Genomic DNA, 56,343 nt, shown 5'->3' with positions numbered 1-56,343 from the left:
GCGGATTCCACTCTTAGGAGGCGGTGAGCGATCAGCTGCTCCGTCTCGGCATAATACAGGACCACGTCCCCCCGTCGCAGCGAGGGAGCGGGACACGGAATGAAGCGGCAGACGTCTCCTTGGCGAATGAGAGGGAACATGCTGCGCCCTTGCGCCGGAAGCTCGAGCCATCCGCCCTTCCGAAGCGACGCCGCCAGCAGCTCCGCGATGCTTCGATCAATAACCACGTTCCACCAACCCGCACCCGTGCAGATCGGATAAGAAGCAATGGAGCTCCTGCTCCAAGGTCTCGGGCTCGGTCCCGGTCCCGTAAAGCAGGCGGAACTCCTCCGCCAGAGAGGCTGCCGTCTGCGGACTGGACAGCAGCGTCCAACACATGCCGCCGGTATGATTCACCTTCGTAATCGTAGCGCGTTCCGTATCGACGATCATCCATTCGTCGTCTAACCGTACCGCCTCGCAGCCTGCCTTACGCGAATATTCCGCCATTATGAGATCAACTCCCAGAAGCTGTCGTTTTTTTGAAAATGAAGCTCGTATACCGGCACCTGAAGAACGAGCAGTCGAAGCATCGAGAGCACTCTCGCCGTATGTTCCGCCCCGCGCTCCCAACAAAACACTTGGTCCGTCAATCGAATGAGGCCGTCCGCCTTCGAAAGCTCGACTTTCCGATGATGGCCGGCTTGCCGGAGCAGCTGGACGCTGCGCAGGGGGAACGCACCTTCGGGCGGACCGTCCGTCTCCAGCTCGCTGCGGAACGGAGAGTGGTAGACGGCGATCCGATCCGTACCGATCTTCACGAGCGCGGCTTCGTCGGAAAGCACGGTACGAGGCTGCGAAAGCGCCGCGGCCGTCGACTTGCCGGCGCCGGAGCGCCCGGCGAACAGATGCGCCTCGCCGCCCTGTCCCAGCACGCACGAGGAGTGGATCATGAGTCCCCAGCGATGTTTAATGATGTAGGCGCTGTATAAGTTCATAAGCGCGTGCTTTAAAGCGAGCTCGTTATGGACCTGCACGCTCGCGCTGCGGCCGTCCGCGGCGAGCGCGATCCGATAATCGGCCCTACGATAATCGGCGACCCCGTCTTCCGTCCGAGCTTCGACCTCGTAGCCCGCGAAGGGAACGCCGTAGCCCTCCGAGACGCGGATCGAGAGGTCGAGCGTTCGCTCGTTCGGCGGCAAGGGGACGTAAGAGCGCTGGAAGAAAGCGGAGAACCGGTCCGAGTCGAGTTCGACTCGGACCTTGTGTTCCCCGAACGCCAGGAAAAGCGAGATCATTTGTTGCCTTTCCCTTTGTTATCCTTCCATACACCGTTGCCGATGCCGTTCTTCCCGTCGTGATGGGGGTTGGTGTCCGGGAAGTTGGATCCGTTGTTGCCTGTGCCGGGGTGATTCAAATTTCCTTTGCCGGGGTTCCAGCTTTGCGCCGTTTCGAACTGGATCGGCTGGTGGGAGATGACCTTAGGCGGCTGGAATTGCTGCTCTTTCCTCATGAATAGATCCTCCGATTCGAACATAAATTGGGTGTGCTGTACTTTATAATGAACAACACATGACTCCATTATAGTTCTTTATTAAGAACGTATCAACAGGCTGTTTCTTAAGAATAATCAAGATGTTATTGACAACAATTCTATGGGATGATACGATGCAAATGTGTTCGTTATAAAGAATATTGTTCGCTATATCGGAGGATTCCATGAGCGCAATCGCTGGAATTGTTCATTTTCATAAAGAGCCGATTTCGGCGGATGACGGCACGGCGTTACTGGGGGCGCTTCGGAAATTCCCGGCGGACGACGTTCAAGCATGGCACGGGGAGCAGGCGTTCCTCGGCTGCCACGGCCAATGGATTACGCCGGAATCGATCGGGGAGCGAAATCCATACCACGATTCCGAACGGCGGCTAACGATCGCGTCCGACGCGATTCTCGACAACCGGGAAGAGCTGTTCGAGGCGCTGGGCGTGGAGTACGGCCGACGGCCGTCTACGACGGACGCGCAGCTCATCCTGCTCGCTTACGCCAAGTGGGGCGAGGAGGCGCCGGAGCGCTTCGTCGGAGACTTCGCCTTCCTCCTTTGGGACGAACGGGAGCGGAAGTTGTTCGGGGCGAGAGATTTCTCCGGCGCGAGGACGTTGTATTATTGCGGCGACGGGCGCCGGTTCGCATTTTGCACCGTCATGCAGCCGCTGCTTTCGCTGCCCGCCATGGAGCGGGAGCGCGCGCTGGATGAGCAATGGCTGGCGGACTTCCTGGCCATTCCGTTCACGGTCGATACGGTCGACGTGCATTCGACCGTATACCGGAGCATTCGGCAAGTCCCGCCGTCCCATTCCGTGACCGTACGCGCATCGGGCGTCTCCTTCCGGCGTTATAGCCTGCTGGAGCCGAAGTCGACCCTTCGATTGAAATCGAACGCGGAATACGAGGAGGCCTTAAGAGACGTATTCGACAGAGCGGTCAGAGCGAGACTTCGCACCCATCTCCGAGTCGGGGCGCAGCTGAGCGGCGGATTGGATTCGGGCAGCGTCGTCAGCTTCGCGGCCAAGGCGCTGCAGGAGGAGCAGAGGCGGCTGCATACGTTCAGTTACGTGCCGATCGAACGTTTTGCGGACTGGACGCCCCGGAGCAGGGTCGCCGACGAAACGCCGAACATTCGGGAGACGATCGATTACGTGGGCAATATCGAAGGGCATTTCATGAACTTCGGGGATAAGAGCCCTTATTCGGAAATCGACGATTGGTTGGATACGATGGAGACGCCATATAAGTTTTACGAGAATTCCTATTGGTTGAAGGGGATTTTCGAGGAAGCCGGACGGCGCGGGATCGGCGTGCTGCTCACGGGCCAGCGGGGGAACTGGACGATCTCCTGGGGGCACTCGTTGGATTACCAAGCCACGCTTCTTCAGCGCCTGCAGTGGGGCCGCTTGAATCGCGAGATGAAGATGTACGTTCGACAGGTGGGATCCTCCAGAAGACGGATCGTTCCGATCGTCGCGAAGAAGGCGTTCAGGCCTTTGCTCAATATTTGGACGCCCGGGGACGAGGATTACCACCCGAAGCTGATCAACCCCGGCTTCGCAAGTCATACGAAAGTGCTCGAGCGCATCTCGAGCGAGCGAATCAACATTACCGGGAAGCAAGAGAGCGTATATGCCGTGAGACGAAACCAGTTCCAACGGCTGTATTATTGGAATTTGAACGGAATGATCGGAACGAAGAGGTCCTTGCGTCACCGCGTCTGGGATCGAGATCCGACGAACGACCTGAACGTCATTCGCTTCTGTCTTTCCGTTCCGGAGGAGCAATTCGTCCAGGACGGAGTAGGGCGGTCCTTGATCCGGAGAGCGACGGAGCGATACTTGCCTGACCGGATTCGCCTCAACCAGCGCGTTCGCGGCATCCAAGGGGCGGACGGCATCGTGCGGATGGCGCCGGACTGGAATGCGTTCGTCGGCGAGGCCGAGGGCGTGCTGAGGGACCCGGTTATGTCCGAGTACTTGAATGTGGAAGTGCTGAAGGGCGCGCTCTCCCGTATTCGAGAGCCGAAGCCGGAGCTGGTGTTCGAAACCGACTTCCGGATGATTATGAGGAGCTTGATCTTCGGTCGATTTATGAAAGCCCATACTTGAAAGGAGGTGAGAACCTATGAACAATGCGAAGAAAGCATGGAGCGCACCTTCCCTGGAAACGTTGGACATCGGCATGACGATGGCCGGCCCCGGGATTAAGACGCCGGACGGGGTGCAGCCGGACCCGACAGAAGTCATTCACTACAGCTAGTAGGTACATAATTTCGTTCCTTCCGCCAGCCCTTATACCGAATCAGTATAAGGGCTTTCGGCCTACACTTTTCGCGCATGGACGGAGTGACAAGATGGACGGTAGCGCAACAACCGCGATTTACGAAGCGTTCGGCTTCCGGGTAAGCAGCGAGTTCCTCATGCCTGAGCTTACGATGCATGAGGATCGATCCTATGCCGATATTCGGATTCGGCAGTCGGACCTCTCCCCGCTTTGGCGGGAAGTCGACCATTCCGGCAAGCTCGTCTACGCGGTAGAGGATCGGATCCTTTTTCGCGTGCCCGATACCGCGATATTCAGCATCGCTTCCGGAAACACGATTCTAGTCTCCCCATCCGATGGCATGGAAGAAGATAAGATGCGCCTCTATTTACTGGGAACCTGTATGGCGATTGTCCTATTGCAGCGAAAAATACTTCCCTTGCATGGGAGTGCGATAAAGCTGGGGGATATGGCGTACGCCATCGTCGGCGAGTCCGGGGCCGGGAAATCGACCTTGGCGTCGATGCTCATGCGATACGGCTACCCCTTGGTGAGCGACGACCTGATCGCCGTCTCCTTCGAAACCGAATCCGGCGGCGCCCGCCGCGGGCCGGAAATCATTCCGTCTTTCCCGCAGCAGAAGCTGTGGTCGGAAAGCCTCCGGCGATTGGAGATGAAGATCGGCGACTATCGACCGCTCTTCGAGAGGGAAAACAAATACGCGGTTCCGATCAAAGACCGGTTTTACGGGAAGCGGCTCCCGTTCGGCGGCGTCTTCGAGCTGGTGAAAACCGAGGAAGGCAACGTCGACGTCGCGGCTCTAAGGGGGTTGGAAGCGGTTCGAGCCTTGTACCGACATACGTTCCGGAACTTCTTCGTGCCGATGCTCGGATTGCAGCAATGGCATCTCGACGTATCCGTACAATTGCTTCAATGCATTCAAGTGCGGCAGCTGCGGCGGCCCTCGAACGGGGATACGATCGTTCAGCTGGCGGAATCCATCATCTCGATAGCGAATAGGGGGAATCAGGATGCAGCGCGCCAATCTTCTTCATTCTCGTGATACGGTCGTTCAAGGGAAGGATCACATCGTCAGCGATATGGACGGGGAGAAAGTGATGTTGAGCATTCGCAACGGAAAGTACTACAACTTAGGCGAAATCGGCGGAGACATCTGGGACCTGATCGCCTCGCCGTCCCGAATCGAAGCGGTCGTCGACGCCTTGCTTGCGCGTTACGACGTCGAGCGGGACCAATGCGAAGAACATGTCCTTACGTTCCTTGCCCGCTTGGCCGACGAGAAGCTGATCGAGGTGGAGCGGTTCGAATGAGCCTCCTTCGCAAATGGAACCGGATCTGGACGCTGGACGGAGAGACCCGGCTCTTGTTCGCGGAAGCATACCTCTACTTGGGCTGGGCGCGCATTCTCCTGTTTTTTCCCTTCTCCCGCATTGCGTTCACCCTAGGCGCCCATATGAAAGAAACTCCGACGGTCGCGTCGGTCGAAGAAGCGAGAGTCGCGAGGCGCATCTCGGCGGCCGTGCAATGCGTCAGCCGGCACACGTTCTGGGAAAGCAAATGTTTCGTACGCGCGATTTCCTGCCAGAGGATGCTTCGCCGACGGGGCATCTCCAGTACCTTGTATTTGGGAACGGGGCGGGACGAAAGCGGCGGCTTAGCGGCTCATGCGTGGCTCCGGAGCGGCGCGTTGTATGTATCGGGCCGGGAAGAGATGCACCGCTTTACGGTCGTCGGCACGTTCGCCGATTCGAACCATAATTCTTAATGATAGAAGGGGAGACGAATGAAGCGCGACAGTGTTCTTACGATCACTTCCTTATCCAACGAAATGAAGCTCTTGGTCGCTCTCCTTGCCGCGGACAACGAAGGGGAAGGCGCCGCCGCGGACGAAGCCCTGTATCGGGACATTGAATGGAGCCAATTTTTGGCGCTGGTGAGACATCATCGCGTGTTTCCCCAGCTGTACGTTACGTTGAAGCGGGTGCCGAAGGCTCCGATCCCCCCTTATGTCATGCAAGTGCTGAAGCGGGACTATCGGCAAAATACGATCCGAATGCTGCACCTGGCCGGCGAGATGGAGACGATCGGCCACCTGCTCGCGTCGAACGGGATTCGCGCGTTGTTCCTGAAAGGGCCGTCGCTGGCTCACCAGCTGTATGGAGATATCTCCCTTCGAACGTCGGGGGATATCGATCTGTTGATCCCGTTGCGCGACTTGGATGCGGCGGACCGGCTGCTGCAGGAGAACGGGTACGAGAAGGAAGAGTCCGTCGAGGCGCTGCTGGGCGATTGGAAGTGGCGGCGTCATCATGTGAACTACGCTCACCCGGAGAAGAAGACGAAGGTGGAGGTACACTGGAGACTTCACCCGGGACCCGCGAAGTCTCCTTCGTTCGACGAGCTGTGGGAGCGGAAGGCGGCGTGCAAAATTACGAACGTCGCGTTGTTCCAGCTCGGGAACGATGATTTGCTGCTCTATTTAGCGACTCACGGCGCGAGACACGGGTGGTCCCGGCTGCGCTGGCTGGCGGACGTCGATCGGCTCTTGAAGCAAACGATTGCGTGGGGACCCTTGCTGAGACGGGCGCGGCGCAACTGGCAGGAGCAGCTGCTGGGTCAGGCGCTGCTGTTGGCGACGGAGTTGCTCAATACGAAGGTGGACGAACGGACCTCTGACCTTCTTCGGTCCAACCGGGCGAAACGGATCGCCCAGGGGGCCATGTTTTATTTGGAGCGCACGGTCAATTTGCATTCGACTCCGATCGAGGAAGAAGTCGCGTCCTATCATCAGCGGTATTTGTTCGCGCTTATGGGGTCGCGGCAGAAGGTCTTATTCGTATTGAGCTTCTTGCATCCGTATTCGTCTGACGCGCAATTACTGCCGCTTCCGAAGCCGCTGCACTTTTTATATTATCCGCTGCGGCCGGTGCTGTGGGCTTGGCGAAGAACGAAAAAAACGGCTTAGCGCTAAGGGGGTGGGCTTGGTGAAAGCCATCGCCATCGTATGTAAAAGATTGATCGAGACCGAAGGTCTAAAGCTGGGGTACCACCTCTTCGGTATGGTCATGGTCAGCTTGTTCGCGGGCATCGGAACGTTCCTGCTCATCCCGCTGATCAGCCTCAGCGGCTTGACCGAGACGACCGCGAAGCTTCCGCTGCTTACGCCGCTGATCGAGGCGCTTGGCGCGTTCCCTCCCGCAGCGAGTTTAGGCATCGTGCTTTCGGCATATGCGGCGGTCATGCTGGGGCAATTCGCGCTTCAGCGCACAGTGACGATCCGGAATGTGCGGCTCATGAATCGGTTCGGAGAAGATGTCCGGCTGGAGACGTACCGGGGAATCATGAACGCCGAGTGGCCGTTCTTCCTTCGGAAGAAACGGACGGACTTGACGAACGCGCTCAGTATGGAAATGGCCCGCGTCATTCACGGCACCTTCCTGGTGATGCAGGTGGCGGCCTCGCTTATCTTCATGGTCATCCAGGTCGGGTTAGCGTTCTGGCTCGCGCCCGGGGTGACCGCGTTCGTGTTGGCATGCGGCACGGTCCTAGCCGTATTCTCCAACCGCTATATTAAGAAGGCTAAAGCTTTGGGCGGACAGAGCTCCACCTTGGCACAGGCTTATTTATCCGAAATTACGGATCAATTGAACGGAATGAAGGAAATCAAAAGCAACAATCTGACCGCTTATCGGTGGGACGGCTATCGGAAGCTCGTAAAGGAGATGACGTTGGAATCGGCGGGATATATCCGAATGAAGTCCGGTTCGGATTTTCTTTATAAAGCGGCCTCCACCTTGTTTATTTCGGCGTTCCTTTACGTCTCGGCGACCGCGTTTCATGCGCAGCTGGATCAATTGCTCATCGTCGTCGTCATCTTCGCGCGGCTATGGCCGATCTTTACGGGCTTGCAAGCCTCGCTGCAACAGCTTGCTGCCGCCCTTCCGGCTTTCGTGTCCGTGACGGAGCTGCAGGAGGAATGCAAGCGCGCCTCCGAGAGGACGGACGCGAACGCGGGTAAGATCGCCCTGACCCACGGCGTCGAGTGCCGGGACGTCTCGTTCCGCTACGAAGAGGACAACGGAGTCAGCGCGTTGGAACATGTGAACTTGTTCATTCCGGCGAACGGCATGACGGCGATCGTCGGACGCTCCGGGGCGGGGAAAAGCACGCTCATCGACGTCTTGATGGGATTGATCCGGCCTCAGCGGGGGCAGGTGTCGATCGACGGCCGGCCGTTGGACGAAGCCGGTATTCCACAGCTGCGCAATTCGATCAGTTATGTGCCCCAAGACCCATATTTATTCGGCGGCACGATTCGGGAAAACTTCATGCTGGCGCAGCCGGACGCGAAGGAAGCCGACCTGTGGGAAGCGTTGGAGTTCGCTTCCGCGGCGTCGTTCGTGCGGAAGCTTCCGGACGGACTCGACACCCCGATCGGCGATAGAGGCATCCGCCTGTCGGGAGGGGAGCGGCAGCGTCTCGTCCTCGCCCGGGCGATGCTGCGGAAGCCGTCGATCCTCATCATGGACGAGGCGACCAGCGCGCTCGACGCGGAGAACGAAACGAACATTCAGTCGGCGTTGGAAGCGTTGAAGGGGACCATGACCGTCATCGTCATCGCCCATCGCTTCTCGACCATCCGGAGCGCGGATCAAGTCGTGGTCCTGGACGAGGGTCGAATCGTGCAGCGCGGGTCCTTCGCGCAGCTCTCGGAGGAGACCGACGGCCTGTTCCAAGTGCTGCTGGGCAATCAACGGAAGCTGGCGATGTGAGGGGTGCGGAGGAGAGGGCTAAAATGTGTTGACATGTTCACTATAAAGAACTAATATTAGGTCAAGAGTACTGAATAGCGAACATTCTCTTTTTTTTGTTCGCTCGTTCTCAATTGAGAACAGCACCTTCGGTGATGTCTCCTGACCGTTATCAAGCGGAGGCACTCGGCCATGCTGTGGGTCTTGGGACCTTAGACGCAAGTCGTCAAGGGTGTGGCGTGAGGACGGGTTCGATGCCCTATAAGGGTCATATGGCCCTGTTCTTAAATTTTTTAACCGTACGGTTTTTTCGAAAACCGTGCGGTTAAAAAATTTAAGCCAATCCGTTAAGGAGGAAGTCCATTGACATACCGGAAGCGATTTTCGTTGTTGATCCTTATCGATTCAGTCATCGTTCTGAGCGCCGTATTCATCAGCCGATTCTTAATCGACGTCGGATCGAACGACGTCACGGCGCCGCTGCTCGTCAGTTCGTTGACGTTGATGGTCAGTCACCACTTTTTCGCGTACAGATACAAGCTTTACAAGAAAGCCTGGGAATACGCCAGCTTCGGCGAGATGCTCATCATCGTCAAGTCCGTAAGCTTTTCCATCGCGACAGCCGCTCTTATCCAGCTCCTCATCGTCCAGGACGTTTACATTCGGATTCTCGCCATAACGTGGATGCTCCACATGCTGTTTATCGGCGGATCTCGTCTGGCGTGGAGAATTTACCGGGACGCCCGTTACCCGAAAGTGCAAAACAAGAATCGGACATTGATCGTCGGAGCCGGTTCGGCCGGAACGATGGTCGCTAGACAACTCTTAAACAATAAGGATTCGGAGTTGCTGCCCGTAGCGTTCATCGATGACGACGCAAATAAACATCGGTTGGATATTATGGGGATCCCCGTGATCGGCGGCGTGAGCCACATCGAGGCAACGGTTCAGCGCATGGCCATCGAGAACATCATCATCGCGATCCCTTCGTTAGGTCGGAAGGGGATCAATACCATTTTCCAGGAATGCGTAAAGACGACAGCCAAAACGAAGATTCTCCCGATGCTCGAGGATTTGGTTACGGGGAAAGTTTCCGTCAGCCAATTCCGCGACGTGCAGGTCGAAGACCTACTGGGACGGGAGCCGATCGAACTGGATATCGAAGGCATCTCGGAATACGTCACCGACAGAGTCGTATTGGTTACCGGCGCAGGCGGTTCTATCGGTTCGGAAATTTGCAGGCAGGTCGCCAAGTTCCATCCAAGAACGCTGGTTCTTCTGGGACACGGCGAGAACAGCATCTACGCGATCGAAATGGCGCTGCGGGAAACGGTTCCCGCCTCTTCGATTCAAATCGTGACGGAGATCGCGGACATCCAAGACGCGAAAAAAATGATGAAAGTCATGCAGCATTATCGTCCGGACGTGGTGTACCATGCAGCCGCGCACAAGCATGTGCCGCTAATGGAACGGAACCCGGAGGAAGCGATCAAGAACAACATCCTCGGTACGATGAACGTGGCCAAGGCGGCCGGGCGATACGGGGTCGACACCTTCGTCATGATCTCCACGGATAAAGCGGTAAACCCGACGAGCGTCATGGGAGCGAGCAAACGGTTGGCGGAAATGATCGTTCAGCATATGGATACGGTCGGCAACACGAAGTTCGTCGCCGTCCGTTTCGGGAATGTGCTGGGGAGCCGGGGCAGCGTCATCCCCCTGTTTAAGAAGCAGATCGAAAGAGGAGGTCCCGTCACGGTCACGCATCCCGATATGGTTCGATACTTCATGACCATACCGGAGGCATCCCGGCTGGTCATTCAAGCTGGAGCTCTGGCGAAAGGCGGGGAAATCTTCGTGCTCGACATGGGCGAACCGGTCAAAATCGTGGATCTTGCGATGAACATGATTAAGTTGTCCGGGAACTCCGTGGAAGAGACGGGGATCGAGTTTACGGGAATTCGGCCGGGGGAGAAGCTGTTCGAGGAATTGCTTAAGAAGGACGAGGTGCTGGAGCAACAGGTTTATCCGAAAATATACGTAGGAAAGACCTCCAGTCTTTACATAGAAGAGATCGAGGATTTGATCGCCGCATACCCGAGCATGGAAGCCTCGGAAATCAGAAAAGCCTTGCTAGACCTGGCAAACAATAAGCTCGCGGCTAAAGAATTATTATCGATTCCAAGCTGAGCGGGCGTACGGAGAGGGCGAACGGGGGATGAAAATCCTAATTTTGGCAGGGTATACTCCGTCGTTAATCAATTTCCGCGGCGACTTCATTCGAGAGATGGTCGCGCGAGGTCACGAGGTCGTCGCGGTCGGTCCGGAGGCGGGGTTCGAGGAAGAGGTGGCGGCATTAGGAGCTACCTTCGTCCGATTGGCCTTCGACAGGACGGGGATAAATCCGCTGAGCGATCTTGCTTTGATTCGGAGGATGATAGGGCTGATCAAAGCGCAGAAACCCGACGTCGTGTTCGGATACACGATGAAACCCGTCATCTACGGGTCGATCGCTGCGCGACTGTCCGGCGTCAAGCGCGTGTTTTCAATGGTTACCGGATTGGGCTACGTATTTCTGGCGAACGGCGCGAAGGCGTACGTCATCCGAAATATCAGCAAGATGATTTACTATGTAGGGCTGAAATGCAGTACGAAAGTGTTTTTCCAGAATCCCGACGACCGGGGGGAATTCATTCGGGCCGGCCTGGTCGGCAAGTCGAAATGCGTGTTGATCCACGGCTCCGGGGTCAACTTGGAGAAGTTCGCCAGCGCGCCGCTCCCCGATCGGCCGATCTTTCTCATGATCTGCCGCATCCTGAAGGATAAGGGCGTGCTGGAATACCTCGAGGCGGCAAGAAGGGTCAAGGCATCGTTCCCCGAAGCTCGCTTTCAATTGTTGGGACCGTTCGACGTAAATCCGAACGCCTTGTCGATGGAAGACATTCGGCCGTATGTCGATGACGGAACCGTCGAGTATCTCGGGGAGACGAAAGACGTTAGGCCTTATCTTGCGGCATGTTCGGTGTATGTTCTCCCCTCCTACCGCGAAGGAACGCCTCGTACCGTCCTTGAGGCGATGGCTATGGGCAGGCCGGTCATTACAACCGATGTTCCCGGGTGTCGGGAGACGGTGGTCGACGGGATGAACGGGTTCCTCGTACCGGCGAAGACCGTCGAGCCGTTGGCGGAGAAGCTGCGGTGGGTGATCGGCCATCCGAACGAGGCGATGAAGATGGCGAAGGCCAGCTTGGCGATATGCCGCGACAAGTACGACGTCCGGAAAGTGAATGAGTCGATCTTGGCGGCGATGGATCTGAATTCAATGAATGGGAGTGTTCATGATGATAGAAGAATTGGAGATCGGGCAGGCCAATACATACCGTCCGGCGGGGAGACGGAAAGTCGATAACGTCCATATCGCAGTAATCGGGCTCGGTTATGTCGGACTTCCGCTGGCCGTGGCCTTCGCCAAGAAGACGGCCGTTATCGGTTTCGACATCGACGAAGAGAAGGTCGAGCGGTATCGGCAGGGGATCGACGTCACGAACGAAGTAGGCAGCGAAGCGTTGCGCCATTCCTCCATTCGGTTTACAAGCGATCCGAGCGAAATCGGGCAAGCCAATTTCATCATCGTGGCCGTTCCTACTCCGATCGATCAACATAACAATCCGGATTTGCACGCGATGGTCGCGACCAGCAGAATCGTCGGGCGGCACATGTCCAGAGGAACGGTCATCGTGTACGAGTCGACCGTGTACCCAGGGGTTACGGAGGAGGTATGCGTTCCGATTCTCGAAGCGGAATCCGGGTTCGCATGCGGCATCGATTTCAAGGTAGGGTACTCTCCCGAACGAATTAACCCCGGAGATAAAGTGCACCGACTCGAGAGCATTACGAAGATCGTAGCCGGTATGGACGAGGAAAGCTTGGGGTATATCGGCGATGTATACGAGTTGGTCGTGGAGGCCGGAATTTACAAAGCTCCTTCGATTAAGGTAGCCGAAGCGGCGAAGGTGATCGAGAACGCGCAAAGAGATATTAATATCGCCTTCGTCAACGAGCTGGCCATTATTTTCAACCGTATGGGGATCGATACGCACGAGGTGCTTCGAGCGGCAGGCACCAAGTGGAACTTCCTCGATTTCCGTCCGGGACTCGTCGGCGGGCATTGCATCGGCGTCGATCCCTATTACTTGACGTTCAAGGCCCAGGAGGTCGGTTATCATCCCGAGGTCATTTTGGCCGGCCGCCGCATTAACGACAACATGGGGAAGTACGTAGCGGAAAATGTGGTGAAGCAATTAATTCGGGATCATTGCCCGATTCATGGCGCGAAGGTGCTGGTCATGGGGATCACGTTCAAAGAAAACGTTCCCGACGTCCGCAATTCGAAAGCGATCGATATCATTCGCGAGCTCGAGGACTACGGAATCTCTACCTATGTAACGGATCCCCATGCGGACCCTTACGAGGTGTGGCGGGAGTACGGGTTCGAGCTCTCTGCGGAGATTCCGCAGGTAGACGCGGTCATCCTCGCCGTCAATCACAAGGAATTCGTGACGATGTCCTTAGACGAGTTGCGCAGCCGACTGAAGCAGGGACGCAATGTGCTCATCGATGTGAAGGGCGTATTTAATAGAACGGCCGCCGAAGCGGACGGATTTAAATATTGGAGGTTGTAGCTCTTGGGATATCGCGACGTAAGTTTTCGGGAGGGGACGACATTCCTTGTCACCGGAGCGGCCGGCTTCATCGGATCGAACCTAGTGGAGGTTCTGCTAGGAATGGGGATGAGGGTTAGGGGGCTGGATAACCTGTCCACGGGGAAACGGGAAAACGTCGAGGCGTTCGCCGGAAATCCAAGCTTCGCCTTCATCGAGGGCGACATCCGCGATTTCGACGTCTGCGCGGCTTCCTGCGAGGGCGTCGAATTCGTCCTCCATCAGGCTGCGCTCGGGTCGGTTCCGCGCTCCGTAGAGTACCCGCTCTTATACGAAGAAAATAATATTCAAGGAACGCTTCACATGATGGAGGCGGCGCGGCGAGCCGGGACGGTGAAGAGGTTTGTATTCGCGTCTTCCTCTTCCGTGTACGGCGATTCGAGCGCGCTGCCGAAGCGGGAAGGAGAGGAAGGCGGGCTGCTCTCTCCTTACGCGGTCACCAAGCGGGTGAACGAGCATTACGGAGCGGTGTACTCCCGCTTGTACGGTCTTGGGTGCATCGGCTTACGCTACTTTAACGTGTTCGGCCGTAGACAAGATCCCTACTCCCAGTATGCGGCGGTCATTCCTTTGTTCGCGAAGAAGCTGCTGGCGGGCGAACCGCCAACGATCAACGGGGACGGGGAGCAAAGCCGGGATTTCACCTACATCGAGAATGTGATCGAAGCCAATCTCAAGGCATGCGCGGCTCCGGACGAAGCTTGCGGTCAGTCGTATAACATCGCCTATGGGGAAAAATACACTGTAAATCAAATGTATCGGAAAATGTGCGAGCTGCTGGAGCTCGAGGTATCGCCCGTATACGGTCAACAGCGTTCGGGAGATATCATGCATTCGCTGGCCGATATTTCGAGAGCCCGTCGCCTGCTCGGCTACGAACCTTCCTGGGGGTTCGAACGCGGCTTCGAACAATCGGTAAGCTGGTACAAACAATATCTCGGATAACTCTCCGCCGGCGGAGGGTTTCTTTTTTTTCGCGGGAGGCGGAGCGAGTCGTGATTCGAATTCTACATGCCATTGGAAACATGAACCGCGGCGGCGCGGAAACGTTAATTATGAATCTCTATCGGAACATCGACCGGTCGAGGATCCAATTCGATTTCCTGGTTCATCGACCGACTCCGGGAGCGTTCGAAGAGGAAATCTTGGAGTTGGGCGGGCGCATCTTCCGCGTGCCTTACGGAATCGGCTCCGGACATTTCGCTTATGTAAGAGCGCTGGATCGATTTTTCCGCGAGCATCCGGAATACAAGATCGTTCATTCTCACATGAACGAAGCGAGCGGAATCATACTTCGTTCGGCTAAGAAAGCCAAGGTGCCCGTGCGAATCGCGCATAGCCATACGAGTTACCCGATGTATCCTCTGGTGAAGAAGCTATATTTCCAAGGCTATGCAAGGAAGCTTCTCCCCCGTAACGCAAACCATTATTTCGCTTGCTCTTCGAGGGCGGGGGAGTATCTGTTCGGCGACGGGATCGCAAGGAGCGGGAGGATGACGCTGCTGCGCAACGGCGTCGCGGCCTCCGAGTTCTCCTTCGATCCGAACGCCAGGGCGAAGACGAGGGCGGAGCTCGGTTTGCATTCCGATGCATTCGTGATCGGGCATATCGGCAGCTTTCGCAAGGTGAAAAATCACACGTTCCTATTGGACGTCTTTGCGGAAATCAGCCAACGGCAGAAGAACGCCGTATTGGCGCTGGCGGGCGACGGCGAGCTTCGCCAGGAGATGGAACGGAAGGCCGATCTTCTCGGCGTCAGGCCGAACGTTCGATTCTTGGGGGTGCGCGACGACGTGCAGCGGATCATGCAGGCGATAGATGTTTTCGTTCTCCCTTCCTTGTATGAAGGGCTGCCGGTAACGCTCGTCGAGGCGCAGTCGGCGGGGTTGCGCTGCGTGATTTCGGATACGATTACGAAAGAAGCGGATTTCGGCGCCGGACTAATCGAATACGCAGCATTGAACGACATCGCCGAGTGGACGTGCAAAATCTTGCAGCCCGCTGTCGAACGGCGGGATACGGCTCAATTGGTGCGCAATAGCGGTTACGAAATTAAGGATATATGCGAATCCGTCCAAAAATTTTATATCAACGCATGGAGATGATCGGGATGCCTACGCTTACGGTCTTTACGCCGACGTTTAATCGAGGATACATACTATCGCGATGCTACGAAAGTTTAAAGCGTCAAACGAATAAAGATTTCGTTTGGTTAATCGTCGACGACGGTTCCTCCGATCATACCCGCGACATGGTGGAAGGGTGGGCGGAGGAAGGAATCGTTCCGATCCGATACCATTGGCAGGAAAATCAGGGGATGCACGGCGCCCATAACGCCGCGTACGAACTTATCGAAACCGAATTGAATGTATGCATCGATTCTGACGACTATATGCCGGACGACGCCGTGGAAAACATCGTTTCCTTTTGGCGGAAGCACGGGAGCGACCGCGTTAGCGGAATCGTCGGACTCGATTCCGATATCCAGGGCCGAATCATCGGTTCCAAGCTTCCCGATCATATTCCAACGTCTACGTTGTTTGACTTGTACCACAAGCACGGCGTCACCGGCGACAAGAAGGTCGTGTATCGTTCCGAGCTGACGAAGAGGTATCCGTATCCGTTGTTTACCGGCGAGAAACTCGTCGCCCTGTCGTATAAGTACTACATGTTGGATCGGGACTATGAAATGTTAACGATGAATCAAGTGATTTGCTGCGTCGAATATCTCCCGGACGGGTCGACCCGGAACATCCTGAGTCAGTATACGAAAAATCCGAGAGGGTTTTCGTTTTATCGGAAGGAGCTTATGAAGTTACCCTTCGGAAGCAAACCGTTCAAATTTAAGCAAGCCGTACACTACGTATCCAGCAGCTTGTTGTCCGCGAACAACAAATTCCTGCGCGAATCCCCGGACCCCAAGCTTACGTTGACGGCGATCCCGTTAGGAATAGCGCTGTACTTTTACCTCTTGTGGAAGAAGAAGGCTGCATAGGCGGAATAATCGCGAAGGGAACGAACCGATGGCAGTGCTTTGGGCAAACCTGGTTACCGTTTATATGTTTTCTTTTTTTGCGAGAACGATCGGCCGATCCTCCTTGGGGGGGGCGGCGCCCCCGAGGACGAACGCGCTCTTGGCTTTCGCGGCAGGCGTTACTTTAGTGCTGGTATCCGGACTACGCGCGAATATCGGCGATACATATTTTTACATGCGCACCTTTTCCACCCGGGATTACACGTGGGACAACCTGTTCATGAACGACGATTTCGGTTTTGTCGCCCTTCAGATTTTGCTGAAAACGATAACGAACGATCCGCAAATTTTAGTCTTTGTATGCGCGCTAGTGACGAATGTCCTTATCGTATGGGTCTTATATCGATATGCGCATATGTTCGACGTCAGCGTATACGTGTACGTTACTTCAGGAATGTACTTAGTATCGATGAACGGGATGCGGCAATTTCTTGCGGCGTCCATTTTATTTGCGGCGACGAAATACGTGATGGAAGGGAAGTGGAGACCCTACTTCGCTTTCGTGCTCCTCGCATCGATTTTCCATCAAAGCGCGATCATCTTCATTCCGGTCTATTTCATCGTGCGATTAAGGGCATGGACATGGTCCACCTACCTGCTGCTGGGGATTACGATCCTCTTCGTCGTCGGGTACGCGCAATTCATGGAAGTCGTCTTCGACGCTTTGCAAAATACGCAGTACGGGCAATACAAGGAATTCTCCGAAGGAGGGGCCAATCTGGTCCGGGTAGCCGTCCATGCGGTGCCGGTCGTCCTTGCTTATCTGGGGAGAAAGCGACTTCGCGAATTGTCTCCCGAAAGCGACATTGTAGTCAATATGTCTCTTTTAGGCGTCGTGATTATGATCATCTCTACGCAAAATTGGATTTTCGCCCGGTTTTCCATTTACTTCGGGCTTTACAGCTTGATCCTTATCTCTTGGATCGTGAAACTATTCGTTCCGCAACAGCGAAAGCTAGTCTATTACGCCATAGTGGTCTGTTACGGATTGTACTTTTTTTATGAACACGAGATTTCGTTAGGGATTATATATCGAAGCAATTTTCTATAGGCGGTGGATACCGGAAGATGAACCCGCAGGAGCGGCAGCCAATAAGAATTCTACATGTCGTCGGGGCGATGAATATGGGCGGCACCGAGACGATGTTAATGAACATCTATAGGAAGCTTGACAAGCGACAGATGCAATTCGATTTTGTTTCCTATAGCGGGCAGGAGGCTTACTACGACCATGAAATCGAACGTATGGGCGGGAAGGTGTTCCGCCTTCCGAACCCGCAATCCGCGATTGCGCTCTATAAGGTTATGAAGAGCCGCGGACCATATGCCGCGGTTCACGCCCATACGCTGTTTCATTGCGGAATCGCGATTGCGGCATCCGCGTTGGCGGGGGTTCCCGTTCGGATCGCGCACGCGCACACGACCCTGGATAAGCGGGACAATAAGCTCAGACAAATGTACTTCGGGACGATGAGGGCGCTGTTAAATCGTCTATCGACGCACCGGTTGGCGTGCAGCCGCGAGGCCGGGAACTATTTGTTCGGAAGACGAAACCGCGGGCGGGGGTTCTCCCATTTTCCGAACGTAATCGATTACAGCGTTTTTTTGGAAAAGAACGAGACGGAAGTAAACGCATTTAAAGAGAAAGAAAATTTGAATCAAGGCATCGTGATCGGACATATCGGCCGATTCGTCGAAGCGAAAAATCATGTGTTTTTATTGGAGGTCATGAAGCGCATCGTGCGCAAGGGCGCCAATGCCAAGCTGCTGCTGGTCGGGGACGGCGACTTCAAACCGCGAATACAGAAAATCGCGGAGGAAGAGGGCTTATCCGGCGATATCCGCTTCGTAGGACTCAGAGACGATATCGGGACGATGCTGCACGCTATGGATGTATTCGCGTTCCCCTCCACATACGAGGGCCTCGGTTTAGTATTGCTCGAAGCGCAAGCCGGCGGACTGCCTTGCATCGTATCGGAAGCGATTCAGCCCGAAGCGGATGTAGGCATGGGGTTGATCACCAGAGTCCCGCTGGCGGCCGGAGCGGATGCGTGGGCCGATGCGATTATCGAGAAGGCGGGGCGCCGGGAAAAGAACGCCGTCAAAATTATCGACGCCTTCGAGCGGAATCGATATTCCATACCGACCGGAATCGCGGAATTAATCCATATTTACGAGAGACGGGGCTGCGTATGAAGAAAAAGGTATTGATCGCCTCATTCGATCTGGAGATCGGAGGCGTCGAGAGAAGCTTAATCAGCCTCTTGGAAAATTTCGATTACGAAAGCTACGACGTCGATTTATTTCTATATCGCCAACAGGGCGAATTCTTGGAGCTCCTCCCTCGGAAGGTCAACCTAGTAAAGGAAATTCCGCAGTATACAACGATTCGGAAGACGATACGAGAGGTCCTCCAAGAGCGAAGATGGCTCCTCGGAGGTTCAAGAATCATAGCCAAGGTCGCGGCGCAGGCGCTGGGAAAGATCAAGCGAGCGAGAGAGCCCGGCCATTACCAAATGCAATTGATGTGGAAGCTGGCTCTGCCTCTGCTGCCTAGTCTGGAGGAACGGTACGATCTGGCGATAAGCTTTCTTTGGCCGCATTATTTCGTGGCGGAGAAGGTGAAGGCCAAGAAGAAGATCGCTTGGATCCACACGGATTATTCAAACGTGGATACGAATCGAACGGCGGACGTAAAGATGTGGAACCGATTCGACCACATCGTCTCGGTGTCCGAGGCGTGCAAGGATTCGTTCGTAAGAACATACCGCGTCTTGAACAACAAAGTCGAGGTGATCGAAAATATTACGTCCCCGGAGTTTGTTAGGAAAATGGCGGTCGAACATCCGCCCTCGCCGATGTCCGAGGACGACCGCTTTAAGATCGTAACCGTGGCCCGACTTTCGCATGCGAAGGGAATCGACAAGGCGGTCGAAGCCCTCAAGCTGTTGAAGGGGAAGGGATACGACATCGCTTGGTACGTCGTCGGCTACGGCGGGGAAGAGGGAGCCATTCGGACGTTGATCGAGCGACATCGGTTGGAACGGGACTTTATTTTGCTAGGCAAGAAAACCAACCCCTATCCGTACATTCGGGAGGCAGATTTATATGTTCAGCCGTCGCGTTACGAAGGCAAGGCCGTGACGGTGCTCGAGGCGCAAATTCTCTCGAAGCCGGTTCTAATTACGAATTATCCGACCGCGCCGAGTCAAGTGAAGAACGGGATCGACGGACATATTTCGGAACTCTCCGCCCATGGGCTCGCGGAGGGGATCGAACGTTTATATTTGGACTCGAATTACAGGGAACGTTTAACGCAGGCCTGCAAGGCAAGCGACTACGGCAACAGTACTCGGGAATTGCAAAAATTGTATCGGCTCATCACGTAATCGAAAGGGAGTGTCAAGGTGAAGATTTGTACGATAACTTGCCATGACGTATACAATCACGGTGCCTCCTTACAGGCATACGGGCTTATGAGGTACTTGATCAATCTCGGATACGAGGTCGAGATTATCGATTATAAGCCCGACTACTTAAGCCGTCACTACAAATTATTCGCCATAAGCAGTCCGAAATGGGAGAAGAACCTGTTCACTAAGCTCCTGTATCTTGGCGCGAAAGTTCCGGGAAGGGTAGTGAGTTTGAAGCGGAAGAGAGCGTTCGACGCTTTCAAGGCGAAGCATCTCGCCTTAACGCCCGCGAGATACAACACGAACGACGAATTAAAGCGGAACCCTCCGGAGGCGGATATTTATTTATGCGGAAGCGACCAAATTTGGAATACGCTGCATCGGAACGGGTCGGATCCGGCCTTCTATCTCGATTTCGTTCCGGAGGGCAAGGTGAGAGCCGCCTATGCCGCCAGCTTCGCTACGGAGTCCATCCACGATCGCTATAAGCCGTTCGTGAAAGAAAAGGTATCGAAGCTTGACGGGATAGGCGTGAGAGAAAAAAGCGGCGTAGCCATCCTGCATCAAATGCAAATCCATCAGGCGGTCAACGTAGTCGATCCCGCCTTCTTGTTGGATGATTCGGAGTGGAACCGGTTGGGGACCGCTTCGATTCCGGGAGATTACGTTCTCGTGTACGACTTCGACGACAGTTCCCTTATTAGAAGGATTGCGGAATCGCTCGCCAAGCGGTGGAGCTGCAAAATATACGCCGTCAACGGGGGCAAATCCAAATATGCAAACAAGTATTTCCAATACGAAGGTCCGGAGACGTTCGTATCGTTGGTTCGGGACGCGAAGTTCGTCATTTCAAACTCGTTTCACGCGGCCGTGTTCTCGATCATCTACGAGAAAAACTTCGCGATCGTCAACCGGACGGAGGCCATCAACACGAGAATGAGAGACTTGCTGGACGACTTAGGGCTGCTGGATCGTCTGGTCGGCGAATATGTCGGGATCGACGAATTATGTCGCGATATCGAATATCGCAAGGTTAAGACGATTTTGAATCGAAAGATCCAGGAATCCAAAGGGTACCTGAATACAATTCTTGGTAATAGGAGAAAATCCTCATGAAACAGGTGTTATTCGTGATCGATTCTTTGCAGAGCGGCGGGGCGGAGAAGAGCCTCATCTCTTTGCTAAGCTTACTGGATTTCAGCAAGTTTAAAGTGGATTTGCTCCTCTTTTCCAATAAAGGTCTATACCTTCCCCTGCTGCCGAAAGAAGTGCGCGTGCTGGAGAGCCCGGCCTTCTTGAGCAGACAATCCCGCGGAGTGAAACATCTGTTACTGACTAGGAGATTTAAAGAATTGTTCGTAAGGTTGGGGGCTTCGGCGGCGTTGCGAAACCCGTGGCGCAGCCGAAGGCTTCATCGCGCGCAGGTTACGTGGCGTTGGTTTTCCATGTCCATCGATCCGCTGCCCGATCATTATGACGTCGCGATCGCCTACAGCCAGGGGATGCCTACTTATTTCGTGGCGGAGAAAGTAACCGCTAATAGAAAGCTTACATGGTTAAACACCGACTACCGGATGGCGAAGTACAACAAGGATTTCGACCGGAAATATTACAATAAATTCCACAGAGTAGTAACGGTATCCGACGCCGGAAAGGAAATATTTACGAGGGAGTTCCCCGAGCTGATCGAATCGACCGACGTTGTGTACGATATCGTCTCCCCGAAGCTGGTGCAAGCGATGGCGCAGGAAGGCGCGAGTTATGCCGACGACTTCGACGGCTGCAAGATTCTTACCATAGGAAGGCTGGTTCCCTTAAAGGGATACGATATGGCGATAGAAGCTTGTCGAATGTTAAAAGAGGATGGCCTCAAAATCCGATGGTATGTGATCGGCGAAGGGGAGCTAAGGAAGGACTTGGAGGCAAGGGTCAAGCAGTACGATCTAACCGAGAACTTCGTCTTCTTAGGGACGTTCCAAAATCCTTACTCTTTCCTGAATCGCGCGGATATTTACGTACAGCCTTCCCGATTCGAAGGCTTTGGTCTTGCGATCGCGGAAGCAAGAATACTGCGAAGACCGATCGTTTCGACGAATTTCCCGGCGGCGTACGGGCAAATTCGCGACGGGGAAACCGGGTTGATCGTGAATATGAACGCACGGGATCTGTATCTCGGCATTAAGAAAATCATCGAAAATCAAGAGTTACGGCAGCGTATCAGCGCGAACTTGAAGCACGACAAGGTCGGGACCGAGGGCGAACTGCAAAAAGTATACTCGCTGATGGAGTCATGCTAAGAAAATGAGGAAGCATCCACATGAGAATGAAAAAGGCGAGCGTAAACGTATTTATTAATTTCATCACGGTCATCATCGGTTTTTTTCCCGCGTTCGTTCTGAGGAAATACTTTCTGAATACGTTCGGGAACGACATGTTAGGTTTGGTCTCCTTGTTCACCAATATTATCGGGTTGTTGTCGATCGCTGAATTGGGGATCGGCAGCGCCATCATTTACTCGATGTATAAACCGTTCGCGGAGCAAAACAAGGAAAAAATAAAAGGATATTTACAATATTACGCTCGATTTTACCGCAATGTGGGAGGGGTTATTTTCGCGGCCGGACTCGCAACCCTTCCTTTTTTGCATTTATTTATAGATCGACAAATTCATTTGGCGGACGCTCAGCGGTACTTCCTTCTTTTTCTGGCGGACACCCTCATTAGTTATTTCTTCTCGTACAAATTATGCATGCTTATCGTCGCTCAGGACGAATACAAGGTAGCCTTGGCGACGGTGCTTTCGAAAGTGTCGATATGCGCATTGCAGCTCCTCGTCATTCACCTGTTTCCGAATTTCTATGTCTTCATCCTGGCGCAAATTTTCGTCAACCTCGTGTACTTCGTATCCATGAATGCTTACATCAATAAGAGATACAGTTGGTTACGGAACGCCCAGGGAAGGATCGACCAAGAAGAAAAGTCATCGTTGATAAGAAATATAAGAGCGCTGTTTATGCATAAAATCGGCGGAACCATCGTGTTTGGCATCGACAATATGATGATTTCCGCTTTCATCAACTTAACGACGGTAGGCATATTCAACAGCTACTACATGGTAATCGGGGCCGCCCAGACGATCATATCCAAGGCCTTGTCCGGAGTGACCGCCAGCATCGGCAACATGCTGACGGAGGGGAACGCTTCGACGGCGTATCGCGTGCATCGGAGGTTGTTTTTCATTAGCTTCTGGATCGTATCGGTGGTCGCCATCGGGATCTTCAATACGATCGAGCCATTCATCCATCTCTGGTTAGGCCCGGGACAAACGTTGGATCGGTTGACGATTTGCATCGTCATGCTTAACTTCTACTTTACGTTAATGCGGGGCTCCGTGGAGCGGTTTAAAGAGGGGGCGGGCATTTACCATCAAGACCGCTATGCTCCCTTATTCGAAGCGGCGATCAACCTCGCAGCATCCGTTCTGCTCGTGAGGTGGATCGGTCTCCCCGGCATATTCTTAGGTACGTTGATCAGCAATCTTTCCGTCATCTTTTGGCTAAAGCCTAAGTTGGTTTATAACCTTGTGTTTCGCAAGCCGTTGCTCGATTATTTCCGTTTATATTTTACGTACCTATTTATCGCATCGATTCCGCTCGCGGCGTCAGCCTTCGCGACATACCGGCTGCAGGCTGCAACCGGCTTCGGCGCCTTTGCGTTGAACGTTATTGTCAACCTGTTGATCGTGAATCTCTCGCATTTCATCTTTCTGAGGAAGACGGAGGAGTATACGTACTTTAAGGACTTGATCGTCCGAATCGTCCAAAACAAGCTGTTGCCGAAGGTTCGGAAGCAGCGATTGGCGGAACGCGAATATTGAGCGGGGGGCTGCAGTTGGAGAGGAATTATGCCGTAGACGTCGTCAAAGGGTTGGGGATGTTAGCCATTGTTACGATTCACACGAACCCGTTTCGGAACATGAGTTTTGCCGGATTTAGCGGAGCGACGATCGACTTCATCCTAGATACTCTCTCCAGGTTCGCCGTCCCCTTTTTCTTTATGGCCGCCGGGTATTTGTTCGGGCAGAAGGCAGTCCGGGAGCCGTTGCGGACCCTCCATCTTAAGAAATACATAGGTAAACTCGCCAAGCTCTACGCAGTCTGGCAGATCGCCTATATTTTGTACGACGTATGCCTGATCGCCGCTCGATCGGTTCTTGAGAAGACCGAGTTTCCAACAGCGGTAGCGGCTTATTTCGGTGCCATGCATCCCCTGAAGCTAGTCTATTATAGCGTCGGGAACAGCGGGTACCACTTATGGTACTTGCCTTCGTTAATGGCTTGTATGGTTGTTATATTCATTTGCTATAAATATAAAGCGATGAAGGGGCTGCTGTGGGCCAGCGTCCTTCTTCATGGGGTCGGATTGTTCGGGCAGGCGTATTCCGGTCTGTTCGCGGTCTCGTTCCCGACCCGGGACGCCCTCTTCTTCGGATTATTCTATACGACCTTGGGTTTCGTCTTCGCCCAGGGGAACATCGGTTGGATCCGGAATCGTCGCGCGGCGAAGGCGAACTACATAATTTGGATTCTCGCCTTCTCGCTACTTCAACTGGCGGAGAGGGCCATCCTTGTAGGGTGGTTCAGGGGAAATCCGGGCGATTACTTCGTTTCTACGGCATTGTTGGTCATCGTTCTTTTCCTCGCCGCGCTGCATCGTCCGCATGCCGGCAAGGATTCGATTTGGGCCGCGATCGGATCCAAGTCGGCGGGGATCTTCGTCATCCATGTGTTAGTGATCAACGGCAGCCATCTTGCGCTGCTCCTGACCGGGTACGAACGAGTCGCGGAAACGTTGGCGTGGAATTTATTATTCACTCCTCTTGTGTTCGTTGCTTCCTATTTCGCATATGAATTCCTGCAGCGATGGAAGGGAAGGCTCCTCTCGTTCCGGTGGGTTACCGCCGGGGCGCCGAGGCAAAGGAGAGCATAGTGTGAGGAGGGGGAGGTTGTCAACGTTGAATAAGAAAATATCTTGCTTTTTGGCCGTCATACTTTTGATGCAAGGCTTGCTCGTCGGTACGGTACAAGCGGCGTTCAACGATATACGAGGCCATTGGGCGGAGGAAGAGATCGTTCGTCTGCAGGATCGGCAGCTCATCTCCGGGTACGAGGACGGCAGTTTCCGCCCGGACCGGTCCGTCACAAGGGCCGAGTTGGCGACGGTGACGGTCCGCGTGTCGGGCGTCGAAGCGGAGGAGGACCTCGAAGCCGGATTTACGGACGTTGCCGCGAATCATTGGGCGGCATCTTCCATCTCCGCCGCGAAGCGATTAAATATCGTTTCGGGTTACCCGGACGGGAGCTTCCGGCCCAATGCGTTCATCACGAGGGCGGAAGCGGCGGTTCTATTCGACAGGGTATTCCGTCTGGAAGCGGCGCAAGCCCCCGCTTCGTTCGCCGATGTACAGAAGAGTCATTGGGCGGCCGATTCCATCGCGGGCGCATTCGCGAAGGGGATCGTACGCGGCGACGAGAGCGGGTTGTTCCGGCCGGAGCAATCCTTGTCCCGCGCGGAATTCGCCTCCATGTTGCTCCGTGCGTTAGACAACGCGGAAGGCAAGGTGTACGATCTAGAGCTGCAACGATGGGGGATTTATAACGACGGGACCCATCCCGTGGAAACTACGCAAGGACTTAATAAGGCGTTGGCATGGGCCGGAGAACAGGGATATAAAACCTTTAAGGTTCCGGCGGGCACTTACCTCATCGCCAAAGGCGCGAAGCCCTCGGATCCGGAGGCGCGCATCAATATGGTCAGCGAAATGACGCTGCTGCTTGACGATAAGGCGGTGATGAAGAAAGAAGCCAATGGGTTCGAAGCCTATCAGGTATTGTATCTTGGGGCGGACGTCCATGACGTCGACATTCGCGGAGGTACGTATCAAGGGGATCGGAACCAGCATAATTATTCGCAAAAGGATACCCCCAGCAGCGCGGGAACGCATGAGGCCGGGGTCGGCATTATGGTGGAAGGCGCCGCGAGGGCGGTCATCGACCAAGTGCGAGCGGTCGACTTTACCGGGGACGGGGTCGTGGTGAAGGGTTCGGGCGTCGGCTTGGTCGGCTTATCCGGAAGGCTGTTCGAGCGAGGGGCTATCGATGCGGAAGGGAAGCCCGTCAACAGCACTTCGAAGATCAGGATCAAGGAACCTCTGCTTTTGGATCATCCGATTTTCGAGACCCGTCGGCTTATTACGTTCTGGCAGCCGCAGGGGATCGAAGGGAAAATCTTTGACGTGTATTTCTACGATCGCGACGGAAAATTCCTCTCCAGCGCTCGGGATCAAACGATCGGGGGCTTGATTCCTATCCCCTCCGGCGCTGAATCGGTCATCCCGGTGTTTCCGGCCAAATCGACGGAAGGGGTATTCGTCTCGTTCTGGAGCAACGAAGTCGCCCGCAACGTCACGATTCAAAATTCGGAAATCGCGTTCAACCGCAGGCAAGGGATCAGCGTGACCGGCGGCGACAACGTCGTCATTCATAACAACCGATTGCATGACATCGGAGGAACCGCGCCGGGATATGGAATCGATTCCGAAGGGATGGGATTTTTCCCGATCAGCAACCTGACGATCACGAATAATCGCCTCTATAACAATAGAGGAGATATTGTACTGGCGGATGGGCGCAACGGGAGGATCGAAGGGAATCGCTTGGAATCGAGGATCGGATTTTTCGGATGGGAGGCGTTCGAAGACGTTGTCCTTGCGCGAAACCACTTCCAAGGTAACGGAATCGGGATGCGAAGCAACGGAGTCATTAAAGACAATACGATCGTGAACGGCGAGGTCGCCCTCCTAGGCAAGGATATTCTCTTCGCCGATTCGGAGATCATCGACGGATTGCTTAGAATCGAGAGCTCCGCTCCGTTCGGCGTCGAGGTGTCGGGCGTCACCTTGACCAACAACAACGTGCGAAGCAACGCCCTCTATCTCGGTACGCAGCCGACTAGATTGACCGACGTAACGGTCGTCGGGAAGACGAGGCTGTCTACGATCGCAGGACCCGGGGCATCCGGAAGCGAATACGAAAACTTGAAGGTGACGGATTATAACGTCTCTAACGGGACGACGCTGCCTCAAGGCTTGTATAACGGATGTAACTTTACGTCCGCTTCCCAGGAGACGAACGGACTGCTGATCAACGTTCCGGGAACGTTCCGGTTTACCGATTGCGTTTTTCAAGCGAACAATAAGCTCATCGGATTGAATCATGCTCAAGCGGACGTTACCGTACAGGATTCCGAGTTTATCCTTAAAGGGGATGTCGGGTACTTGGCGGCGGTAACCGTTAGCAAAGCGAAGAAGCTGCATTGGGTGAACAACACCCTCCGCGCGGAACGATTGACGGACGGAAGTAAGCCTTTAATCAAATTCGGAGGGTTCACGACCCCGGAAAAGACGGAGATCTATGAAGCGACGTTCGAACGGAATGTCTTCTCCGCCAATCGCAGCGTGCATGCGGTGGACACCCTCAATGCGGGCAAGGACGCGCCGCCGTATATGTTCAAGAGTAACAAGCTTGTGAACACGACGCTCCGCGTGAAGCGAACGGATGTCGTGAAGGAGTAGGTCATCGGGCGTACCTTGCGGTGCGCCCTTTTCATTATCCAATCAGGGTATTCTTGGAAAAGGGGCCAGCCATCGGCAAGAGAATGCCGGTTTGTCGGCGAAATAGAGATTCTAATGGTTTAAATTTGTTGACTTGTTCTTTATAAAGAACTAAAATAACAGTAATACACGGAAGTCATATATTTTTTTATTCCAATGTTCTCTATAAAGAATGGATAGCGAGGTTGATATGCCATGCCAGTCCTAGTCACCGGCGGCGCCGGATACATAGGAAGTCATACCTGCGTAGAGCTGCTGGAAGCCGGCCATGAGGTCGTCGTGATCGACAACCTGCAGAACAGCAGCGAGGAGTCGCTGCGGCGCGTGCAGGAAATCACAGGCAAGACGATTCGGTTTTACAACGCGGATTTGCTCGACCGGGAGGCGTTGGAGAACATTTTCCGAAGCCATCGAATCGAATCGGTCGTTCACTTCGCCGGCCTCAAGGCGGTGGGCGAATCGATGGACGCGCCGATCGAGTACTACCTCAACAACGTCGTCGGCACGCTGGCGCTGTGCAACGTCATGTCGGACTTCGGCGTGAAAAAGCTGGTGTTCAGCTCCTCGGCGACCGTGTACGGGCTGCCGGAGCGGGTGCCGATCCCGGAGGACGCGCCGCTCGGGGCAACGAATCCTTACGGCCGTACGAAGCAGATGATCGAGGACATCCTCCGAGACATCTGCGTATCCGACAAGCGGTGGAGCATCGCGATACTGCGGTACTTCAACCCGATCGGAGCGCACGAAAGCGGCCGCATCGGCGAGGATCCGAACGGCATCCCGAACAACTTGATGCCCTATATCACGCAAGTGGCGATCGGAAAGCTGCCGAAGCTCAGCGTCTACGGCAACGACTACGATACGCGCGACGGCACCGGGGTGCGGGACTACATCCACGTGGCGGATCTCGCCAAGGGGCATCTGAAGGCGCTCGATTACGTCGCGAAGCGGAGCGGCGCCGAAGCGTTCAACCTCGGCACCGGCCGGGGCTACAGCGTGCTGGAGATGGTCGCCGCCGTCGAGAAGGCGTCCGGCCGGACGGTTCCGTACGCGATCGCGGATCGTCGCCCGGGGGACATCGGCGAATGCTTCGCCGACCCGGCCAAGGCCCGGGACATTCTCGGCTGGACGGCGGAGAAGGGCATCGATGCGATGTGCGAGGACGCTTGGCGATGGCAATCCGGGAACCCGCACGGCTATGCGGCCGCGAAGGAAGCCGGGCTGTTCACAACGGTCGTGTGAGAGGGATGCGCATATGGAAAAGGTTTCATTGACATTGACGCAGCAACAGCTGCGGGAAATCGCCATCCGCGCCTATCGGAAAGGGCAGGCCACGGCGAATTTGGAAGCCAAAGACCTCGTGAAGGATTTGCGCGAACAAATTTTGTCGGCGATGCGGGAGAGCGGCGGCGGCGAAGCGGAGCGAGGCCAATGAAGCGGTGCTTCGACGTCGTCGTCGCGACGCTGCTGCTCCTTCTGCTCTCCCCGGTCGTCGCGATCACGGCGCTCGTCGTGAAGCTGCGGATCGGCTCCCCGATTTTGTTCGCGCAGGAGCGCCCCGGGCTGCACGGCAAGCCGTTCCGGTTGTATAAGTTCCGCACGATGACGAACGCGACGGACGACGCGGGCAACCCGCTGCCGGACCACCTGAGGCTGACCCCGCTGGGAAAGACGCTTCGAGCGTTCAGCTTGGATGAGTTCCCGCAGCTGATCAACGTGATCAAAGGGGATCTGAGCCTCGTCGGCCCGCGTCCCCTGCTGATGGAATACATGTCGCTGTACACGGAGGAGCAGATGAAGCGGCACGAAGTCCGACCGGGCATGACGGGCTGGGCGCAGGTGAACGGCAGAAACTCCATCACGTGGGAGGAGAAGTTCGCCCTAGACCTCTGGTACGTCCGACATCAAAGCCTGCTGCTGGATCTGAAAATCCTGCTCCTTACGGTTAAGAAGGTCGTCCGCACCGAGGGCATCAGTCACCAAAACCATGTCACGATGGAGAAGTTCACCGGAACGTAAATTGTTGGGGGAGGGGGGCGAAACATGCGCATTGCCTTGATCGGCGGAGGCGGGCACAGCAAGGTCGTCCAGGACATGATCCGGGCGCGGAACGACTTGACCGTCGCGGCGATTCTGGACGACAAATACCCGAGCTTGGAGCTGGAGAACGGCATCTATACCGGGCCCGTCTCGTCGGCGCCGTCGCTTGCGAGCGGGATAGACCGCCTCCGGTTCGTCATCGCGATCGGAGATAACCGAACCCGATGCGCGATCGCCATGAGACTGGGCTTGCGTTCCGATCGTTACATCACGCTTATCCATCCGAGGGCGTATGTCAGCCCGCGGAGCGTCGTCGGCCACGGCGTCGTCATTCTGGCGAACGCGGTCGTGAACGCCGATGCCGCCGTCGGCGATCATGCCATCGTGAATAGCGGCGCCATCGTCGAGCATGACAGCGTCGTGAAAGGCTACGCTCACATCGCGCCGGGCGCGACGTTGACGGGAGGGGTGAAGGCCGGCATGGGGGCCTTCGTCGGCGCTGGCGCTGCCGTCATCCCCGGCAAGTCGATCGGCGATTGGGCGACGGTCGGGGCTGGGGCGACCGTCATTCACGACGTTCCGCCCCGCACGACGGTCGTCGGCGCGCCTGCTAGAATCGTGAAATATAACGAGATGGGGGATGATTTCGATGTCGAAGCCGATCGGCCGAAGACGAATTTTCTTGTCCAGCCCGCATATGAGCGGCAAAGAAAGTCTGTATATTAGCGAGGCCTTCGCTACGAACATGATCGCCCCGCTCGGGCCGAACGTGGACGCGTTCGAACGCCAGGTCGCGGACTACGCGGGCGCGGCGGACGCGGCGGCGGTCAGCTCCGGAACGGCGGCGATTCATCTCTCGCTGCGGCTGTTGGACGTGCGGGAGGGCGACCGCGTGTTTTGCTCTTCGTTAACGTTCGTCGCCAGCGCGAACCCGATCCTGTACGAAGGCGCGGAGCCGGTGTTCATCGATTCCGAGCCCGAAACGTGGAACATGTCGCCGATCGCGCTCGAGCGGGCGCTGGAAGACGCGAGACGGTCGAATCGGCTCCCGAAGGCGGTCATCGTCGTTCACCTGTTCGGGCAGAGCGCGAAGATGGAGGAGCTGCTGGAGCTATGCGACGCGTACGGCGTTCCGTTAATCGAGGACGCGGCGGAGTCGCTGGGCTCGAGCTACAAGGGGAAGGCCAGCGGTTCGCTCGGCCGGTTCGGCGTATACTCCTTCAACGGGAACAAGATCATTACGACGTCCGGCGGCGGCATGCTCGTCGCGAACGATACGGAAGCGCTGAAGCGCGCGAGGTTCCTAGCGACGCAGGCGAGGGATCCTGCCCCGCATTATCAGCACAGCCGGATGGGTTTCAATTACCGGATGAGCAACGTGCTCGCGGGCATCGGCCGCGCGCAGATGGAGGTGCTGGAGGATCGGGTGAGCGCGCGCCGGGCGGTGTTCGAGCGGTATCGCGCCGAGCTCGGACGCCTTCCGGGCTTCGAGTTCATGCCGGAGCTGGAGGGAACGAGGTCCAACCGCTGGCTGACGGCGCTCACCCTCGGCGAGGAAGCCGTCGTCTCGCCGTCGTCCCTGATCTACGCGCTGGCGGAGGAAGACATCGAGGCTCGTCCCGTCTGGAAGCCGCTGCATCTCCAGCCTCTATTCTATGGGGCGCGCTACTACCCGCACGGCGAGGAGAGCGTCTCGGAGCGGCTGTTCCGCACCGGTCTCTGTCTGCCGTCCGGATCGAATATGACGCCGGAGGATCAACAGCGCGTCGTGGAATGCGTCACGCGCTGCCTGCCGGCGGAACGGATGACGAAAGGGGCGTAAGCGAAGCCCTCACTCCATCATGCGCTCGTGGCGCTCCGCTCGGCGGAGCAGCTCCGAGCGTATCCGAGCGTCGGTGCAATCTCGATAGAGAATCAGGTGATAGGCGCGCATAACGCGGTGGTAACGGCTTTTCGCCTTCCGATAGAAGACAGCGAAGGTGTTCATGTGGAAAGCCTCCCCTCGGTACAGCGTATGAACGCGGCAACGGAAGTATACGGTATTGAAAGCGGATTCGGACTAAAGGAGGATGGACGGAGTGTGCGGAATCGTAGGCATCATCGGAGTAAGGGACGTGGAGGAACAATTATTGAGGGGATTGGAAAAGCTGGAGTACCGGGGCTACGACTCGGCGGGCATCGCGGTGTTCGGGAGCGAAGGGGTCAGCGTGTTTAAGGAGAAGGGGCGAATCGCCGCGCTGCGCGAGGCGGTCGTTCCGGATGCGTCGGCGTCGCTCGGCATCGGTCATACCCGTTGGGCGACGCACGGCGCGCCGAGCCGCCGCAACGCCCACCCGCATCGAAGCGCCGGCGGGCGGTTTACGATCGTACATAATGGGGTTATCGAAAATTACGCGGAGCTAAAGCGCGCGATGCTCCGTAATGTCTCGTTCCAAAGCGACACGGATACCGAGGTGGTCGTCCATCTGGTGGAATCGCTCGTTCAACGCGGTCTCGGCGTCGAGACGTCCTTCCGGACCGCATTGTCGATGCTGCGCGGCTCGTACGCGATCGCGATGATCGACGAGGAGGACCCCGGCGCGATCTATGCGGCGAAGCAGAAGAGTCCGCTCCTGATCGGCGTGGGCGACGGCTTCGCAGGGATCGCGAGCGACGCAATGGCGATGCTGCACCTGACGAACGAATTCATCGAAATCATGGACGGAGAGACTGTGAAGGTCACCCGGGCAGGCGCGAGCCTGACGGATGTTCAGGGCAGGGAGGTGCGCAGAACCTCGTTCGTCGCCAAGCTGAACGCGGCCGAGCTCGAGAAGGGACCGTACGCGCACTATATGATGAAGGAGATGGACGAACAGCCGGGAGCGATTCGTAGACTGCTCGCCGAATATGTAGACGAAGCGGGGCGCGCGTCGATGCCGGACGACGTTCGGGCCGCGGCGAGGGACGCCGATCGCATCTACATCGTCGCCTGCGGCACGAGCTATCATGCCGGCTTGGTCGGCAAGCAGCTGCTCGAGAGCGTAGCCGGAATCAAAGCCGAAGCGCACGTCGCCAGCGAATTTTTGTACAACCCGCCGCTCCTCTCCGAACGACCGCTCTTCGTCTTCATCTCGCAGAGCGGGGAGACGGCGGACAGCCGCGGCGTCCTGGTTCGCATTCGCGAGCTCGGACACAAGACGTTGACGATCACGAACGTGCCGGGTTCCACGCTGTCCAGAGAAGCGGATTTCACGCTGCACACGTTCGCCGGTCCCGAAATCGCGGTCGCGTCGACGAAGGCGTATACGACCCAGATCGGCGTGTTGGCCTTGTTCGCCTGCGACTGCGCCCGGGAGCGGGGCGTCGACGTTCCGTTCGACGTCGCTCGGGAGCTGAGCCTCGCGGCGAACGCGATGGAGGTCGTCATTAACGAGAAGGAAAAGATGGAGAGCTTGGTATGGGAATACTTGAGCTCGTCCCGGAATTGCTTCTTTATCGGACGGGCGATGGACTACTACGTTTGCCTCGAAGGGGCGCTCAAGCTGAAGGAAGTGTCTTATATCCAAGCGGAAGGCTTCGCCGGCGGCGAGCTGAAGCACGGCACGATCGCCCTCATCGAGGAAGGGACCCCGGTCGTCGCGGTGTCGACGCAGCGGGCCGTGAAGCACAGCATTCGAAGCAACGCTCAGGAGGTCATCGCCAGAGGCGCCAACGTATGCATGATCAGCATCGAAGGGCTGGAAGAAACGGGAGACGCCTTGGTCCTGCCGAAGGTGCATGAAGCGCTCGCTCCGCTCGTCGCCGCCGTTCCGCTGCAATTTTTCGCCTATTACGCGGCCCTCTACCGAGGGTGCGACGTCGATAAGCCAAGAAATCTCGCCAAGAGCGTCACGGTCGAATAGGGGTACATTCATGATCGGCAAAAACATACAACAGTTGCGAGCCAAGAGCGGCATTACCTTGTCCGAACTGGCGGAACGGGCGGGGATCTCCAAGTCGTATTTAAGCAGCATCGAACGCAATCTGAAGCAAAATCCTTCCATTCAGGTGATGGAGAAGATCGCCGTCGTGCTCAAGGTCGATCTGAAGACGCTCCTCAAGATGGACATGAATGCGGAGAAGAAGCAGCAGCTCGAGCGGGAATGGCTGGACTTCGTGGACGAATTGAAGCGAAGCGGCATCGACAAGCAGCAGGTCAACGAATATAAGATTCTGATCGAATTCATCAAGTGGCATAACGAGCAGGCGCTCTATGAAGGGTCTCCCTCGGAGAATAAGGAAGCGCCTCCCGCCGACGGCGAAGCGCCGTAACGGGAGGCGAGGGGATCGATCGACCTAGCGCCGATCGTTCGCGAAGAATACGGCGATCGTGCCGGGGCCGGCGTGAGCGCCGATGCTGGATCCGATCATGCCGACGAAAAACCGTTCGCAGCCGAATCGCTCCGCGATCATGCTTCGCATCTCTTCGGCGGCCTCGGGATCGTCCCCATGGGAGATGCCGATCCACTGATCCTTCACGTTCGTGCCGCGCTCCTCCATCAGATCCAGGATCCGCGCGAACACCTTCTTGCGCCCGCGGACTTTCTCGAGCGGAACGAGCTTGCCGCCGTCGACGTGCAGGATCGGCTTAATATTGAGCAGGCCGCCGATGAACGCGGCCACGGGACTGACGCGTCCCCCCCGCACGAGGTACTCGAGATTGTCTACCGTAAAGATGTGCTCCATCCGCCGCGCCTGCGCCTCGACCGCCTGGAGCACCTCCGCTCGAGAGGCGCCGCCGGCCGCGAGCTCCGCCGCATGACGGACGACGAGCCCGAGCCCGAGGGAAGCGCACCGGGAATCGACGATGTCGAGCGCAAGGCCGGGATGTTCTTCCCGAACGGATTGCTTTACGAGCAGCGACGTCTGGTGCGTGCCGGACAACTCCGACGAGAAGGCGATATAGATGCCCTCGTCTCCGTTCTCGGCGAGACGGCGGAAGCAAGCTTCGAACCTCCCGTACAGCGGCTGCGAAGTCTTGTAGGTTTCTCCGCCGCGCATGCCGGCGAACAGCTCCGCGGGCATAAGGGAGACGCCGTCCTCGTACTCGCGGTCCCCATGATATACCATTAAGGGGACGACTTCGATCCCGTGCGATTCGATGAAGTCTTGCGGCAAGTCGGCGGCGCTGTCGGTAACGATCTTGAGGGCCATGAAGTCCATCCTTTCCAACGTACGATGTAAAGTCATATGACTTGTAATAGATTATCGTAAAAAAATGGTGAAATTCATAAAAAATTCCACGATTTCGACATTTTCCAACAAAAGATTCTAGGCTGGTTTCCAAAAAACGACAGACAAGACATATGACTATTACTATAATATAGACAGGAATGTAGGAAGCTATGAGATACGTCCTCACAATGTGGGCACCTATGGACGTATGGAGCGAGTGGTGCAACCGGTCCTCTCCTGTGAACGATTGCGGTATAAGTGATCGAGAGGGGTATTCGCCATGCAAATCGAAAGAGTTGTGGAAGTGAAAACGATTCTTGAACAACTGGGCATCGATTGGTCCAAATGGACCGCTTACGATCAGTACCGCCGCTCCGAATTGGAACAAGCCCCGAAAGCGTTCAATCCTCTAAACCATTACCCGTCCGCGAATTCGGAACAAAGCCCTTTCACGAATCAGCCTTATCGTCTCCTCTCAGCATCGCACGTTCCGCCCGCACGAAAGCGATGAATCGGCGCGCTTCTTCCGCCGTCAGCTTGCGGCCGTCCACGGTGAAATCGATCTTCTCCAGAATGGCTTCGTCCGACAATTCCAATTGATCGACAAAGAAGGAGACGTCGGGCGTCAGACTTTTTTTCATATGATCCGTGCGCTTCATCAAATAATCGACGGACACGTCGAAAAGATCCGCCATCGCGGATAACGTTTCGTAATCGGGCTGTCTGCGGTTCGTCTCGTAATGCGACAGCGACGCGCGGGTGATTCCCAGCCGTGCGGCGAGCTCGCCTTGCGTTAACCCGAGATCCTCGCGTAACTTGGCTATTCTTTCGCCACAGTTCATCGTGCTGTTTCCCCCCCCGCCGCTGAATCGTTCGCCCAAATATTTATCCGAAGAATGAAATAGAATTTCATATTTCATACCTTTTTTTAAAATTATACCTTCTTCCAGAACCCAAAACAATAAGGAATTCCGGCGGCGATAGGTTATAATCTAGAAATATATGATAGGCGAAGGGACCGACGAGAGTGATATACGCAGCTTTGGGGCTATTGTGCATCGGCGTCTTTTATTTCGCATGCATTTTTCCCGCGCAGTGGGTCGAGGTGCGCCGCGTTCGGCGGCCGCTCGGGTTGAACGTCCGCATCCTGCAAATCAGCGACCTGCACGTCGAGAAGACGTGGGTCGGTCCGGGGAAGCTGCGGCGTTTGATCGCCGAGACGGCGCCGGATTACATTTTCCTAACGGGGGATTATACCCAACGCCTTCGGCATCTGCCCAAGGTGGACAAGTACTTGAAGGCGGTCCGCGACGCCGGGGTTCCGGTATATGCGGTGCTGGGCAATCACGATTACCGGTTGAGGTCGGACCTGCCCGCTATGCTCGCCCTGTTCCGCCGACGCGGCATTCCGCTGCTCCGCAACGAATCGCTCCGCGTCGGGAACTTCCGGCTCGTCGGGATCGACGACGATTACTCCGGCAAGAGCCATCCGCGCAAGGCGTTCCGGGACGCGGTCCCCGGGGAGAGGTGCATCGTCGTCACGCACGATCCGACGGTGACGCGGCGCATCGACCGCCCTTACGACTATTTGATGAGCGGCCACTTTCACGGCGGTCAGTTCCGGGTGCCGTTCGTGTTTCGGCTTCGGTACAAGGGGCCGCTTCCGCTGCAAGGAATCGTCAAGGGGATGCATACGGACCGCAACGGGACGTATTACATCTCGAAGGGGCTCAGCCAGACCGGCCTCAACTTCCGGTTTCTGATCCGGAGCGAAATTACGGTGCACGAGTTATGAGCAAGAGGAGGAAGGACATGAAGTGGCTTCAAGCGCTCCGCATGAAGGAGCCGGGCAATACGATCACGCACCTGGTTCCGCTGTTGGCCGGATGCGTCGGCCTCGGGTTCCTGATCGCCCAGTTTATGCACGAACCGGCGAAGCTGACGACCGGGGTCATCTTCGGCGTCAGCGTCATCCTTTTGTACGGAGCGAGCACGGCGTACCACTGGATCCGCACGACGCCCGGTAAGGTGAAGGTGCTCCGCAAGCTCGATCATATCGCGATCTACCTGCTCATCGCAGGCACGTACACGCCGGTGCTGTATTTCGGGCTCGACGGCTGGTGGCGGTGGAGCATGCTGGCGGCCGTGTATACGCTGGCGTCGATCGGCATCGCGCTGAAAATTTGGTTCCTGCATTTGCCGCGTTCGATCTCGACCGCGTTTTATATCGCGCTCGGCTGGATCGCGATCATTCCGCTCGCGAAGCTGGTGGACGCGCTGCCGGTCGAGGCGTTCGCGCTGATGCTTCTGGGCGGCGTCGCTTATACGGTCGGCGGCGTCATCTACGCGACGAAGCGGTTCGACTTGTTCCCGAATCGGTTCGGCTTTCACGAGGTGTTCCATATCTTCGTATCTATCGGTACGGTGTTACATTTTGTAATGATCGCAGGGTACATTTTGCCGAATTCGTAAGGTAGATGTAGAGTACTGGGATCGAAGTCCCGGATTATGTAAAAATTAATAAAGAAAATGACAATTTCATGACGCGACAGAGACAAGCTTCGACAGACTCTACCATGACAAAACTCATATAATCATTACCAGACGCATGACTCTGGTGGATGTTTGAGGGGATCGCAACCCTCTCCGAATGCGGAGCAAGGGTTTTTGTCGTTGCCGAGGCAAATCGGATACGGAGAGGGCTGACGCGGTTGGTGAAACACAAGCTATCGCTTGATGTCAGGGAGGTTCTTCGACAGCTCGAATGCACATTCGAGCAATGGAAAGCTTACGAATCCAACGCGGCGCTCGAGGAGCGGCCGATGCGGCAGGAGAACGAGTCGGCTTCCGCCGTCGCCGTTCCGCCCCTCGAGACCGAGAAAGCCTCCGGAGCGGGAAACGAGAGGAACGGGTTTCGCCCACCCTACGAAGAAGGGTAGAGCTCCCGCGCCGAGGCGGCCGCGCGTCATGATGCCACAGGGGGATCATTCACTTGATTTGGACGCTTGCCGGAACGACGGCCGCTGCCGCGTTGCTGGCGGTTTCATACTATTTCTCGGAACGAGTGCTCCGCATTCCGACGCATAAGACCGAAGCGATCCTCGCCCACGAGCTCGAACGCGGGAGCGTTACGCGCGAACGACTCGATGAGCTCCCGAAGGAGGAGTTCGCGATCGACTCGCCGTTCGGGTACAAGCTTCACGCCTGGTTCGTTCCGGCCGACGGCGAGGCGACCGGGCGAACCGTCGCGTTCGCCCACGGGGTGACGTCTTCGTCGTACGGCATGGTGAAGTATGCGGACCTCTTCCTCCGCCGAGGCTTCAACGTCGTGCTGTACGACCACCGCCGGCATGGACGGAGCGGGGGAGACTTCACCACGTACGGGTACTATGAGAAACGCGATCCGAAGGCGGTCGTCGACTGGGCGTACGAACGGTTCGGGCGAGACGCCGTCGTCGGCGTGTTCGGCGAATCGATGGGCGCCGCGACGGCGCTGCAATTCGCCGCCATGGACCGTCGCCCGGCGTTCGTCGTCGCCGACTGCCCGTACTCGGATTTGACGGAGCAGCTCGCCTATCGGCTGAAGATGGAGTTCCGGCTGCCGCGGTTCCCGCTGCTGCCGATTACGAGTCTCTGGTGCAAGCTGAGGGCGGGCTTCTTCTTCCGCGAGGTGTCGCCGGTTCGGGACAGCGCCTCGATCGCGGCGCCGGTCTTGCTCATCCACGGGCGGGAGGACGACTATGTGCCGCCGTGGATGAGCGAGGCGGTGTACGAGAGGCTGACAGGCACGAAGTCGATGTATGTGGCGCCGGACGCGGCGCATGCGGAGTCGTGGGCGCGCGGCCGCGAGTCGTACGAACGGGAGCTGGACGCGTTCCTGCGTTCGCTCGGCCTGCTTCGGGGCGCGGCGGAAAGTAGGGCGGAAGATGCGACGATGGACCCCGCGAAGGACGCGGCGGGCGGGACGAGACCGGGGAGGGGGTAACCCTTCCCGGTCTTTTTTTCTACCGCCGACCCATCCACTAACAGCAATCAGGAACTCAATACGTTGGGGCGCATCTCCAGAATAATTAGGGCATGCCACCCCGAAAATTGAGGAAACCTTCCCCAATTGGCCGCACAACACGAGTTTCATCTTGGTAGGGAGCAATACATTGGGGCACTTCTCCGCAATAATTAGGGCATACCCCCCCGAAAATTGAGGACCCCTCCCCAATTGGCCGCACAACACGAGTTTCATCTTGGTAGGGAGCAATACATTGGGGCACTTCTCCACAATAATTAGGGCATGCCACCCCGAAAATTGAGGAACCCCTCCCCAATTGGCCGCACAACGCGAGTTTCATCTTGGTAGGGAGCAATAATTCGAGGCGCCTCTTGTACGTGTATTTTGCGGCGGAAGGACTAAAGCTGCGACAGGCTTGCCTTGCGATGTAAGCGCGTCTCTGCGCTTACAAGCGGAATTTTCCGCCTAAGGAGGCGAAATAAGCGGATTTCTGCGTTCCCGCCTAATGCGGGCGCCGCGATGCGCAGGGAGGTTAGCCCGCCGGCTGCCCGTATGACGCGAACATCTGTTTTGTGGTACAATCGATGGTAATTTCAGGACAAAGGCGGAACGAACACATGACGGACCTGATCGGTTGGATCGCGGCGGGGGCGGGCGTCGCGAACGCGGCGCTGCTGCTGGCGCTGCTGCAGCGGACGGCGAAGCGGAACGCCGGCGATACGGAGCGGAGGCTCGACGCGCTCGTTCGAGCGGTGGAGCAGACGGAGCGCGGGCTGCGCGACGAGTTGGCGCGCGTCCGGCAGGAGACGCTGTCGGCGAGCGGGCAGCAACGGCAGGAGCTCGGGAACGCGTTCGAACGGCAGCAGCATGCGCTGCTTGCGCGTCTCGCCGAGCTGACGCGGCTGAACGAGAACAAGCTGGAGACGATGCGCGAGACGGTGGAACGGCAGCTGTCGGCGCTGCGCTCCGATAACAACGCGAAGCTGGAGCAGATGCGGGCGACGGTCGACGAGAAGCTGCATGCGACGCTCGAGCAGCGGCTCGGCGAATCGTTCAAGCTCGTCGGGGAGCGGCTCGATCTGGTGCATAAAGGCCTCGGCGAGATGCAATCGCTCGCGAGCGGCGTAGGGGACTTGAAGAAGGTGCTGACGAACGTGAAGACGCGCGGCACGATGGGCGAGATTCAGCTCGACGCGCTGCTCGAGCAGTCGCTCGCCCCGGATCAATACGAGCGCAACGTCGCCGTCAAGAAGGGCGTCGGCGAGCGCGTCGACTTCGTCGTTAAGCTGCCGGACAAGTCGGACGGCGGCGGACGCGGCGTGATGCTGCCGATCGACGCGAAGTTTCCGCTCGAGGACTACCAGCGGCTGGTCGACGCGCAGGAGGCCGGCGACGCGGCCGCGGCGGCGGAAGCGGGCAAGATGCTCGAAGCCCGGGTGAAGGCCGAGGCGAAGTCGATCCAAACGAAGTACGTCGATCCGCCGGCGACGACGGAGTTCGCGGTCATGTTCCTGCCGCTCGAGGGGCTGTACGCGGAGGTGCTGCGCAGGCCGGGGCTGTGGGAGACGCTGCAGCGGGAGCATCGCGTCGTCGTGACGGGCCCGACGACGTTGTCGGCGCTGCTGAACAGCCTGCAGATGGGGTTCCGGACGCTCGCCGTTCAGAAGCGGACGAGCGAGGTGTGGCAGGTGCTCGGCGCGGTGAAGACCGAGTTCGGCAAGTTCGGCGACCTGCTCGACAAGACGCAGAAGAAGCTGCAGGAGGCTTCCAATACGCTGGACGGCGCCGCCGTGCGGACGCGGGCGATCGAGCGCCGGCTGCGCGGCGTCGAGGAGCTGAACGCGCCGTCGGCCGACGCGCCGGAGCCGCTGCCGCCCGAGTGGGGGCGAGCCGCCGGCGAGCCGTAGGGGGCGCCTAAGGCGATGCGCCGGCCGACCCCCGTCGGAGGCGTCGCATATTCCTCGGAGGAGCTGCGAACGATAAGCGGAACGACGGATGCGAAAGGAGCGTGCCGCCATGCCGCGATCGACGCCGTACGACGAGACGATTACGGAGCAGCAACGCGAGGTGCAGGAAGCGCTGATGCAGCTGCCGGGCATCGGGATGACATATGATGAAGAATCTGCTGACGAAGCGGAGACCGCCGCGGACGAGGCGTAGAACAGGTCGGCGGAAAAAAGCGAAACCGGAGTCCTCAATGAGGGCTCCGGCTTTTTGTGGTAGAGGTGAAATGTCCAATATGCTCCGTTCAACTGCCGCCGACCCCGCGCTAATGCCGAAAGCGAGGCACGCCGGCTTCGGATTCCCGTCGGCGCGAGACCGACAACCGCCCGTCGGAGCCGAGCGAAGCGTAAAACACGTCCCCCAGCGACCCTGCCCCTTGGGCTCGCAATTGCTCCTCCAACCACGCCACCGACTTTCCTTGCGCCCGGAGGGAGTCCTCGTTGACGACGCCCTCGACGACGAGCGTGTACGAGAACGGCTGGCCGTGCTCGAGCACCGTCAGCTGGCCCGTCCCCTCCACGATCGCCATCTCGACGCGGCTGACGTCGAAGACGCCCTTATCCCTTAACATCTGCAGCACGTTATCGATCGTGTACCGGATCGATCCGATGTTGCGGTCGAGCAGCTTGCCCCGGTAGACGACGACGGTCGGCTCGAACGACGTCACGAGGCGAAACCGCCGATAGCGCACCGCGGCCCACGACACGAGTCTCTCCAACAAGACGACCATGACGATCGACGCCGCCGTGTGCGCGTGGTCGATGCGCGGGTCGACGATGTCGGCCGCGACGATCGAGCCGAGCGTCAGGACGACGAGCAAGTCGAACACCGGCAGCTCGCCGACCGACCGCTTCCCCATGAAGAGCGCCGCGAGCAGCATGAGGGGGAAGATCGTAGTCGTTCTGCCGACGACCATCCACAAATCCGCGAACTGATGCAAGCGAATCATCTCCGTAAGCGCCGGAAGGCCGCCGAATAGGTATGGTTCGTATTATGGACCGGCGCTCGAAAAATATGAGGAGCGGCGCACAAAATTCGCTTGACGGGCAGCGTTTTCCGGTGATATAGTTCACTGGTCGAATCATTCGTTAATAAAACATTTTCAGAATGAAACAACCTGTCCGAGGGTGGAAGGAAGGAGGAGAGAAGCAATGGATAAGGCGCAACTGTCGTCTATCATTCAAAGATACGAAGAAGCATCTTTCGTCGTCACGCGCCGCATCAACGCCGCCATTCGCGAGCGCATGCGCGACGACCTGACGCTCGATCAATACGCGGTCATCCGTTATATGCGCAAGAACGATCGCTGTACCTCGTCGGAGCTGGCGGATACGTTCTGCGTCGGGAAAAGCTCCGTCACGGCCATCATCAACCGGCTGTTCGACAAGGACTTGATCGAACGGCTGCCGGACGAGAAGGATCGCCGGGTCACATACTTGCGGCTCACCGAAGAGGGGCGTCGATTGTCCCAAGAGATGGAAGACCGGATTCAAGAGCTGCTCACCAAATACTTAAATCATTTCGAACAAGACGAAGCGCTGCTTTTCATAGAAACTTACGAGAAGCTGGCGCGCGTGTTATTAGAGCCTTAGAAGAGGAGAATCCGATGATGAAAACGATACTGAAATGGAGATGGGCCGTCTTCGCCGGATGGATCGTCGTCGCGGTCGCGCTGTTCCTGACCGCCCCGAACATGGAGGAGCTCGTCCGCACGAAGGGACAAATCACGGTGCCGGAAGGCGCCTCTTCCGACGTCGCGGCGAAGCTGATGGACGAGTTGAACGCCGGCAAGGCCGACGCGGGAAGCGGCGCGTCCGCCGTGCTCGTCTTTCATAACGAATCGGGGCTGACCGACGCGGATCGGGCCGCCATGAAGGACGCGCTCGAGCGGCTGAAAGCCGGCGGCGCCGAAACCGGCGTCACCGGCGTTACGACGCACTTCGATACGCCGGAGCTGGAGAGCCAGCTCGTCGCCGAGGACGGCAAGACGGCGCTCTCGCTCGTCACGGTCGACTTCGGGGAGCGCACGCCGGCCGAGGCGAGAGACGCCCTGTATGCGGCGATCGACGACGTGCCGGTCGACCATTATTACACCGGCGGCTGGATTATCTCGGAGGACGTCATCGAAAGCTCGCAGGAAGGGCTGAAGAAGACGGAATGGATCACGGTCGTCTTCATCTTGGCGATTTTGCTGCTTGTGTTCCGTTCGGCGATCGCGCCGTTCATTCCGCTGATCGCCGTCGGCTTCAGTTACATCGTGGCGCAGTCGGTCGTCGCGTACTTGGTGGAATACGCGAACTTCCCGCTGTCCAATTTTACGCAGATTTTCTTGGTCGCCGTCTTGTTCGGCATCGGGACGGACTATTGCATTCTGCTCATCAGCCGATTCAAGGAAGAGCTCGCCCATTCGGGAGACACGTCCTCGGCCGTGATCGCGACGTACCGCGCTTCCGGCAAGACGGTATTCTTCTCCGGTCTCGCCGTCCTCGTCGGCTTTGTGTCCATCGGCTTCTCGACGTTCGCGCTGTACCGCTCGGCCGTCGCCGTCGCGGTCGGCGTCGCCGTGCTGCTGCTCGCGCTCGTCACGCTCGTGCCGTTCTTCCTGGCGACGCTCGGCAAGGCGATCTTCTGGCCGGCCCGCGGCTCGCTGGAGCATAAGCAGAGCGGCCTCTGGGGCGCCGTCGGCCGCTTCTCGCTGAAGCGTCCGGTGTGGGCGCTGCTGCTGATCGCGGTCGTGACGGTACCGTTCCTCTCGGTGTACCAAGAGGCGACGTCCTACAGCTCGCTCGACGAGATCGGCGACAAGTATCACTCGGTCAAGGCGTTCGACTTGATCGCGGAAAGCTTCGGCCCCGGCGACTCGCTGCCGACGACGGTCGTCGTGAAGGCGGATCGTCCGTTCGACAGCCAAGAAGGTCTCTCGGTCGTCGAGCAGGTGTCCCGCGAGCTGGCGAAGGTGGACGGCGTCAAGACGGTCCGCAGCGCGACCCGCCCGACCGGGGAACCGCTCGAGGACTTGCAGGTGACGCAGCAGGTCGGCACGCTCGAAGACGGGCTCGGCGACGCCGGGGACGGCCTCGGCGAGATCGGCGGCGGCCTCTCCGAAGCGAGCGCGGCGCTCAGCGAGAACGCGCCGAAGCTGCAGGAGGCGGTGGACGGCGCCGGCCAGCTGGTCGCGGGCACGAACGAGCTGAAGAACGGCATCGCGCAGCTCGGCGACGGCTTGAAGCGCATCGAGCAAGGCTTGCGAGACGGCTCGGCCGGCGCGGGCGAGCTGAAGGACGGCCTGACGCAGGCGCAGCGGAGCGCCGCACAGCTGAGCGCGGCGAGCGCCGAACTGTTGAAGGGGTATCAAGAGATGGGCGCGGGCCTCGGAGCGTTATCCGCCGCCTACGAGGAAGTCGCGGCGCAGCAGGCGAGCCTCGCGGAAGGGTTGACGAACGTCGGTCAAGGGCTCGGCGGGTTGGCGCAGAAGTACCCCGAGCTCCAAGCGGATGAGACGTTCCTGCAAGTGCAGGGCGCGGTCGAACAGCTGCAAGGCGGCGCGGCGGAGCTCGCCGCGGGCCTGAAGCAGCTGAACGCGCAGCTCGCCGGCGTGACCGGCGGCATGCAGCAGGCGAACGCCGGATTCCAGCAAGCGGCCGGCGGGCAAGCGGCGCTGGCGGACGGCCTCGCCGCGCTCGCCCAAGGCATCGGCGAGCTGCAGGAGGGCATCGCCCAAGCGGCCGAAGGCCAAGGCCAGATCGTCGGCAAGCTGCCGGACATCGAAGTCGGCATCGATCGGCTCGCCGACGGGCAGCGGGAGCTGCAGAGCGGCTTCGCGCAGTTGACCGGCCAACTCGGCGAATTGACCGACGGGCTCGACCAGAGCGTGAACGGCTTATCGCAGGTGACGGACGGTCTGCAATCCGCGCAGGAATATCTGACGCAATTGTCGGGCAGCCCGAACCCCGAGCTGACGGGATGGTACTTGCCGCAGGAGGCCATAGAGAGCGACGACTTCAAGACGGTGTTGGATACGTACTTGTCGGTCGACCGGCAGATCGTCAAGTTCGACGTCGTGTTCGACGGCAACCCGTACGACACGGAGACGATGGATCGGATGGCCGCGCTCGAGGCGGCGGTCGAACGCGGACTGCGAGGGACGGCATACGCGTCCGCCGCGTATGCGCTCGACGGCGTCACGAGCATGAACAACGATCTGCGGGAAGTATCCGCGACCGACTACGCCAGGACGGTCGTCCTGATGCTCCTCGGCATCTTGCTCATTCTCGTGGTGCTGTTCCGCTCGATCGTCATGCCGATTTATCTGGTGTTGTCGCTGCTGCTCACGTATTTCACGTCCATGGCGATCGCGGAAGTGCTGTTCGTCCGCATCCTAGGGCTCAGCGGCATCAGCTGGGCGGTGCCGTTCTTCGCCTTCGTCTTGCTGATGGCGCTCGGCATCGACTACAGCATCTTCTTGATGGACCGCTTCAAGGAATACCGCCAGCTGAAGCCGACGGAAGGCATCCTGCTCGCGATGAAAAATATGGGCACCGTCATCATGTCCGCGGCGGTCATTCTCGGCGGCACGTTCGCCGCGATGCTCCCGTCGGGGGTCATGTCGCTCATGCAGATCGCCGTCATCGTCCTGTGCGGACTGTTCTTGTACGCATTGGTCATGCTGCCGTTGTTCATCCCGGTCATGGTCCGCACGTTCGGCGAAGCGAACTGGTGGCCGTTCATGAACAAGCCGGCGGCGGAAGACGTCGACGGGGAGCCGTCGCCCGCGTATGCGCAAGCGTCGGATTCGTCGCTGCGCATGTAACGGCAATCGGTCGGCAAGGCTCGCGCGGAAGCGCGAGCCTTGTTTCGCATCGGTCGGCGTCGCCAAAGCAGAAAAACGGCCGGGAGGCTTCCCGACCGTTTTTTTCATCCCGTTATTGTATATACGACGAACCCGACGCTCCCGGCTTGAACGCGTTCTGAATTTGGTTGCACACGCTGTCGATGTTTTGCTGCATCTGCTGCAGCTGCCGCTGCTGCGCTTGGATTTGCGCCTCCAGCTGCTTCTGCGCGCCGACGAGATCGCTGCTGATTTTCCGGAGGGCGTTCACCGTATCCATCACTTTCTGCGAGAACGAATCCGCGCCGGAGTTGAGAATCGCTTGCTGCGCCTGCATCGCCTGCTGCTCCTGCCGCATGAAGCGCTGCTGTTGGAATTGCTGGTACGAGCTTGCGCTCGAAGGAACGGAAGTCTGACTGTCTTGCATAAGGCGAGGTCTCCTTTCGAGAGGTAAGAGTTTGGCAATTTCTGCTTCGTCGTTAGTGTGCGGCAGGAGCGTACATTTTATTCCGAGACGGGAATCCTAAGGAAGAGATATGACAGCTTCGGAAAATGGGAAGGAGGGACGCCGGTGTCTTGGAACCCGAGCGTATGGCCGGAGGCGCGCGCGCCGGATCCGGCGAGCCGGTGCGAACGATGCGAGCTGGCGAAGCAGCGGACGCGCGTAATTTGGGGGGAGGGCGCCGAAGACGCGCCGGTCGCCGCGGTCCTCGACAATCCCGGCGCGCGGGAGGACCGCGAAGGGACGCCGTTCGTCTGCGCCACCCGCGTCGCCTTGCAGCGCGCCGTCGCCGAAGTCGGCTGGACGGAGGAGACGTTGTTCGTCACGTATTTGCTCAAGTGCCGGCCGATCCGGAAGTACGACAAGGAGCTGGCGCGCGACGCGTGCATGGATTACTTGCGAGGCCAATTGGCGGGACGGCGGGCGGTCATGCTGCTCGGCCTCGTCGCGGCGCAGACGGTGTTGAACCGGCCGGACGCCGAGATGGCGGAGCTGCGGAACCGGTGGCACGACTGGGAAGGCGTCCCGGTCCGCGTCACGTACCATCCGCTCGCGGTGCATCGGCGGCCGAATTTGGCGCCGAACTTCCTGGCCGATTGGCGCGCGTTAGCCGAGGTGCCGCTTCCACCCGTAGAGCGCGGTCAGCGCGAACAAGACGACCGCCGCGGCGTATAACGGAGCCGGCGCGCCTAAGCCGCCGAGCAGCGGCTCGGAGCGCAGCTGCAGCGCCGCGGAGGCGGACATGAAGCCGCCGATCCCGATCTGCACCCACGGCGTGTCCGTGACGTACGCGTACAGCCTCGGCCCAAGCGCGACGAGGAGCGACATCGCGGCCAGATTGCCGACGACCGTGACCCAGACGCTCGGCGACGCCGCCGAGACGAGCACGGACGTATCGATCGACGTCAGCGCGTCGAGCCATAGCGTCGCGCCGACGATCGCGCCGATCGTTCGCTTCGGCACCGCCGCCGATCGGAATTCGAGCGGCGGCTCGCCCGCGAGGCGCACGGCGAAGAAGACGATGAAGACGGCCGAGACGAGCCGAAGCCCGGGCAGGCGGAAGAACGTGTCCGCTAGAAAGCTATACAGCGGGTGAGCCGCGCATAACGTCAAGAAGACGAGCAGGCGGGCGAGGCGGGGGTGCGGATGCCGCTTCAATCGGATCGCGCTGAAGATGAGCAGGATCGTGTCGATGGACGTCATGAAGAACAAAACCGCGACGATCAACGTCTCCCTCAGCATGCTTAGCTTCCTCCCCGCTTCCGATTCGGAATTCACCTATATGTATTCGGACAAGGGGGTCGCTATGACCGCCGAGCCGCGCGAAGAAACGAAAAAAAGCCCCCCGGGAACCGGGAGGCCGCCGCGCCGCGAGGGACGCGATTTATTGGAAATACCCTTGACCCAATTGGGAGCCGTGCTGCTGCATATGGGTCGAGAACGAACCCATCGCTTGACGGACGGAGCCCTCGAGCTGCCGGCACGTCTGCACCGCTTGCTGCAGCGAGTTGATCGCGTTGTAATGCTCGTGCAGCATTTGCTGGATGCGCTGCGCGTTCTGCTGCTCGAGCTGCGCCAGCTGCGCTTGCTCCTGCATCATTTGCTGAATGCGCTGCGCGTTTTGCTGCTCCAACTGCGCCATCTGGGAGTAGAGTTGATTATGCTGTTGGGTTTGTTGGATCACTTGCTGGCAGAGCGATTCGATCTGTTGGAACTGCTGAGAAAGTTGGTTGTTCTGCGACTGGTACATCGTTACCCTCCTAGAGTGTAAGCCTAAATTTGGAGCCGCGAAGCGACCCGACTCGTAGTATGCTCCGGAGTGGGAAATTTATGCACGCGCCTCGTCGAGAAAACCGAAAATCAGCTCGTGAACCGGTCCGCCACCGCGCTCGCGCCGAACGACTCGGGCTTGATGCGCGCCACGTATCCGACGGAGGTGACCCAGCCTTTGATTTCGGTGATCAGCGCCTTCGTGTCGCCTTGCTGGCCGATATCGATATGAATCTCGAGCGGCCAATCGGACAGGAGCGCGCTCATGCCTTCGGCGTTCAGCACGTCCACGAGCGCGAGGCTGAGCTCGGTTTCCTTGTAGATCCGGTGCCGAAGATCGAACATCGGCTTTTGCCGAAGCTTGCGGAAGTAGAACCGCGCGCCCTTGCCGACGCGATGAATGACGACGGCGGTGACGAACGTCGTGGATTGGCTCGTCGTATGGGAATCCGTGCCGATGACGATCGTATGCGGAGCTCTCGGATCTTCCTCGAGGAACGCCGCGATTTGGCGAATCATCTGTTCGATGGACAGGAGACCTGACGTCGGGCTTCGGAATTGCATAAGGAGAACTCCTTTCCGATAGAAGCGGGGATTATTCTCAGTATATCCTATTGTCAGAAAATTCGCCCCATTATGAAAGAGGTTTTTGAAAACGAAGAAGCCGCTCCCCGGATACGAAGGTCGGCCGGGGCGCGGCGGGGCGCGGACCCGGGCGAACCCGGATCGAAGCTTACGCGGATTTCAACCGCTCGTAGAAGGCGGCCATGGACGTCTGCATGTAAGGTACCAGCCATAAGAGCCCTATGCCGAGCGTTAAGACGCAGAGAAGGGCCCATCCGATAAAGCTGAGCTGCAGGAGGAAGAGCTGCATCTTATGTCCCTGCATCATTTCCTTGCTTTGACGGATTGCGTCGAGCGGCGACAAGCCGGGGTTTTCGAGCAGGATGAAGTACGACATCGAATAGCGGAGAGCGGCGATGATGCCGGGAACGATCAGCAGCAGCATCCATAGGAGGACGAAGATCGCCTGCAGCAAATACAAGGCTAGGGTCGGCACGAACTTTTGAAAGCCGGAAAACATAACGCCGAACTCGGGGCGGTTCCCCCGAACGACGTGCAGGAAATACGCGTACAACCCGAATGCCAGCGGGCCGCCGAGCAGCAGCGGGCCGATATTTTTCACGACGGGGATGCTGCCGATCGCCGCCGTGATCGCCATGTACACGAAGGCGACCAGCACCGCCATGCCCCATTGCCCGCGCAGGGCGTCGCGCGCGGCCGCGCGAATTTCCGCATTCGAACTCATAGATCGCTCTCCTTTACGCTTCCTAAGATTAAATTCGATACAAGGTATTCGAACGCGGCCCCGCCTATGCCATCAATCGAAGTTTCGAGTTGCCTCCTCTTGCCAAGCGGGCGCGGTTCTACTATACTCGATGTGTCCGACAATCGAATACGGAAACCGGGGGCTGAATGAAGTTCGGCTGAGAGTGGAGCCTTGTGTTCCTGACCGTGAATCTGATCTGGGTAATGCCAGCGTAGAGAACCGCGAATATTTGCGACGCGACGACCGTCCTTAGGCATGCATCCGTATGCCCGGGGGCGGTCTATTTTTTTGCTGGATGCCTATAACGAATCGGACAAAATAGGAGAGACGGGGGAGAAGAGAAATGAAGTTGGCATGGACGAAGAAGTGGGGATTCGCCTTCGCGGCTTCCGCGCTCGCGCTGGCGGCGCTGACGGGCTGCGCGGCGGGAGGACAGCAAGGGCAGGGAGGTCAGGCGGAAGGCGGGGACGCGCTCCGGAAGGTGACGCTGGTACTCGATTGGACGCCGAATACGAACCATACGGGACTGTATGTCGCCGACGCGGAAGGCTATTACGAAGAAGAGGGCCTCGACGTCGATATCATTCAACCGGGCGACGCGGGCGGGGACGCCGTCGTCGCGTCGGGCGAAGTCGAGTTCGGCATCAGCGTGCAGGAGAACGTGACGCTCGCGCGCACCCAAGGCTTCCCGCTCGTCTCGATCGCGGCCGTCATCCAGCACAATACGTCCGGCTTCGCGGCGCCGGCGTCCGTCGGCCTCAAGTCGCCGAAGGACTTCGAAGGCAAGACGTACGGCGGCTGGGGCTCGCCGATCGAGTCCGCGATGATCGAGTCGCTCATGCAGGAGGCGGGCGCCGACTTCTCCAAGGTGGAGATGCTTAGCGCCGGCAATTCCGACTTCTTCACGATGAAGGAGAACGGCATCGACTTCGCCTGGATTTTCTACGGGTGGACCGGCATCGAATCCGAGCTCCGCGGCGAGCCGATCGATATCGTCTATTTGACGGACTACTCTAAGAAATTGGACTATTACACGCCTGTCGTCATCACGAACGAAAAGCTGATCGCGGACGATCCGGAGCTCGTAGAGAAATTCGTCCGCGCGACGTCCAAGGGGTACACCTATGCGGCCGAGCACCCGGAGGAGAGCGCGAAGGCATTATTGGCCGCGGTGCCGGAGCTGAACGAGGAGCTCGTCGTCGCGAGCCAGAAGTGGCTCAGCGAGAAGTATATCGACGATGCGGCGCGGTGGGGCGAACAGAAGCTCGAGGTGTGGGAAAATTACGCCGCCTGGATGACCGAGCACGGCGTCATGGAAGGTGAATTCGACGCCGCGAAGGCGTTCACGAACGACTTTATTCCGGAATAAGGGGGAACCGAACGTATGGCGAACGCACTGGTTAGCATCCAAATCCTTCCGAAAACCCCGAACGGGGAGAGCGTCATTCCGTACGTCGACCGGGCGATCGAGGTGATCGCCGCGTCGGGCGTGCCTTATTTGGTCGGTCCGCTCGAGACGACGATGGAAGGCGAGCTCGCGGAGCTGCTCGACGTCGTGAAGCGGATGAACGAAGCGATGATCGCGATCGGCGCGCCGAGCGTCCTCTCGCAGGTGAAGATTTCGTATAACCCGACGAACGGCGCTTCGATGGACCGCCTGCTCGCGAAATATCCGAGAGCATGAGGGCGGCGGCCGCGTTCCGCGCGTTCCTGCCTCCCGCGGCGGCGGCGCTGCTGTTCCTCGGCGCGTGGGAGACGATCGCGCGGCTGGAGTGGTTTCCGCCGTTCCTGTTCCCGGGCCCCTTGGCCGTCGCGGCGGCGTTCCTCGAAAATCCGGCGATCGTATTCTCCCACATGGGATCGACGCTCGTGATCGCCGTCGTCGGCTATGCGCTCGGGGCCGTCGTCGGCCTCGCCGTCGCGTTCGCGCTGCATCTGTCTCCGCTGCTTCGACGGGCGGTGGCGCCGCTGCTGCTTCTGTCGCAGAACGTGCCGACGATCGTGCTCGCGCCGCTGCTCGTCGTGTGGTTCGGCTTCGGCCTTCAGCCGAAGCTCATGCTTCTCACGATGGTGTGCTTCTTCCCGATCGCGATTGCGACTTTAGACGGACTTGCCCGCGCCGATCGCAGCATGGTAGGGTATATGCGGATGGCCGGCGCGACGCGCTGGCAGACGTTCGTGAAGCTGGAACTGCCCTGGTCGATGCCCTCGATGTTTTCGGGCCTGAAGGTGTCGGCCGCGTACAGCGTATTGGGCGCCGTCATTTCGGAATGGGTCGGTGCCAAGAAGGGACTTGGCGTCTACTTGAATTTAATGCATTCGGGCTTTCAGGTGGACAACATGTTCGTAGCGATCGTCTTCATCGCGTCGCTCAGCTTGGTACTGTTCGGCCTGGTCGTCGCCGTCGAGCGGCGGGTAATCCGTTGGCAGATCGACCGGGAGTAAGGGAGGAAGTCATGGCAACGAAATCGGAGGACGGGTCCGCGGCTTACAAGCTGGAGCTGCGCTCGATAGCGAAGTCGTACCGCATCGGCGGACAGACGGCCGACGTGCTGACGAACATCGATCTTGCGGTGAAGGATCGGGAGTTCGTGTCGGTCGTCGGTCCGTCGGGAAGCGGGAAGAGCACGTTGTTTTATATGATCGGCGGATTGACCGAGCCCACGACGGGCCAGGTGCTGTTGGACGGGCGGGACGTGACCGGTCAGCGCGGGCTCATCAGTTATATGCCGCAGCACGATAGCCTGTTCCCGTGGCGAAGCATCCTGGACAACGTCGTGTTGTCGCAGGAAATCGCCGGCGCGTCCAAGACGGCCGCGCGGGCGACGGCCCGGAAGTGGCTCGGCCGCGTCGGGCTATCCGGCTACGAGGAGGCGCTGCCGCATCAGCTGTCGGGCGGCATGCGGCAGCGGGCGTCGTTCCTGCGGGCGCTGCTGGCTCCGGGGGAGCTGATGTGCCTCGACGAGCCGTTCGGCGCATTGGACGCGCTCACTCGGATCGAGATGCAGCAGTGGCTGCTGCGCATCTGGGAGGAGACGCGGCGGTCCGTCTTGTTCGTGACGCACAGCATCGAAGAGGCGCTGCTTCTGTCGGACCGCGTCTATGTACTGGCGGGCCGACCGGCGACGGTAGCGGACGTCGTCGACGTGCCGTTCGGTCGTCCGCGGGACGAGACGGTGACGTCGGAGGGCGCCTTCCTCGACTTGAAGAAGCGGATCTACGAGACGCTCCGGTCCGGGAACGTGCACGCATGAGACCGCGCCGGTATTGGGACGCGCATCTGCACCTCGAGCGCTACGGCGAACGCGCGGATGCGCTCGTCCGGGAGAGCGTCGCCGCCGGCGTCGGCGCGCTCGTCGCCGTCTCGATGGACCTCGCCTCCTCGGAGCGCACGGCGGCGCTGGCCGCCGCGTTCCCGGGCGTCGTGCGTCCGGCGTACGGCTTCCATCCGGAGCAGCCGGCGCCCGACGACGAGACGGCCGACGCGCTGTTCGCGTGGATGGAGTCGCGCGCGGCGAGCGGCGAGCGATTCGCGGTCGGCGAGGTCGGCTTGCCGTATTACTCGCGCCAGGAGGCGGAGCGAGCGGGCTTGCCGTTCGACGAGGCGCCGTACGTTCGGCTGCTCGAGCGGTTCGCGGCGTTCGCGGCCCGCTTCGACCTGCCGCTAGCCTTGCACGCGGTATACGAAGACGCGCATAAGGCTTGCGACGTCCTCGAGGCGGCGGGAGCGCGGAAGGCCCATTTCCACTGGTTCAAGGGGGACGAGCTCGCGATCGAGCGGATCGTCCGAGGCGGTTGGTACGTGTCGTTCACGCCGGACTGCTTGTACGACGCGGAGACGCGGCCGCTGCTCGGGCGCATCCCGCTCGAGCTGACGTTGACCGAGACGGACGGCCCGTGGCCGTTCGAGGGGCCCTTCGAAGGGCGGGAGACGCATCCGTCGATGGTGCAGGACGTGACGGGGCGGATCGCCGAGGCCTACGGTCTGACGCCGGAGCAGGCGGCGGAGACGCTGGCGCGGAACGCGGAGCGCTTATACGGATAAAAGGAAGGGCTGCCGTCCCGACGACATCGTCGCTGGTCCGGCAGCCCTTCCGTATTTATTCGTATCGGTTAAACGAACGCCCGTAGGAAACCAACGAATGCAGGCGGGTTCTGGTTCGTTCGATCCAGCCCTGAAGCTGCTCCTGGGTCTTCCTTACGTCCTCGGCGATCTCGCGTTCCGTCTCCGCTCGGGACGACTGCCAATGCTCCATAGCTTTACGGCGGTATTCGGATTCGAAAAACATCGCGATCCCCCCTACGTCAAAAATGTCAGAAAATTATGACTACATTAATGATAGCGCTTTCTATATTGTATGTCAATCCGGCGGGAACGTGCGTCCCGCATCGGAAGGGATATCGCGCGACGGCGGCGAATAAGATGTGCAGGAACCGATGATCGCGAGGCGCGTATGAAACGTCATTCTTACGAACACGAGGAGGGTTTCGGTTGGCAGCTCGTTTGGAATATCGGTTGTCGGATGCGACTGGCGGGTATCCGTTGTTGTACGTGTACAATCGCATCGACAAGGACGAGATTTCGCTGCGGTTCGCTTGCGATTACTTCGTCAAGGACGGCGTCGTGTACGAGAAGCTGTCCGCGGCGCAGCAGAGAGGCTTGTACGTCGTCTACGTCCGGTCCGCGACGGAGGAGAACGCGGCCGTGCCGGACGCGACGGGAGCGATCGCGCTCGGCGGCGGCATTCGAGTCGAGTTCCGGGAATATGCCGAGGAAGCGGAGACGTACCCGCTGCTGCATACGTTCCGCTACGCGGACGACGACGACGCGTTGCTGCTGCTTCAATCCGACGCGATCGATTGGAACGGCATCCCTTGGAACCGATCGTCGACGGAGGTAGACGAAGACCGCGGCGTGTATGTATACTACGCGACGAGATCGGCCGAGGGCTGAGCGGAAGGGGGAATGGAATCATGGAGAAGTTGATCACGAACCGAATGGTCGGCTTATTTCTGGTCACCGCGCTGACGGTGTCCGGCTGTTCCTCGCAGGGCGCCGCGTTGGACGAAGACGAATGCTACGACGACGACGGCGACAGCTATTGCGACGACGACGGCGGCGGCGCGTACGGGATGCATTATATTAACGGGCGGAAGGTGTATTATCGAAGCGCCTTCGCGGATGTCGACATCGACGGCAAGAAGAAACCGTCCACGGGCATCTCCAAGGGCGTATCCGGATCGAAGGGCGGCATCGGCAGCTCGACGGGAAGCGGCGGGTGAACGGATGACGAACGAAGCTTACGCGCTGAAGCGCGAGCGCTTGTACGGTCCGCTGCGAGCGTCGGGGGCGTTCCCGTGGGAGACGATCGAAGGGGAAGAATACGCGCTCGCGGACCCTGTGGTCATATCGCCTCGGCTGCGCCGCGAGATCGCCGAAGCGTCGGAGCGGCTCGGACGCGTCTACGCGAAGGTCGCGGGCGTCGTTCGCGAATCCGACGACGCGCTGCTGCGACAGCTCGGCTTGCCGGAGGCGACGTTCGCCGCCGTGCGGCTGCCGATGCTTTCGGCCGCCGCGACCGTCGTCGGCCGGTTCGACTTCGCGGAGACGCCGGACGGGGTGAAGATGCTCGAGTGGAACAGCGATACGCCGACGAGCGTCGTGGAGGCGTTCCGCGTGAACGGCGACGTGTGCCGGGCGCTCGGGCGCATCGACCCGAACGAAGGGATGGCGTCGTCGATCGCCGGCGCCTTCCGCGCGGCGGTAGACGCGTACCGGGAGACCGGCTATCGAATCGACCCGGACCGCATCGCGTTCGCGGCGCTCGACTGGCACGAGGAGGACGCCGGAACGACGCGGTATTTGCTCGAGACCGCCGGCATCGGCGGGCGCTTCGTCCCGCTGTCTTCGCTTCGCGTCTACCGAGACCGGCTGTGCGCGCTGGAGGAAGACGGCGAGACGCATACGCCGATCGATCTGCTGTACCGGCTGCACGCGCTCGAGAAGCTCGCGGAGGAGCGCGACGAAGACGGCTATCCGACCGGCGCGCATGCGCTCGATCTGATCGGGCGGCGCCGGCTCGCGCTGTTGAATCCGCCGTCGGCGTTCATCGCGCAGACGAAGGCGCTGCAGGCGCTTATCTGGAGCTTGCACGAGCAGCGTACGTTCTTCTCGCGGGAGGAGCACGAGGCGATTCGGGAGTACATGCTTCCGACGTATATGGATAACGTCTTTCACGGCTCGGCGCCGTACGTCCGCAAGCCGATCTTCGGCCGGGAGGGGGGCGCGGTCGAGCTGTTCGACGCGGACGGCGTCTCCGAGGAACGGGATGGGGAGTCGTTGTATTGGGATCAGCCGGCGGTGTATCAGCAGCGCGTGGAGCTGCCTCGCGTCCGCGTGCGGACGCTGCGGGGGGAGACGGAGGGGCGGCTGCTCTGGGGCGCCTTCCTGATCGGCGGACGGCCGTCGGCGATCGTCGCCCGCATCGGCGGGCGCATTACCGGCAACGCGGCGTACTTTGCGCCTGTGGCGCTGCAGCAATAAGATCGTAACGATAAGGAGCGTGTGACGGACATGAGTCAATGGGAATTTCTCTCGAATTTCTTCTTGTATTTGGTCGTGACGATCCCGATCATGGCGGTCGGCATCTTCGTGTTTCAGCTGACGACGCCGTATAACGAATTCGCCCTCATCCGCGAAGGCGCGGACGCGACCGATCCGCGGAAGGGCGCGGCGGCCAAGGCGGCGGCGCACGATCTCGGCGGCAAGATCATCGGCCTCGCCATCGTGCTCGCCTCCGCGGTGTACCATGCGGTCAGCTTGTGGGATTTAGCGCTCTGGGGGTTCGTGGGCGTCGTGTTCCAGGTCGGCGTATTCTACTTGTTCGAATGGCTGACGCCGTTCCGGGTCATCAGCGAAATTCCGAAGGGCAACGTCTCCGTCGGCTTGTTCGCTTCGCGTCTCAGCATCGCGACCGGGCTGTTGTTAGCGGCGTTAATCAGCTATTAACAGAGTGAAAAAGAACTTCGAAGAAGGGGTTGCGTTTTTGCGGGGAACCGCATATAATAAATCCTGTTGACTTCGAAGTTTCGCTGATGTAGCTCAGCTGGTAGAGCAACGCATTCGTAATGCGTAGGTCGGGGGTTCGAATCCCTTCATCAGCACCATTCCATCGTATATCGCAGCGCGGTTCCGGATTGCCGGGGCCGCGCTTTTTGCATGCGCCGCAACGCAGCGCCATACAACGAAGAATCCCCCGACGGCCGCA

The 56,343-nt window shown here is 58.4% G+C and carries 59 protein-coding genes, 1 tRNA gene and 1 riboswitch (1 of these 61 only partly in view); of the genes, 46 read left to right on the top strand and 14 right to left on the bottom strand.

What is annotated here, in order from left to right; translation table 11 throughout:
- The 4 genes in view from RIN49_RS18685 to RIN49_RS18670 are tightly spaced (each overlapping or abutting the next) and all read right to left on the bottom strand, a layout consistent with a single transcriptional unit that may run on beyond the window.
- Nucleotides 1-227: the 5' portion of a signal peptidase I gene (locus RIN49_RS18685; RefSeq protein ID WP_309121674.1), read on the bottom strand. It extends 250 nt beyond the left edge of the window; only the first 227 of its 477 coding nucleotides appear in the window; it begins with the start codon at nt 225-227; its stop codon lies beyond the left edge, outside the window.
- Nucleotides 217-489: a PqqD family protein gene (locus tag RIN49_RS18680; protein WP_309121673.1), complete on the bottom strand. Its 273-nt coding sequence runs from the start codon at nt 487-489 to the stop codon at nt 217-219. The genes RIN49_RS18685 and RIN49_RS18680 overlap by 11 nt, the downstream gene beginning before the upstream one ends.
- On the bottom strand, nt 489-1,277 hold the full coding sequence (locus RIN49_RS18675) for a hypothetical protein (protein WP_309121672.1): 789 nt from the start codon (nt 1,275-1,277) through the stop codon (nt 489-491). The genes RIN49_RS18680 and RIN49_RS18675 overlap by 1 nt, the downstream gene beginning before the upstream one ends.
- Nucleotides 1,274-1,492, bottom strand: coding sequence for a hypothetical protein (locus RIN49_RS18670; protein WP_309121671.1), 219 nt, complete (start codon nt 1,490-1,492; stop codon nt 1,274-1,276). Before RIN49_RS18670 ends, RIN49_RS18675 begins: the two co-directional genes overlap by 4 nt.
- 206 nt (nt 1,493-1,698) lie before the next feature.
- On the opposite strand from RIN49_RS18670, the gene RIN49_RS18665 reads away from it, so the two are divergent.
- The 26 genes from RIN49_RS18665 to RIN49_RS18540 all read left to right on the top strand — a co-directional run bounded on the left by RIN49_RS18665 (nt 1,699) and on the right by RIN49_RS18540 (nt 31,264).
- Nucleotides 1,699-3,636: an asparagine synthase-related protein gene (locus RIN49_RS18665; RefSeq protein ID WP_309121670.1), complete on the top strand. Its 1,938-nt coding sequence runs from the start codon at nt 1,699-1,701 to the stop codon at nt 3,634-3,636.
- A gap of 16 nt (nt 3,637-3,652) precedes the next feature.
- Entirely contained in the window at nt 3,653-3,787 is a 135-nt protein-coding gene (locus RIN49_RS18660) for a paeninodin family lasso peptide (RefSeq protein WP_309121669.1), read from the top strand.
- A gap of 94 nt (nt 3,788-3,881) precedes the next feature.
- Nucleotides 3,882-4,853 (top strand): phosphoenolpyruvate carboxykinase (ATP), encoded by a 972-nt coding sequence (locus RIN49_RS18655; protein WP_309121668.1) that lies wholly within the window; start codon nt 3,882-3,884, stop codon nt 4,851-4,853.
- Nucleotides 4,822-5,121 carry a lasso peptide biosynthesis PqqD family chaperone gene (locus tag RIN49_RS18650; protein ID WP_309121667.1) on the top strand — a complete coding sequence of 100 codons (300 nt, stop codon included), beginning with the start codon at nt 4,822-4,824 and terminating at the stop codon, nt 5,119-5,121. The genes RIN49_RS18655 and RIN49_RS18650 overlap by 32 nt, the downstream gene beginning before the upstream one ends.
- Complete coding sequence (locus tag RIN49_RS18645; protein WP_309121666.1) at nt 5,118-5,576, top strand: lasso peptide biosynthesis B2 protein; 459 nt, start codon at nt 5,118-5,120, stop codon at nt 5,574-5,576. Before RIN49_RS18650 ends, RIN49_RS18645 begins: the two co-directional genes overlap by 4 nt.
- A gap of 18 nt (nt 5,577-5,594) precedes the next feature.
- Entirely contained in the window at nt 5,595-6,776 is a 1,182-nt protein-coding gene (locus tag RIN49_RS18640; protein ID WP_309121665.1) for a nucleotidyltransferase domain-containing protein, read from the top strand.
- Between the two features lie 19 nt (nt 6,777-6,795).
- Nucleotides 6,796-8,583, top strand: a complete 1,788-nt coding sequence (locus RIN49_RS18635; protein ID WP_309121664.1) for an ABC transporter ATP-binding protein — start codon at nt 6,796-6,798, stop codon at nt 8,581-8,583.
- A gap of 342 nt (nt 8,584-8,925) precedes the next feature.
- Nucleotides 8,926-10,752, top strand: coding sequence for a polysaccharide biosynthesis protein (locus RIN49_RS18630; RefSeq protein WP_309121663.1), 1,827 nt, complete (start codon nt 8,926-8,928; stop codon nt 10,750-10,752).
- 28 nt (nt 10,753-10,780) lie between these two features.
- Nucleotides 10,781-11,971 (top strand): glycosyltransferase family 4 protein, encoded by a 1,191-nt coding sequence (locus RIN49_RS18625; protein ID WP_309121662.1) that lies wholly within the window; start codon nt 10,781-10,783, stop codon nt 11,969-11,971.
- Nucleotides 11,904-13,244, top strand: a complete 1,341-nt coding sequence (locus RIN49_RS18620) for a nucleotide sugar dehydrogenase (protein ID WP_309121661.1) — start codon at nt 11,904-11,906, stop codon at nt 13,242-13,244. The genes RIN49_RS18625 and RIN49_RS18620 overlap by 68 nt, the downstream gene beginning before the upstream one ends.
- A 3-nt stretch (nt 13,245-13,247) precedes the next feature.
- Nucleotides 13,248-14,228, top strand: a complete 981-nt coding sequence (locus RIN49_RS18615; RefSeq protein ID WP_309121660.1) for an SDR family oxidoreductase — start codon at nt 13,248-13,250, stop codon at nt 14,226-14,228.
- A 50-nt stretch (nt 14,229-14,278) separates the two neighbouring features.
- Complete coding sequence (locus RIN49_RS18610; RefSeq protein ID WP_309121659.1) at nt 14,279-15,388, top strand: glycosyltransferase family 1 protein; 1,110 nt, start codon at nt 14,279-14,281, stop codon at nt 15,386-15,388.
- A 5-nt stretch (nt 15,389-15,393) separates the two neighbouring features.
- The gene (locus RIN49_RS18605) at nt 15,394-16,278 is read left to right on the top strand and encodes a glycosyltransferase (RefSeq protein WP_309121658.1); all 885 of its coding nucleotides are present in this window, start codon (nt 15,394-15,396) and stop codon (nt 16,276-16,278) included.
- 28 nt (nt 16,279-16,306) lie between these two features.
- Nucleotides 16,307-17,368 (top strand): EpsG family protein, encoded by a 1,062-nt coding sequence (locus tag RIN49_RS18600; RefSeq protein WP_309121657.1) that lies wholly within the window; start codon nt 16,307-16,309, stop codon nt 17,366-17,368.
- A gap of 17 nt (nt 17,369-17,385) precedes the next feature.
- Nucleotides 17,386-18,513 carry a glycosyltransferase family 1 protein gene (locus RIN49_RS18595; protein ID WP_309121656.1) on the top strand — a complete coding sequence of 376 codons (1,128 nt, stop codon included), beginning with the start codon at nt 17,386-17,388 and terminating at the stop codon, nt 18,511-18,513.
- Complete coding sequence (locus tag RIN49_RS18590) at nt 18,510-19,706, top strand: glycosyltransferase (RefSeq protein ID WP_309121655.1); 1,197 nt, start codon at nt 18,510-18,512, stop codon at nt 19,704-19,706. The genes RIN49_RS18595 and RIN49_RS18590 overlap by 4 nt, the downstream gene beginning before the upstream one ends.
- Before the next feature lie 18 nt (nt 19,707-19,724).
- On the top strand, nt 19,725-20,846 hold the full coding sequence (locus tag RIN49_RS18585; protein WP_309121654.1) for a polysaccharide pyruvyl transferase family protein: 1,122 nt from the start codon (nt 19,725-19,727) through the stop codon (nt 20,844-20,846).
- Nucleotides 20,843-22,027, top strand: coding sequence for a glycosyltransferase (locus RIN49_RS18580; RefSeq protein WP_309121653.1), 1,185 nt, complete (start codon nt 20,843-20,845; stop codon nt 22,025-22,027). Before RIN49_RS18585 ends, RIN49_RS18580 begins: the two co-directional genes overlap by 4 nt.
- Before the next feature lie 20 nt (nt 22,028-22,047).
- Nucleotides 22,048-23,607 carry a lipopolysaccharide biosynthesis protein gene (locus tag RIN49_RS18575; RefSeq protein ID WP_309121652.1) on the top strand — a complete coding sequence of 520 codons (1,560 nt, stop codon included), beginning with the start codon at nt 22,048-22,050 and terminating at the stop codon, nt 23,605-23,607.
- Between the two features lie 14 nt (nt 23,608-23,621).
- Nucleotides 23,622-24,719: an acyltransferase gene (locus tag RIN49_RS18570; RefSeq protein WP_309121651.1), complete on the top strand. Its 1,098-nt coding sequence runs from the start codon at nt 23,622-23,624 to the stop codon at nt 24,717-24,719.
- 25 nt (nt 24,720-24,744) lie between these two features.
- A complete protein-coding gene (locus RIN49_RS18565; RefSeq protein ID WP_309121650.1) occupies nt 24,745-27,363 on the top strand; it encodes an S-layer homology domain-containing protein in 2,619 nt (872 codons plus the stop codon).
- A 234-nt stretch (nt 27,364-27,597) separates the two neighbouring features.
- The gene (gene galE / locus RIN49_RS18560; RefSeq protein WP_309121649.1) at nt 27,598-28,644 is read left to right on the top strand and encodes a UDP-glucose 4-epimerase GalE; all 1,047 of its coding nucleotides are present in this window, start codon (nt 27,598-27,600) and stop codon (nt 28,642-28,644) included.
- A 13-nt stretch (nt 28,645-28,657) separates the two neighbouring features.
- Nucleotides 28,658-28,837 carry a YwzD family small protein gene (locus RIN49_RS18555; RefSeq protein ID WP_309121648.1) on the top strand — a complete coding sequence of 60 codons (180 nt, stop codon included), beginning with the start codon at nt 28,658-28,660 and terminating at the stop codon, nt 28,835-28,837.
- Nucleotides 28,834-29,421 carry a sugar transferase gene (locus tag RIN49_RS18550; protein ID WP_309121647.1) on the top strand — a complete coding sequence of 196 codons (588 nt, stop codon included), beginning with the start codon at nt 28,834-28,836 and terminating at the stop codon, nt 29,419-29,421. The genes RIN49_RS18555 and RIN49_RS18550 overlap by 4 nt, the downstream gene beginning before the upstream one ends.
- Nucleotides 29,422-29,445: 24 nt before the next feature.
- On the top strand, nt 29,446-30,168 hold the full coding sequence (locus tag RIN49_RS18545) for an acetyltransferase (RefSeq protein ID WP_309121646.1): 723 nt from the start codon (nt 29,446-29,448) through the stop codon (nt 30,166-30,168).
- A complete protein-coding gene (locus RIN49_RS18540) occupies nt 30,092-31,264 on the top strand; it encodes an aminotransferase class I/II-fold pyridoxal phosphate-dependent enzyme (protein WP_309121645.1) in 1,173 nt (390 codons plus the stop codon). The genes RIN49_RS18545 and RIN49_RS18540 overlap by 77 nt, the downstream gene beginning before the upstream one ends.
- Nucleotides 31,265-31,273: 9 nt before the next feature.
- On the opposite strand, the gene RIN49_RS18535 is transcribed toward RIN49_RS18540, so the two are convergent.
- The gene (locus tag RIN49_RS18535) at nt 31,274-31,429 is read right to left on the bottom strand and encodes a hypothetical protein (RefSeq protein WP_158299539.1); all 156 of its coding nucleotides are present in this window, start codon (nt 31,427-31,429) and stop codon (nt 31,274-31,276) included.
- Between the two features lie 91 nt (nt 31,430-31,520).
- Between RIN49_RS18535 and glmS the strand changes: the two genes are divergently transcribed.
- The gene (gene glmS / locus RIN49_RS18530; RefSeq protein ID WP_309121644.1) at nt 31,521-33,323 is read left to right on the top strand and encodes a glutamine--fructose-6-phosphate transaminase (isomerizing); all 1,803 of its coding nucleotides are present in this window, start codon (nt 31,521-31,523) and stop codon (nt 33,321-33,323) included.
- A 10-nt stretch (nt 33,324-33,333) separates the two neighbouring features.
- Nucleotides 33,334-33,732 (top strand): helix-turn-helix domain-containing protein, encoded by a 399-nt coding sequence (locus RIN49_RS18525; RefSeq protein WP_309121643.1) that lies wholly within the window; start codon nt 33,334-33,336, stop codon nt 33,730-33,732.
- 24 nt (nt 33,733-33,756) lie between these two features.
- On the opposite strand, the gene RIN49_RS18520 is transcribed toward RIN49_RS18525, so the two are convergent.
- Both RIN49_RS18520 and RIN49_RS18515 read right to left on the bottom strand, forming a co-directional pair.
- On the bottom strand, nt 33,757-34,614 hold the full coding sequence (locus RIN49_RS18520; protein ID WP_309121642.1) for a DegV family protein: 858 nt from the start codon (nt 34,612-34,614) through the stop codon (nt 33,757-33,759).
- A gap of 175 nt (nt 34,615-34,789) precedes the next feature.
- A riboswitch (cyclic di-GMP riboswitch) is annotated at nt 34,790-34,874 on the top strand.
- Between the two features lie 210 nt (nt 34,875-35,084).
- Nucleotides 35,085-35,477: a helix-turn-helix domain-containing protein gene (locus RIN49_RS18515; RefSeq protein WP_309121641.1), complete on the bottom strand. Its 393-nt coding sequence runs from the start codon at nt 35,475-35,477 to the stop codon at nt 35,085-35,087.
- 185 nt (nt 35,478-35,662) lie between these two features.
- Between RIN49_RS18515 and RIN49_RS18510 the strand changes: the two genes are divergently transcribed.
- The 5 genes from RIN49_RS18510 (at nt 35,663) to RIN49_RS18490 (ending at nt 40,801) form a co-directional block, all read left to right on the top strand.
- A complete protein-coding gene (locus tag RIN49_RS18510) occupies nt 35,663-36,430 on the top strand; it encodes a metallophosphoesterase (protein ID WP_309121640.1) in 768 nt (255 codons plus the stop codon).
- A gap of 17 nt (nt 36,431-36,447) precedes the next feature.
- Nucleotides 36,448-37,107, top strand: coding sequence for a PAQR family membrane homeostasis protein TrhA (gene trhA, locus RIN49_RS18505; protein ID WP_309121639.1), 660 nt, complete (start codon nt 36,448-36,450; stop codon nt 37,105-37,107).
- Between the two features lie 520 nt (nt 37,108-37,627).
- Nucleotides 37,628-38,620, top strand: a complete 993-nt coding sequence (locus RIN49_RS18500; RefSeq protein ID WP_309121638.1) for an alpha/beta hydrolase — start codon at nt 37,628-37,630, stop codon at nt 38,618-38,620.
- A 638-nt stretch (nt 38,621-39,258) separates the two neighbouring features.
- Complete coding sequence (locus tag RIN49_RS18495; protein ID WP_309121637.1) at nt 39,259-40,548, top strand: DNA recombination protein RmuC; 1,290 nt, start codon at nt 39,259-39,261, stop codon at nt 40,546-40,548.
- Nucleotides 40,549-40,657: 109 nt separating this feature from the next.
- Entirely contained in the window at nt 40,658-40,801 is a 144-nt protein-coding gene (locus tag RIN49_RS18490) for a hypothetical protein (protein WP_309121636.1), read from the top strand.
- Nucleotides 40,802-40,910: 109 nt separating this feature from the next.
- Here the strand turns inward: RIN49_RS18490 and RIN49_RS18485 are convergent, their stop codons facing one another.
- Nucleotides 40,911-41,585: a YetF domain-containing protein gene (locus RIN49_RS18485; RefSeq protein WP_309121635.1), complete on the bottom strand. Its 675-nt coding sequence runs from the start codon at nt 41,583-41,585 to the stop codon at nt 40,911-40,913.
- A 211-nt stretch (nt 41,586-41,796) separates the two neighbouring features.
- Between RIN49_RS18485 and RIN49_RS18480 the strand changes: the two genes are divergently transcribed.
- On the top strand, nt 41,797-42,237 hold the full coding sequence (locus tag RIN49_RS18480; protein WP_309121634.1) for a MarR family winged helix-turn-helix transcriptional regulator: 441 nt from the start codon (nt 41,797-41,799) through the stop codon (nt 42,235-42,237).
- A gap of 17 nt (nt 42,238-42,254) precedes the next feature.
- Complete coding sequence (locus RIN49_RS18475) at nt 42,255-45,455, top strand: MMPL family transporter (protein WP_309121728.1); 3,201 nt, start codon at nt 42,255-42,257, stop codon at nt 45,453-45,455.
- A gap of 112 nt (nt 45,456-45,567) precedes the next feature.
- Here RIN49_RS18475 and RIN49_RS18470 read toward each other — a convergent pair whose 3' ends face one another.
- Complete coding sequence (locus RIN49_RS18470; protein ID WP_309121633.1) at nt 45,568-45,900, bottom strand: hypothetical protein; 333 nt, start codon at nt 45,898-45,900, stop codon at nt 45,568-45,570.
- Between the two features lie 144 nt (nt 45,901-46,044).
- On the opposite strand from RIN49_RS18470, the gene RIN49_RS18465 reads away from it, so the two are divergent.
- Nucleotides 46,045-46,650, top strand: coding sequence for a uracil-DNA glycosylase (locus tag RIN49_RS18465; RefSeq protein ID WP_309121632.1), 606 nt, complete (start codon nt 46,045-46,047; stop codon nt 46,648-46,650).
- Here RIN49_RS18465 and RIN49_RS18460 read toward each other — a convergent pair.
- The 4 genes from RIN49_RS18460 to RIN49_RS18445 form a co-directional block, all read right to left on the bottom strand.
- On the bottom strand, nt 46,582-47,217 hold the full coding sequence (locus tag RIN49_RS18460; RefSeq protein ID WP_309121631.1) for a hypothetical protein: 636 nt from the start codon (nt 47,215-47,217) through the stop codon (nt 46,582-46,584). The genes RIN49_RS18465 and RIN49_RS18460 overlap by 69 nt on opposite strands.
- Before the next feature lie 142 nt (nt 47,218-47,359).
- Nucleotides 47,360-47,725, bottom strand: coding sequence for a hypothetical protein (locus RIN49_RS18455; RefSeq protein ID WP_309121630.1), 366 nt, complete (start codon nt 47,723-47,725; stop codon nt 47,360-47,362).
- Between the two features lie 110 nt (nt 47,726-47,835).
- The gene (locus RIN49_RS18450; RefSeq protein ID WP_309121629.1) at nt 47,836-48,309 is read right to left on the bottom strand and encodes a ribonuclease H-like YkuK family protein; all 474 of its coding nucleotides are present in this window, start codon (nt 48,307-48,309) and stop codon (nt 47,836-47,838) included.
- A gap of 169 nt (nt 48,310-48,478) precedes the next feature.
- On the bottom strand, nt 48,479-49,054 hold the full coding sequence (locus RIN49_RS18445) for a DUF975 family protein (protein WP_309121628.1): 576 nt from the start codon (nt 49,052-49,054) through the stop codon (nt 48,479-48,481).
- A 364-nt stretch (nt 49,055-49,418) separates the two neighbouring features.
- Between RIN49_RS18445 and RIN49_RS18440 the strand changes: the two genes are divergently transcribed.
- The 5 genes from RIN49_RS18440 to RIN49_RS18420 are packed head-to-tail and all read left to right on the top strand — an operon-like array spanning nt 49,419 to nt 53,120.
- Complete coding sequence (locus RIN49_RS18440) at nt 49,419-50,444, top strand: ABC transporter substrate-binding protein (protein WP_309121627.1); 1,026 nt, start codon at nt 49,419-49,421, stop codon at nt 50,442-50,444.
- Between the two features lie 15 nt (nt 50,445-50,459).
- On the top strand, nt 50,460-50,759 hold the full coding sequence (locus RIN49_RS18435; RefSeq protein ID WP_309121626.1) for a thiamine-binding protein: 300 nt from the start codon (nt 50,460-50,462) through the stop codon (nt 50,757-50,759).
- A complete protein-coding gene (locus tag RIN49_RS18430) occupies nt 50,756-51,520 on the top strand; it encodes an ABC transporter permease (RefSeq protein WP_309121625.1) in 765 nt (254 codons plus the stop codon). The genes RIN49_RS18435 and RIN49_RS18430 overlap by 4 nt, the downstream gene beginning before the upstream one ends.
- 11 nt (nt 51,521-51,531) lie before the next feature.
- Nucleotides 51,532-52,329: an ABC transporter ATP-binding protein gene (locus tag RIN49_RS18425; RefSeq protein ID WP_309121624.1), complete on the top strand. Its 798-nt coding sequence runs from the start codon at nt 51,532-51,534 to the stop codon at nt 52,327-52,329.
- A complete protein-coding gene (locus RIN49_RS18420; protein WP_309121623.1) occupies nt 52,326-53,120 on the top strand; it encodes a TatD family hydrolase in 795 nt (264 codons plus the stop codon). The genes RIN49_RS18425 and RIN49_RS18420 overlap by 4 nt, the downstream gene beginning before the upstream one ends.
- Nucleotides 53,121-53,175: 55 nt before the next feature.
- On the opposite strand, the gene RIN49_RS18415 is transcribed toward RIN49_RS18420, so the two are convergent.
- Complete coding sequence (locus RIN49_RS18415) at nt 53,176-53,364, bottom strand: hypothetical protein (RefSeq protein WP_309121622.1); 189 nt, start codon at nt 53,362-53,364, stop codon at nt 53,176-53,178.
- Between the two features lie 203 nt (nt 53,365-53,567).
- Between RIN49_RS18415 and RIN49_RS18410 the strand changes: the two genes are divergently transcribed.
- From RIN49_RS18410 to RIN49_RS18390, 5 genes are all read left to right on the top strand, one after another.
- Nucleotides 53,568-54,029 (top strand): hypothetical protein, encoded by a 462-nt coding sequence (locus tag RIN49_RS18410; RefSeq protein WP_309121621.1) that lies wholly within the window; start codon nt 53,568-53,570, stop codon nt 54,027-54,029.
- A gap of 20 nt (nt 54,030-54,049) precedes the next feature.
- Complete coding sequence (locus RIN49_RS18405; RefSeq protein WP_309121620.1) at nt 54,050-54,358, top strand: hypothetical protein; 309 nt, start codon at nt 54,050-54,052, stop codon at nt 54,356-54,358.
- A gap of 4 nt (nt 54,359-54,362) precedes the next feature.
- A complete protein-coding gene (locus RIN49_RS18400) occupies nt 54,363-55,619 on the top strand; it encodes a glutathionylspermidine synthase family protein (RefSeq protein WP_309121619.1) in 1,257 nt (418 codons plus the stop codon).
- A 30-nt stretch (nt 55,620-55,649) separates the two neighbouring features.
- Complete coding sequence (locus RIN49_RS18395; RefSeq protein ID WP_309121618.1) at nt 55,650-56,084, top strand: DUF350 domain-containing protein; 435 nt, start codon at nt 55,650-55,652, stop codon at nt 56,082-56,084.
- Nucleotides 56,085-56,166: 82 nt separating this feature from the next.
- Nucleotides 56,167-56,242: transfer RNA gene (locus tag RIN49_RS18390), tRNA-Thr, on the top strand.
- The last annotated feature ends 101 nt before the right edge of the window (nt 56,243-56,343 follow it).

It is taken from the genome of Paenibacillus sp., from assembly GCF_031177825.1.
Taxonomy (GTDB): domain Bacteria; phylum Bacillota; class Bacilli; order Paenibacillales; family YIM-B00363; genus Paenibacillus_AE.
The sequence above is the reverse complement of the archived record's forward strand: the minus strand, read 5'-3'. Positions and strand labels throughout refer to the sequence as shown.

Excerpts from the sequence above, each read along its gene's own strand:
- RIN49_RS18680 (WP_309121673.1), bottom strand. The coding sequence starts at position 489 with ATGGCGGAATATTCGCGTAAGGCAGGCTGCGAGGCGGTACGGTTAGAC.
- RIN49_RS18675 (WP_309121672.1), bottom strand. The coding sequence starts at position 1,277 with ATGATCTCGCTTTTCCTGGCGTTCGGGGAACACAAGGTCCGAGTCGAA.
- RIN49_RS18670 (WP_309121671.1), bottom strand. The coding sequence starts at position 1,492 with ATGAGGAAAGAGCAGCAATTCCAGCCGCCTAAGGTCATCTCCCACCAG.
- RIN49_RS18665 (WP_309121670.1), top strand. The coding sequence starts at position 1,699 with ATGAGCGCAATCGCTGGAATTGTTCATTTTCATAAAGAGCCGATTTCG.
- RIN49_RS18660 (WP_309121669.1), top strand. The coding sequence starts at position 3,653 with ATGAACAATGCGAAGAAAGCATGGAGCGCACCTTCCCTGGAAACGTTG.
- RIN49_RS18655 (WP_309121668.1), top strand. The coding sequence starts at position 3,882 with ATGGACGGTAGCGCAACAACCGCGATTTACGAAGCGTTCGGCTTCCGG.
- RIN49_RS18650 (WP_309121667.1), top strand. The coding sequence starts at position 4,822 with ATGCAGCGCGCCAATCTTCTTCATTCTCGTGATACGGTCGTTCAAGGG.
- RIN49_RS18645 (WP_309121666.1), top strand. The coding sequence starts at position 5,118 with ATGAGCCTCCTTCGCAAATGGAACCGGATCTGGACGCTGGACGGAGAG.
- RIN49_RS18640 (WP_309121665.1), top strand. The coding sequence starts at position 5,595 with ATGAAGCGCGACAGTGTTCTTACGATCACTTCCTTATCCAACGAAATG.
- RIN49_RS18625 (WP_309121662.1), top strand. The coding sequence starts at position 10,781 with ATGAAAATCCTAATTTTGGCAGGGTATACTCCGTCGTTAATCAATTTC.
- RIN49_RS18620 (WP_309121661.1), top strand. The coding sequence starts at position 11,904 with ATGATAGAAGAATTGGAGATCGGGCAGGCCAATACATACCGTCCGGCG.
- RIN49_RS18605 (WP_309121658.1), top strand. The coding sequence starts at position 15,394 with ATGCCTACGCTTACGGTCTTTACGCCGACGTTTAATCGAGGATACATA.
- RIN49_RS18600 (WP_309121657.1), top strand. The coding sequence starts at position 16,307 with ATGGCAGTGCTTTGGGCAAACCTGGTTACCGTTTATATGTTTTCTTTT.
- RIN49_RS18595 (WP_309121656.1), top strand. The coding sequence starts at position 17,386 with ATGAACCCGCAGGAGCGGCAGCCAATAAGAATTCTACATGTCGTCGGG.
- RIN49_RS18590 (WP_309121655.1), top strand. The coding sequence starts at position 18,510 with ATGAAGAAAAAGGTATTGATCGCCTCATTCGATCTGGAGATCGGAGGC.
- RIN49_RS18580 (WP_309121653.1), top strand. The coding sequence starts at position 20,843 with ATGAAACAGGTGTTATTCGTGATCGATTCTTTGCAGAGCGGCGGGGCG.
- RIN49_RS18575 (WP_309121652.1), top strand. The coding sequence starts at position 22,048 with ATGAGAATGAAAAAGGCGAGCGTAAACGTATTTATTAATTTCATCACG.
- galE (WP_309121649.1), top strand. The coding sequence starts at position 27,598 with ATGCCAGTCCTAGTCACCGGCGGCGCCGGATACATAGGAAGTCATACC.
- RIN49_RS18555 (WP_309121648.1), top strand. The coding sequence starts at position 28,658 with ATGGAAAAGGTTTCATTGACATTGACGCAGCAACAGCTGCGGGAAATC.
- RIN49_RS18550 (WP_309121647.1), top strand. The coding sequence starts at position 28,834 with ATGAAGCGGTGCTTCGACGTCGTCGTCGCGACGCTGCTGCTCCTTCTG.
- RIN49_RS18545 (WP_309121646.1), top strand. The coding sequence starts at position 29,446 with ATGCGCATTGCCTTGATCGGCGGAGGCGGGCACAGCAAGGTCGTCCAG.
- RIN49_RS18540 (WP_309121645.1), top strand. The coding sequence starts at position 30,092 with ATGTCGAAGCCGATCGGCCGAAGACGAATTTTCTTGTCCAGCCCGCAT.
- RIN49_RS18535 (WP_158299539.1), bottom strand. The coding sequence starts at position 31,429 with ATGAACACCTTCGCTGTCTTCTATCGGAAGGCGAAAAGCCGTTACCAC.
- RIN49_RS18525 (WP_309121643.1), top strand. The coding sequence starts at position 33,334 with ATGATCGGCAAAAACATACAACAGTTGCGAGCCAAGAGCGGCATTACC.
- RIN49_RS18520 (WP_309121642.1), bottom strand. The coding sequence starts at position 34,614 with ATGGCCCTCAAGATCGTTACCGACAGCGCCGCCGACTTGCCGCAAGAC.
- RIN49_RS18515 (WP_309121641.1), bottom strand. The coding sequence starts at position 35,477 with ATGAACTGTGGCGAAAGAATAGCCAAGTTACGCGAGGATCTCGGGTTA.
- trhA (WP_309121639.1), top strand. The coding sequence starts at position 36,448 with ATGAAGTGGCTTCAAGCGCTCCGCATGAAGGAGCCGGGCAATACGATC.
- RIN49_RS18495 (WP_309121637.1), top strand. The coding sequence starts at position 39,259 with ATGACGGACCTGATCGGTTGGATCGCGGCGGGGGCGGGCGTCGCGAAC.
- RIN49_RS18490 (WP_309121636.1), top strand. The coding sequence starts at position 40,658 with ATGCCGCGATCGACGCCGTACGACGAGACGATTACGGAGCAGCAACGC.
- RIN49_RS18480 (WP_309121634.1), top strand. The coding sequence starts at position 41,797 with ATGGATAAGGCGCAACTGTCGTCTATCATTCAAAGATACGAAGAAGCA.
- RIN49_RS18475 (WP_309121728.1), top strand. The coding sequence starts at position 42,255 with ATGAAAACGATACTGAAATGGAGATGGGCCGTCTTCGCCGGATGGATC.
- RIN49_RS18470 (WP_309121633.1), bottom strand. The coding sequence starts at position 45,900 with ATGCAAGACAGTCAGACTTCCGTTCCTTCGAGCGCAAGCTCGTACCAG.
- RIN49_RS18460 (WP_309121631.1), bottom strand. The coding sequence starts at position 47,217 with ATGCTGAGGGAGACGTTGATCGTCGCGGTTTTGTTCTTCATGACGTCC.
- RIN49_RS18455 (WP_309121630.1), bottom strand. The coding sequence starts at position 47,725 with ATGTACCAGTCGCAGAACAACCAACTTTCTCAGCAGTTCCAACAGATC.
- RIN49_RS18450 (WP_309121629.1), bottom strand. The coding sequence starts at position 48,309 with ATGCAATTCCGAAGCCCGACGTCAGGTCTCCTGTCCATCGAACAGATG.
- RIN49_RS18445 (WP_309121628.1), bottom strand. The coding sequence starts at position 49,054 with ATGAGTTCGAATGCGGAAATTCGCGCGGCCGCGCGCGACGCCCTGCGC.
- RIN49_RS18440 (WP_309121627.1), top strand. The coding sequence starts at position 49,419 with ATGAAGTTGGCATGGACGAAGAAGTGGGGATTCGCCTTCGCGGCTTCC.
- RIN49_RS18435 (WP_309121626.1), top strand. The coding sequence starts at position 50,460 with ATGGCGAACGCACTGGTTAGCATCCAAATCCTTCCGAAAACCCCGAAC.
- RIN49_RS18430 (WP_309121625.1), top strand. The coding sequence starts at position 50,756 with ATGAGGGCGGCGGCCGCGTTCCGCGCGTTCCTGCCTCCCGCGGCGGCG.
- RIN49_RS18425 (WP_309121624.1), top strand. The coding sequence starts at position 51,532 with ATGGCAACGAAATCGGAGGACGGGTCCGCGGCTTACAAGCTGGAGCTG.
- RIN49_RS18420 (WP_309121623.1), top strand. The coding sequence starts at position 52,326 with ATGAGACCGCGCCGGTATTGGGACGCGCATCTGCACCTCGAGCGCTAC.
- RIN49_RS18415 (WP_309121622.1), bottom strand. The coding sequence starts at position 53,364 with ATGTTTTTCGAATCCGAATACCGCCGTAAAGCTATGGAGCATTGGCAG.
- RIN49_RS18405 (WP_309121620.1), top strand. The coding sequence starts at position 54,050 with ATGGAGAAGTTGATCACGAACCGAATGGTCGGCTTATTTCTGGTCACC.
- RIN49_RS18400 (WP_309121619.1), top strand. The coding sequence starts at position 54,363 with ATGACGAACGAAGCTTACGCGCTGAAGCGCGAGCGCTTGTACGGTCCG.
- RIN49_RS18395 (WP_309121618.1), top strand. The coding sequence starts at position 55,650 with ATGAGTCAATGGGAATTTCTCTCGAATTTCTTCTTGTATTTGGTCGTG.